Here is a 54,435-nt window from a genome sequence, read left to right on the forward strand (position 1 = left end):
GCGCACGGCCAATTGTCGGACCCCAGCGGTTTACTGACGGTATGACGACAGAACCGACCCGTGATCCGCGGCCCGATCCGTCCGGCGGGCCGCCCGCCGTCCTTGCCGCCCGGCTCGATGCCTTACGCGTCCGCCCCTTCCCGGAGCGGACGGAGCACACCGCGGCCGGCACGAGCGGACCGGGCTTCCATGTGGCGCGCCTGTGGGCGACCGGCCCGCTGTGGGACGCGGACCCGGCGGACGCCGCGGCCGCCCGCGAGAGCTGCGTCGAGGAACTCGCCGCACTGGTCGCGGTGGTGTCTTTACGCCGTGGCGACCCCGTGGTCCACGAGCTCGCCGAAGCCCTGGAGCGGAGCGCCATGGGCCTGCCCGTCCCACCGCCGCTGGCGCTGCTCGCCGGGCTGGTGCCGCGGCTGTACGCCTGGCCGGACGGCCGCCGCTGGTTCGCGGTCGGCGCGGGCCGGGCCGGAGACGGCCAGCCGCACCAGATACTGGCCGCCATGGCGGACGGGCCGCTGCCGGGGAGCGGATGACCATGCGGCCGGTGCACGCCCGCCGCGGGTCAGGAGTCGGCGAACGCCGCGGTGCGCAGCCGGCCGTACTCCTCCGCCATGGTCGCCAGCGTCCAATGGGCGTTCAAGCCACTGGGGTTGGGCAGCGCCCAGACGCGGGTGGCACCCAGGGTGCGCTCCTGCGGGCCGATCGCGGCGCGCTTGTCGTCGAACGCGACGCGGTAGGCCGTCACGCCGGCGACCGCGAGCCAGTGCGGCCGGAACCGGGCCACCTTCTCGGCCAGCAGCCGGCCGCCCTCGCGGTACTCCTCCGCGGTCAGCTCGTCGGCCCGCGCGGTCGGCCGGGCCACGACGTTGGTGATGCCCAGCCCGTGGTCGAGCAGTTCGCCCTGCTCGGCGGGGCGGAACAGCCGGGGCGTGAAGCCGGCCGCGTGCAGGACGGGCCAGAAGCGGTTGCCGGGGCGGGCGAAGTGGTGCCCGGTGACCGCCGTCATCAGTCCGGGGTTGATGCCGCAGAAGAGCACCCGCAGCCCGCCCGCCACGACGTCGGGGACGACGCGGTCGCGGGCGGCCTCCAGTTCCTCAGGGGTGAAGCGCATGTCGGCTCCGGGTCAGAGGATCGCGCCGGGGGTGTAGGCGGCGGCCTCGGGGTGCTGCTCGGCGATCTTCTCGATCCGGGCGACGACGGTGGCCACCTGGTCGGCGGCCGCGCCGGTGAAGGACAGCTTGTCCGCCATCAGCTCCGCCAGCTGCGCCTTGTCCAGCGGGATCCGGCTGTCCGCGGCCAGCTTGTCCAGCAGCTCGTTGCGCTCGGCGCCCTGCTCGCGCATGGCCAGCGCCGAGGCCACCGCGTTCTCCTTGATCGCCTCGTGTGCCTCCTCGCGGCCCACCCCGGCCCGCACCGCGCCCATCAGGACCTTGGTCGTGGCGAGGAAGGGCAGATAGCGGTCGAGTTCGCGGGCGACCACGGCCGGGAAGGCGCCGAACTCGTCGAGCACCGTCAGGAAGGTCTCCAGCAGGCCGTCCAGCGCGAAGAACGCGTCCGGCAGCGCGACCCGGCGGACCACGGAGCAGGAGACGTCGCCCTCGTTCCACTGGTCGCCGGCCAGCTCGCCGGTCATCGAGGCGTAGCCGCGCAGGATCACCATCAGGCCGTTGACGCGCTCGCAGGAGCGGGTGTTCATCTTGTGCGGCATCGCCGAGGAGCCGACCTGGCCGGGCTTGAAGCCCTCGGTGACGAGTTCGTGCCCGGCCATCAGCCGGATCGTCTTCGCCAGCGAGGACGGCGCGGCGGCCAGCTGCACCAGCGAGGTCACCACCTCGTAGTCCAGCGACCGCGGGTAGACCTGGCCGACGGAGGTGAACGCCTGCCCGAAGCCGAGGTGCGCGGCGATCCGCTGCTCCAGCTCGGCGAGCTTGGCGGCGTCCCCGCCGAGCAGGTCGAGCATGTCCTGGGCGGTGCCGACCGGGCCCTTGATGCCGCGCAGCGGGTAGCGGGAGAGGAGCTCCTCGACCCGCGCGAAGGCGACCAGCAGCTCGTCGGCGGCGGTCGCGAAGCGCTTGCCCAGGGTCGTGGCCTGCGCGGCGACGTTGTGCGAGCGGCCGGCCATGACCAGCTCGGAGTGCTGGGCGGCCAGCGAGCCCAGGCGGGCCAGCACCGCGACCGTGCGGTCCCGCACCAGCTCCAGCGACAGCCGCACCTGGAGCTGCTCGACGTTCTCGGTCAGATCGCGGGAGGTCATCCCCTTGTGGATCTGCTCGTGCCCGGCCAGGGCGTTGAACTCCTCGATCCGGGCCTTGACGTCGTGCCGGGTGATCTTCTCCCGCTCGGCGATCGAGGCCAGGTCCACGGTCTCCAGGACCCGCTCGTAGTCGGCGAGCGCCTGCTCGGGGACGGCCACCCCCAGGTCCTTCTGGGCGCGCAGCACCGCGAGCCACAGCTTCCGCTCCAGCTTGACCTTGTACTCGGGGGACCACAGCACGGCCAGCTCCGTGGAGGCGTAGCGGCCGGCCAGGACATTGGGGATGCGAGGCTTCGCAGACACAGCAGTCACGTGGTCAGAGTCTACTGGGCGTTTGTGCAGGCCAGCGCCCCGGTCCCGGCTGTACGTTCCTACAGGCGCCGCGCCCCGGTGCGGGCCCCCACCGTACCGTTCGGTCACCGCGCCCTGCCCGGGGCGGCCCGTGCCGTCACTTCTCGTCGTCCTCCGCCCGGCGCTCGCCCTCCGCCTGGGAGGGCTGGGTGCGCATCGTCGCGGGGTGCCGGACCTCCTTCGGGTCCAGGTCCTCCTCCAGGCGCTCGCCCTCGGCCTGGGAGGGGGTGGTGTACTCGTCGTACTGACTCATGGCCGCCTCCGTGCAGTCGGAACGTATCCGGACAAAACGAGCGTAACGCCTGGTCCGGCCCGCGGCCCGGGTCGATCCCGCGTACGGGGGCGCAGCCCTCGGGCCCGCCCGTCGTGCGCTCGGGCCGCGACGCCCCGACGGCGCGCACGGCACGGTGTCGGGGCGTCGCGACGGGCATGCCGCCTGCTGGGTCAGGCGCCGACGTAGGCCGCGAGGTGCTCGCCCGTGACGGTGGCGCGGGTGGCGACGAGGTCGGCGGGGGTGCCCTCGAAGACGATCCGGCCGCCGTCGTGGCCGGCGCCGGGACCGAGGTCGATGATCCAGTCGGCGTGTGCCATCACCGCTTGGTGGTGCTCCACGACGATCACCGACTTGCCGGAGTCGACGAGCCGGTCGAGCAGGCCCAGCAGCTGTTCGACGTCGGCGAGGTGCAGCCCGGCGGTCGGCTCGTCCAGGACGTACACGTGATCGAGGCGGGAGGAACGCGAGCCTGCTCGTGTTCCCGAGCCGACGCCGCCCTTCTCGGCCATGTGCGTGGCCAGCTTCAGCCGCTGCCGTTCGCCGCCGGAGAGCGTGGTGAGCGGCTGGCCCAGGGTGAGGTAGCCCAGCCCGACGTCGGCGAGCCGCCGCAGGATCTTGTGGGCGGCCGGCGTGCGCGCCTCGCCCTCGGCGAAGAACGCCTCGGCCTCGGCCACCGGCAGCGCCAGCACCTCGCTGATGTCGCGGCCGCCGAGGCGGTACTCCAGCACCGACGCGTCGAACCGCTTCCCCTCGCAGTCCTCGCAGGTGGTGGAGACCCCGGCCATCATCCCCAGGTCGGTGTAGATGACGCCGGCGCCGTTGCAAGTGGGGCAGGCGCCCTCGGAGTTGGCGCTGAACAGCGCCGGCTTGACGCCGTTGGCCTTGGCGAACGCCTTGCGGATCGGGTCGAGCAGCCCGGTGTACGTCGCCGGGTTGCTCCGCCGCGAGCCGCGGATAGGGCTCTGGTCGACCGAGACGACGCCCGACTCGGCGGGGACCGACCCGTGGACGAGCGAGCTCTTGCCGGAGCCGGCGACGCCGGTGATCACCGTGAGCACGCCGAGCGGGATGTCCACGTCGACGTCCCGGAGGTTGTTGGCACAGGCGCCGCGGATCTCCAGGGCGCCGTTCGACTCGCGCACCGCGGCCTTGAGCGAGGCACGGTCGTCGAGATGGCGCCCGGTGACGGTGCCGCTTCCGCGCAGCCCGTCGACGGTGCCCTCGAAGCAGACGGTGCCACCGGCCGTGCCGGCGCCGGGACCGAGGTCGACGACATGGTCGGCGATCTCGATGACCTCCGGCTTGTGCTCCACGACCAGCACCGTGTTGCCCTTGTCGCGCAGCCGGCGCAGCAGGCCGTTCATCCGCTGGATGTCGTGCGGGTGCAGGCCCGCGGTCGGCTCGTCGAAGACGTAGGTGACGTCGGTGAGCGAGGAGCCGAGGTGGCGGATCATCTTCACGCGCTGCGCCTCGCCGCCGGAGAGGGTGCCTGCGGGCCGGTCGAGCGAGAGGTAGCCCAGGCCGATCTCCACGAACGAGTCGAGGGTGTGCTGCAACGCGCCGAGCAGCGGTGCCACCGACGGCTGGGCGAGCCCGCGCACCCAGTCGGCCAGGTCCCGGATCTCCATCCGGCAGGCGTCGGCGATGGAGAGCTTCTCGATCTTCGCGGCGCGGGCGTGCTCGGCGAGCCGGGTGCCGTCGCAGTCGGGGCAGGCGGCGAAGGCGACCGCACGCTCCACGAACGCCCGGACGTGCGGCTGCATCGCCTCCTTGTCCTTCGACAGCATCGACTTCCGGATCCGCGGGATCAGACCCTCGTAGGTCATGTTGATGCCCGCGATCTTCATCCGGGTCGGCTCGCGGTGCAGCAGGTCGTGCAGTTCCCGTTCGGTGAACCTGCGGATCGGCTTGTCGGGGTCGAAGAAGCCCGACTCCGCGTAGAGCCGGGAGTTCCAGCCGCCGCCGGTGTAGCCGGGGATGGTGAACGCGCCCTCGTTGATCGACTTGCTGTCGTCGTAGAGCTGGGCCGGATCGAGGTCGGAGACCGCGCCGCGGCCCTCGCAGCGCGGACACATGCCGCCGACCCTGTTGAAGGTGACCTTCTCCGCCTTCTTGGCGCCGCGCTCCACCTTGATCGCGCCGGACGCGGAGACCGAGGGCACGTTGAACGCGAAGGCGCCGGGCGGGCCGACGTAGGGCTTGCCGAGCCGGCTGAAGAGGATCCGCAGCATCGCGTTGGCGTCGGTGGCGGTGCCCACGGTGGAGCGCGGGTCGGCGCCCATCCGCTGCTGGTCGACGGATATCACGGTGGTCAGCCCGTCGAGGACGTCGACCTCGGGCCGCGCCAGGGTGGGCATGAAGCCCTGGACGAAGGCGCTGTAGGTCTCGTTGATCAGCCGCTGGGACTCGGCCGCGACGGTGTCGAACACCAGCGAGCTCTTGCCGGAACCCGAGACGCCGGTGAACACCGTCAGCCGCCGCTTGGGGAGTTCGATGCTGACGTCCTTGAGGTTGTTCTCCCGCGCGCCGTGGACGCGGATCCGGTCGTGGCCGTCGGCGGCGTGCTGCGCGGGCAGGTCCGGCCTCGGGGCGCTGCTCATGGTGTCTCCCTCTGCGAGGCGGGGCCGCCTGCGCGGATCGCTGTGTCGTGCGGAATCGCTGTGTCGTGGTGAGTACGGCGTGCGGGGCGTGGGGATGGAGGGGGCGAAGGGGATGCCGGGACGGCCGCCCAGGACGCCGGGGCGGCGGCCGCCGGGCGGCTCAGCGGATCTCGTTGATGCGGATCAGGTTGCCCGCGGGGTCACGGAACGCGCAGTCGCGCACCCCGTACGGCTGCTCGGTCGGTTCCTGGACGACCTCGGCGTCGCCGGCCTGCAGCCGCTCGAAGGTCCCGTCGAGGTCCTTGGTCGCCAGGACGATGATGCCGTAGGTGCCCTTGGCCATCATCTCCGTGATGGTGCGGCGCTCGTCGTCGGTGACGCCGGGGTCGGCGGCCGGCGGGTGCAGCACGATGGCGGTGTCGGGCTGGCCGGCGGGGCCGACGGTGATCCAGCGCATGGTGCCGCCGCCGACGTCCTGGCGGACCTCGAAGCCGAGGGTGTCGCGGTAGAAGGCGAGGGACGCCTCGGGGTCGTCGTGCGGGAGGAAACTGGCGTGAATGGTGATGTCCATGGCGCTCAGGCTAGGTCCGGCCGTCGCCCCGCGCTTCTCGATTCCTGATCGGTCTGGTGACCTGCTTCGCCACGCACGGCGGCGGCTCCTGCGCGGTGGTCGCCGCCTCGCGCCGGTAGGCGCCGGGCGGCACCCCGACGAGTTCGGTGAAGCGGGTGCTGAACGTGCCCAGCGACGCGCAGCCGACCGCGAAACAGACCTCGGTGACGCTGAGGTCGCCGCGGCGCAGCAGTGCCATCGCGCGCTCGATGCGCCGCGTCATGAGGTAGGAGTACGGCGACTCCCCGTAGGCGATCCGGAACTGGCGGCTGAGGTGCCCGGCGGACATGTTCACGCCGCGGGCGAGCGCCTCGACGTCCAGTGGCTGCGCGTACTCCCGGTCGATCCGGTCGCGGACGCGGCGCAGCAGCGCGAGGTCGCGCAGGCGCTGGGACGCGGTGGGTCTGCTGGTCACGTTCGTGATCGTGCCACGCCGCGGCGGGGTTTCCCAGGCGGTGCCGGGCGGACGGCCGGGCCGTCCCCGCTCAGGACGCCGCCACCCGCCGCCAGCCCGTCACCGGGCCCGGGTCCGTGTGGTCCGCGGGCGCTATCCAGAAGGCCCGGCCCTGCTCGGCGTCGAACTGGGCGCCCGCGCGGCCGTCGCCCGAGGAGCGGCCGGTGAGCCGGCGGCCGATCCACGGCACCAGGTGCTCGCGGGCGAACCGCAGATCGGCGGTGCGGCGGGCCGTCCAGCGGGGCGGGGCCGCGGGCGGCAGCGGCGCCTCCCAGTCCGCGGCGGCGGGCAGCCCCAGGGCCTGCCAGACGGCCTCGGCGACCCGGCGGTGCCCCTCGGCGTTGAGGTGCAGCCGGTCCTCGGCCCACATCCGCGGATCGGCCAGTGCCTCGGATCCGAAGAGGTCCACGACCAGGGCGCCGTGCCGGGCGGCCAGCTCGTCGATCCGTGCGAAGAGCTGCTCCATGCGCGGACGGAAGCGCTCCAGGACCGGCCCGCGGCGCCCCGGGCTGCGCATCAGCACCAGCTGCCCGCCGCCGCGCGCCAGCAGGTCCGCGCAGTCCGCGAGCCGCGCGCACACCCGGTCCACGTCGCACTTGGGGCGCAGCACGTCGTTCAGTCCGCCGACGAGCGTCACCAGGTCCGCGCCCATCGAGGCGGCCGGGCCGCACTGCTCGTCGGCGATCTGGTCGACGAGCTTGCCGCGCACGGCGAGGTTGGCGTACCGGAAGCCGGGTGAGGGGGTCCCGTCGCCCGCCGGCCGGGAGAGGCCGGCGAGCCGGGCGGCGAGCAGGTCCGCCCAGCCCCGGTAGGAGCCGTCCGGGAGGGCGTCCGACATGCCCTCGGTGAAGCTGTCGCCCACCGCGACAAAACTCGTGTATGGCGCATTGGTCTCCATGGCGCGGTGATCCTATCCCGCGGTGTACGGTCGACAGCGGCCGGAGTACGGGCCACGGAGGGCACGGAAGGACAGAGGTGGGCGAGGGATGAGTCCTCGGCGGGGTGCGGACCCGGAGGCGGCGACGTTCACCGAACGGGCCCGCCGGCAGCAGCTGATCGACTGCACCGTCGACCTGATCTCCACCCGCGGCTACCCGTCGACGTCGCTGTCCGCGATCGCCGAGCGGGCCGGCGTCTCCAAGGCCGCGGTGCTCTACCACTTCTCGTCGAAGGACAACCTCACCCAGGCCGCGCTGACCCAGGTGCTGGAGCAGTTCGGCGACCATGTCCGCGAGCGGGTCGAGGCGGCCCCGGACCCGCTGGCCGCGCTCGTCGCCTACGTCCACGCGATGATCGGCTACCAGCGGGACCACCGCCGCCAGGTCCGGGTGATCACCGAGATGCTGCTCGACGACCACGGCGGCACCCGCCTGAAGTCGCCCGGCTCGCACGACACCTACGCCCGCTGGCAGTTCCTCGCCGCACTCCTGACGGAGGGTCAGCGGGCCGGTGTGCTGCGGGAGTTCGACCCGCGCACGATGTCGCTGGCGATCGGCGGCGCGATCGACGGGGTGATCGGGCACTGGCTCGCCCACCCCGATCTCGATCTGGACGCCGCCGCCGCCGAGTTGGAGACCTTCACGCTCAACGCCGTGGCGCGCCGGGACTGACCCGGGCGAAGTCCGGCGTCGGCTCCGGCCGGATGCCGATGCCGCCGAGATAGCCGGTGACGGTCCGCAGCGCGGGCACGCTCCGCAGCAGCTTCATCGGCACCGGCAGCCGGTCGCCGCGCAGGGTGCCGTCCAGCGCGGAGCGGATCATGGCGTGCTCGCTCTCCTGCGACTTCTGCACCACCACCATCGGCCACTCCCGCCGCCGCTGCACCCGCGCCAGGTCGTCGCTGCCGACCGTCCCGCGGCGCAGCGGGCCGGCCAGGATGCGGGCGGCGGCCACCGCGTCCTGGAGGGCGAGGTTCACGCCGACCCCGCCGACCGGCGACATGGTGTGCGCGGCGTCGCCTAGGCAGAGCAGGCCGGGCCGGTGCCAGCGCCGCAGCCGCCCGAACGTCACCTCCAGCAGCTTGACGTCGTCCCAGGAGCCGATGGTGGCGGTGACCTCGTCGTCCCAGTGGAACAGCGCGCCCAGCCGGTCCCGCAGCCACTGGATGTCATGGCGGCGCATCGCGGCGTCCTGACCCTTGCCGATCAGGTAGGACGTCTGGAAGTAGCTGCCGCGGTCCATGGTGACCGCGGCCTGGCCGCCGCCGAACCGGCCGAAGACCCGGCTCTCCTTGAGAGCGTCGGCCGGGGCGTCGACCCGGATCTGCCAGACGTCCATCGGGACGTCGAAGTACCGCTGGCGCATCCCGGCCAGCTCCCGGATCAGTGAGTCCCGGCCGTCGCAGGCGAACGTCACGTCCGCGGCCAGTTCTCCGGGCTCGCCGTGCTCGTCGACGTAGCGCACCCCGGTCACGCGGCCGCCGTCGGTGCGCAGCCCGGTGGCCCGGCTGCGCATCCGCAGGGTGAACGAGGGTTCCTTCGCCGCGGCGCGGGCGATCAGGTCGAGGAAGTCCCACTGCGGGACCATCGCGAAGTACTTGTGCCGGCCGGGGATGCGGCGCATGTCGGCCAGCACCACGGTGGTGTCGCCGATCTGGACCCGCATCTCCTCCAGCTTCGGGAACGGCAGCAGCGCGAACTCCGCGCCGAGGCCGAGGTCGTCGAGCAGGTTCAGGGTGGACGGGTGGACGGTGTCGCCACGGAAGTCGCGCAGGAAGTCCCCGTGCTTCTCCAGGACGGTCACCTCGATGCCGGCCCGGGCCAGCAGGAGCCCGAGCATCATGCCGGCCGGGCCGCCGCCCACCACGCAGCATGTCGTGCGGTTCATGGGTGTTCCCCCTCGTCGCGTGCGCGTACGGATGCATGACCGGGCGCCGCGGTGCCGCGTACGGACGCGGCTGACCGATCGGTTAGTAATCTAACCGATCGGTCAGTGAAGGGTGTCGCGGGGTGGGGTCAGGCCGTCGGCTGCTGCAGCACCAGCTCCCGCAGCACGTCCTCCATGGTCACCAGCCCGGCCAGCCGGCCGTCGTCACCGATCACCGCGGCCAGGTGCGTCCGGGAGCCGCGCATCGCGGTCAGCACGTCGTCCAGCGGGGTCGCCGCCCGCACCCGGGCGATCGGGCGCAGCGCCGACACCGGGAACGGCGTGGTCCGCGGGGCCGCGTCCAGGGCGTCCTTGACGTGCAGATATCCCAGGATGCGCCGGGTGTCGTCGACGACCGGGAACCGCGAGAACCCCGACTCGGCGGCCAGGTGCTCCAGCTCCTCGGGCGTGGCCCCGATGCGGGCCGAGACCACCTCGTCCACCGGCAGCACCACGTCCCGCACCGGGCGGCGGCCCAGCTCCAGGGCGTCCCGGAGCCGCTCCTGGGCCCGCTCGTCGAGCAGCCCGGCGGCCCGCGAGTCCTCGACGAGCCGGGCCAGCTGGTCGTCCGAGAAGGTGGCCGCCACCTCGTCCCTGACCTCCACCCGCAGCAGCCTGAGCAGCCCGTTGGCCAGCGCGTTGACCGCGAAGATCACCGGGCGCAGGGCCCGGGTCAGCGCCACCAGCGGCGGGCCCAGGAGCAGCGCGGTGCGGACCGGCTCGGCCAGCGCCACGTTCTTCGGGACCATCTCGCCGAAGAGCATGTGGAGGTAGGTCGCCACGGCCAGCGCGATCACGAACGAGATCGGGTGGATCAGCGCGGACGGGATCCCCACCGCGTCGAACGCCGGCGAGAGCAGGTGCGCGATGGCCGGCTCGGCGACCGCGCCCAGCACCAGCGTGCACAGCGTGATGCCCAGCTGCGCCGCGGCCAGCAGCGCGGAGACGTGCTGCAGGCCCCACAGCACGCTGTCCGCCCGTCGGTTCCCGGCCTCCGCGTACGGCTCGACCTGGCTGCGGCGCACCGAGATCAGCGCGAACTCGGCGCCCACGAAGAAGGCGTTGACGACCAGGGTCAGCAGCCCCACGAACAACTGGAGCGCGGTCATCGGCCGGCCTCCTCGCTGCCGGCGCCGCCGGACGCGGGCGCGTGCAGCAGCACCCGCGCCGCACGGTGGCCGGCGGCGTCCAGCACGTCCATCGTCCAGCCCGCCACCTCCACGGTGTCGCCGGGCTGCGGGATCCGGCCCAGCTCGGTGGCGATCAGGCCGGCGAGGGTCTCGTACGGGCCCTCCGGCAGCCGCAGCCCGATCCGGGCCAACTGGTCGGTGCGGGCGGCGCCGTCGGCCTGGTAGACCGCCCGCCCGTCGGCGTCGGTGCCGGCCGGCGCCAGATCCGGGGTCTCCAGCGGGTCGTGCTCGTCGCGGACCTCGCCGACCACCTCCTCGACGATGTCCTCCAGGGTGGCGACGCCGGCCGTGCCGCCGTACTCGTCGATGACCACGGCCATCGTCCGCCGGCCGGAGAGCCGGTCCAGCAGCCGGTCCACGGTCAGCGTCTCGGGCACCAGCAGCGGCTCGCGCAGCAGCTCGGAGACCGGGTGCCGGGGCCGCAGATGGGCGGGGACGGCCAGTACGTCCTTGATGTGGGCGACTCCGACGACGCTGTCGAGACTGCCGCGGTAGACGGGGAAGCGGGACAGTCCGGTGGCCCGGGTCGCGTTGGCGACGTCCTCGGCCGTGGACTGCACCTCCAGCGCCACCACCTGCACCCGCGGGGTCATCACGTTCTCCGCGGTCAGATCGGCGAGGTTGAGGGTCCGGACGAACAGCTCGGCGGTGTCCGCCTCCAGGGCGCCCGCCTTGGCCGAGTGCCGGGCCAGCGCCACCAGCTCCTGCGGGCCGCGCGCGGACGCCAGCTCCTCGGCCGGTTCCAGGCCCAGCCGGCGCACGGTCCGGTTGGCGGTGTTGTTGAGGTGGGTGATCAGCGGTTTGAAGGCGGCGCTGAAGGCGCGCTGGGCGGTGGCCACGCGCTTGGCGATGGTCAGCGGGCTGGAGATCGCCCAGTTCTTGGGGACCAGTTCGCCGACGACCATCAGGACCACCGTGGACAGCGCGGTCCCCAGGACCAGCGCCACCGAGTCCGCGGCGGACCGCGACAGCCCGATCGCGGTCAGCGGACCGGCCAGCAGGGTCGCGATCGCCGGCTTGGCGAGCATGCCGATGATCAGGCCCGTCACGGTGATGCCGAGCTGGGCGCCGGACAGCTGGAAGGTCAGCGAGCGGACCGCCTTGAGGGCGCTGTCCGCACCGCGCTCGCCGCGGGCGGCGGCGCGCTCCAGATCACCGCGCTCCACCGTCGTCAGCGAGAACTCCGCCGCGACGAAGACGCCGCACGCCAGGGTCAGCAGGAGCGCCACGGCCAGCAGGAGCAGGTCGGTCATCGGGTCACCTCCGTCCCATGGTCGGACACGTTCGGGAGGTTCGCGCCCCGTCGCAGGGACGCACGACGACTGGGAGGCTCGGCCATGGCCGACGCTCACACACCTTTCGCAGGGGAGGGGCCCCGGGAGTCCGTCGTCCCGGGAACCCCATGGTAAAGGATCGGCAAAGTCGATGGGGTGGCGCTCGGTGGGACGAAGCGAGCGGGGACGCGCAGGAAGCGGCGGAGCCCGCCCCAGGCCGCGGGGCGGGCTCCTCGACGACGGCACGGCGCTCAGACCTCCAGCGGCCTGACCCGGCGGCTCCACTGCGGTTCCGGCGCATACCCGGCCGCCCGCCACGCGTGGTGCGCCCGCTCGTTGCGGTCCAGCACCATCGCGTCGGCGCGCCGGCCGCCGAGCTTCACGAAGCGCTCCTCGGCCGCTTCGAGGAGGGCCTTCGAGAATCCCTGCCTGCGGTGGGAGGGGTGCACGGCGAGCCGATAGAGCGACGCCCGCCAGCCGTCGAAACCGGCGATCACCGTGCCCACCGGCTCGCCGTCCCTCCCCCGAGCTCTCGACTTCGTTCGAGCAGGGGGACCCCCATGGCCAGCAGCAGCGCGTCCGGATCGCGGGTCACCGGCCGGGCCACGCCGGCGCGGATGTGAAGATCACTCATGGGCGGATCCCATCACCGCGCCCGGCGGCCTGTCGGTCGGTTTCCGCCATGCTGACCGGGCCCGAACCCCGGTCAGCTGCCCTTGAGTTCCCCGACGACCGGCGCGAACGCCTCCAGGCACCGGTCCAGCACGGTGACGTACGAGAAGCCGTGGCGCTCCCGCAGCTGCTCGGCCATCTGCGCCGGCGTCCCGATCAGCAGCGTCGGCACCTCCAGCGCCTGGTCCTCGTCGACCCCGACGCCCTGCGCGGCCAACTCCCGGGCGGCGGCCCGCCGGTCGTCGGTCACCAGCACCTGCTGGACGAGGATGTTCCGCTCGGCCGGCTCGGCGCGGTCCGCGGCGTGCGCCTCGTGGGCCGCGTAGGCCGCCACCGACGCGGCCACCTGCTCGGCCGGCAGCAGCTCCAGCGTGCCCTCCGGCCGGCCCGGCGCCTGCCGCGCACCGGTGAACGCCGCGATGTCCGCGTGCCGCGCCGCCAGCCGCAGCATCCGCGGGCCGTTGCCGCCGATCATCAACGGCGGGCGGGGCCGCTGGACGGCCTTCGGCAGCTGCCCGGGGTCGCCGAGCAGGCGGTCCAGCTCCCGGATCGTGTGCTCCAGGTGGTCCACCCGCCGGCCGGGCGCCTCGAACGGCAGCCCGGCCGCGTCGTGTTCGCCCTTGACGTACCCGGTGCCCAGGCCCAGCTCCAGCCGGCCGCCGGTGAGCGCGTCGGCGGTGGCCACCTCGCGGGCCAGCAGGGCCGGGTTCCAGAACCCGGCGTTCAGCACGAAGGTGCCCACCCGCGGGCGCTCGGTCGCCTCCGCCGCGGCCACCAGCGCGGGGAACGGCGACGGCCGTCCCAGGTGGTCCGGGACGAGCAGCACGTCGTAGCCCGTCTCCTCGGCGCGGCGGCACTTCTCGCGCCAGGCCGGCCCGGAGTCGAGGGTGAGCAAGGTGACGCCGAAGCGGAACGGACGCGGCATGAGGCCCCCTGAGGACGTGGTCGTCGCCGGAACGTGCGTGTGCCAGGACGTGTCGACTGCCGGATGTGTCAACTTCCATGCAATCACGGCACGTTCGACGTCGTGCGCGCAGGAGCCGGGACCTCGGCGGGCCGGCGCCGGGTCTCCCGTCAGGCCGAGACGGACAGGTCCTCGTACGCCAGGGTCACCGACTCCTCGGCGGGGTCGGCGCCCGCCGTGCCGTCCGGGGTCTCCCACGAGGTCGGGAGGGCGCCGACGAGGCGGTAGCGGCGCAACGGGGTGCGGTCGGCGGCGTAGTGGACCACCGTCACCGTCTGCCGGGAGCGCTCGCCGCCGCGTTCCAGCAGGCATCTGGTGAGCCAGTCGGTGAAGGCGGCGCTCTTGTCCGGGCCGCGCACGATGGTCACCTCGCCCGGCCGCCCCACCCCCTCCGGGAGCGCCGCCGCGCCGGGCGGTGCGGTGCCGAAGGCCGGGCCGGAGACCGCGCGGACCGTCTCGACCTGGAACGCGCCGAGCTCGACGGTGACGGCCGCCGGGCGCCGTTCCTCACAAGTGTCGTCGATGGGCATGGGGTACCTCCGGGCGCAAAGACGGGGCCGGCCGGCCCCGTGTCGACAGCCCGACCGCTGCCCGAGCCGAGCCCGGCGCATTCCGGAGCTCGCTCGAACGGGGGCAGGAAGAACGATTCGGCTCGCTCGAACGGCGCTGTGCCGCGCCGGCGCCCCGACGACGTGCCGCCCGGCGCCGGCGTCCCTCACCCCCGCCGGCCGCCGCCGGGCCGGGCGCGCACGTGCTGGGACACGTACCCCGCGGCGCCTACCACCAGCAGCAGGCCGACGGTGCTCAGCGTGAACGTCTCGAAGGTGAGCCGGGAGACGCCCCACACCGTCCGGAAGCGGTACGGGATCCCGAGCGCCGACTCCAGGGTGCCCGGGAACAGCGCCACCCAGGAGCCCAGCAGGATCCAGGCGTAGACCAGCAGTGCCGCGACGGTGAACCCGCGGGTGCCGAAGGGGACTTCGTAGGGCCGGGGCACCTCGCGGTGACGCAGTCGCAGCGCCAGCAGCGCCGGGATCACCGCGAGGTACGACAGCAGCAGGGTGGTGATCGCCACGGACAGCACCACGCCGAAGGCGGCCGCGGCGTCGCCGTGCGCCAGGCGCATGGCGGTGACCATGAAGGCGGTGGCGGTCACCCCGGACAGCAGGTTCATCCGGACCGGCGTGCCCAGCCGCGGATGGAAGGTGCCCAGCGCCCGGGTGAAGAAGCCGCCGTCGGCCGCGGCCATCGCCTGCATCCGGTCGGCGACGATCATCCAGGCGCTGCCCTGGGTCAGCAGGGCGACCGCGAACAGCACCGCGGCGGCGGTCAGCAGCGGCCCGCGCCAGCTTCCGTAGATCCCGAAGACCAGCTGCGCGGCGTCCATGAAGCCGCCGAGCCCGGTGACCCGACCCGGCGGCGCGGCCGACAGGATCGCCGCCACCGGCAGCAGATAGCAGCCCGCGGCGATGGCCCCGGACACCCCGATCGCCACCGGTACGTCGTGCTGCGGATCGAGCATCTCGTCGCCCGCCCCGTTCGGCGCCTCGAACCCGACGTAGGCGAAGAGCAGGACCGGCACCAGCGCCAGGAAGCCGGTGGCGGTGGGGGTGAAGTGCGCCTCCGCCAGCCCCCGGAAGCCGTGCCGGACGCCGTAGGCCACCGCCGTGGCGGTGAAGAAGGCCAGCGCCAGGACCTTGGCCGCGGCCCCCGCCGTGGTGATCCACTTGCCGCGGCGCAGCGAGACCACCGCGGTGAGGATGGCGGCCCAGATGAAGACCAGCTTGAAGGCGTAGTCGGCGGCGGTGCCGGAACCCAGCGGGAAGACGAAGCCGTCCCACGCCTCGGCGGCCAGGAACACCAGCGAACCGCCCAGCCACACCGGGTTGGTGACCCAGTAGAACATCGTCGTCAGCGCGGCCGGCAGCCGCCCGAACGCCACGTCCACCCACACGTACGGGCCGCCCTCCTGCGGGAACGCGGCCCCGGTCTCGGCGAACAGCAGGGCGTACGGCAGTAGGAACCCCACCGCGAGCACCGCGACCCAGGTGACGGCCTGCCCGCCGCCCGCCGCGATCTGCCCGATCACGTCGAAGGAGACCACCGCGGCGACGCCCATCGCCGTGATGTCGAACCGGCGCAGACTGCGCCGCAGGTGCGGGACGGGGGCGGGGACGGACACAGGGGCGCTCCTCCGAAGCGGACGGCCGGGCGCCGCGGCCGCCCGGAGGATCACATCGTGCGGCATCCGCCCGCGCGGCCCGGCGGTGGCGCGGCGGGCGGAGCGCGCCGGTCGCCCCGATCGGCCCGGGAGCCCGGCACGGATCCGGAGCACGGCCTCCGCAACGCTCTCGGCTGCGGACCTTGTCGGTGCTAGCGGATCCGCGCTAGCGTGGAGGCGTGGCGAAAACGCAGTTGAACGTCCGGGTGGACGAAGCCACCGCCGAAGCGGCGCGGGAGCGCGCCCTCCAGCGGGGAGTCAGCGTGAACCGCTATATCGAGGAACTGGTCCTCAGGGACGCCGGCGAGGTCGGCCAGACCTTCGTCGAGGCCGCCGCGGACTTCATGAAGCAGTACGAGCGCCTCTTCGCCGAGGAGTTCGGCCCGGACCCGGGCCCCGAAAGCTCCCGCACCGCCCCCGACCACCGGGACACCCCCCACCGGGAAGGACAGCCGGGCACAACGTGACACTGCGCATCGATCTCGCCTGGCTCCTCCTGATCGCCGAACAGCACACTCCCGGGGACCCGCAGGTCACCGACTGGGGCGCCCTGATGGCCGCGGTCGGCCGCCACGAGGCGGAGATATTCGGTGTCCCTGTCTACCCCGAACCCGAGGACCGCGCCGCCGCACTGCTCCAACTGCTGCTGCACGTACCGGCGTTGGAATGCTCCAACGCGATGTTCGCCACGGCCGTCGCCTACGGCTTCCTCGTCGCCAGCGGCCTGAAGGTCGCCACCTCCCCCGAGCAGGTCCGCGATCTGGCCCGGATGGTCAAGGACGGCACCACGGACGTCCACGCGATCGCCGACGAGCTGCGCACCTGGACGACCTGAGCCGGCGCCGGCACTCCGGTCCGTCGAACGCCCCGGAGAACCCGGAGGAACGTGCGGCGGAACTACCGTGCGGGTGCCGCCGGTTCGAGGGGTGCGACGTCGGTGGGGGAGAAGGCGCCCGAGCCGCCCAGGTCCGGGGCCAGCCAGCCCGGGGCGGCGGCACGGAAGGCGTCCGGCGGCAGGGAGCCGGAGCCCTCGGGCAACAGGCCGAGGAGCGGGGCACCGGCGGCCGCGGGCAGGTCGCCGAGGTTGCAGCGGGCCGCGAGGTCCGGCTCGGCCGGCCAGCTGCCGACGACGACACCGGGGCAGCGCAGACCGTACGTGCGCAGCGCCAGCGCGGTCAGTGCCGTGGCGTTGAGGGTGCCGAGTCCGGCCTGGACGACCACCAGGACGGGGGCGCCGGCCATCCGGGCGGCGTCGGCGAGGGTGTTCCCCTCGTCGTCGAAGCGCACCAGCAGCCCGCCGGCGCCCTCGACCAGGACCAGGTCGTGCGAGGCGGCCAGCTTCGCCGCGGCCTCGGCGATCTCCTGTGGGCGCACCGGCGGCAGACCGGCCCGGCGGGCCGCCCGGTCGGGCGCCAACGGCTCGGGGAAGCGGGCGAGTTCGCCGAGCGTGACGGTGCCCGCCAGCCGTGCGACCTCGGCCGCGTCGCCCGGTTCGTCCGCCGTGACACCGGTCTGGGCGGCCTTGAGGACCGCGACCGAGCGTCCCTGGCGGACCGCCGTCGCGGCGATCGCGGCGGTGGTGACCGTCTTGCCGATCTCGGTACCCGTACCGGTCACGAACAGCACCGACATGTGTGCCTCCGAACTCTTCGCTGGTGGTGGGGGAGGGGACGCGGGCGGGGCGGACCGGCGGCCGGCCCCGCCCGCGGTGCGGTTCAGCCCTCGCGGGCGGCCGCGCGCACCGCGGCGCAGATCCGCGCCACGTCCTCGTCGCCGGTGATGTACGGCGGCATGGTGTAGATCAGGTCCCGGAACGGGCGCACCCACACGCCCTCCCGGACGGCGGCCCGGGTCGCCGCCACCATGTCCACCGGGTGGTCGAGCTGGACGACGCCGATCGCGCCCAGCACCCGCACCTCGCGGACGCCCGGGATCTCCGCGGCGGGCGCCAGGCCCTCCCGGAGCCCGGCCTCGATCCGCTTGACCTCCTGTGCCCAGTCCTGGGACAGCAGCAGTTCGACGGACGCCTCGGCGACGGCGGCGGCCAGCGGGTTGCCCATGAAGGTCGGGCCGTGCGCCAGCACCGGCAGCGCGCCGCGGGAGATCCCGTCGGCCACCTCCGCGGTGCACAGCGTTGCCGCGAGGGTCAGATAACCGCCGGTCAGGGCCTTGCCCAGGCACATCACATCCGGTGCGACCCCGGCGTGCCCGGCCGCGAAGAGCGCGCCGGTCCGGCCGAAGCCGGTGGCGATCTCGTCGAAGACCAGCAGCACGCCGTGCGCGTCGCAGGCTTCCCGCAGCACCCGCAGATAGCCGGGGGAGTGGAAGGACATCCCACCCGCGCCCTGCACCACCGGTTCCACGATCACCGCGGCCAGCTCGTCGGCGTGCCGGGCGATCAGCTCGCGCAGCCCGTCCGCGTAGCCGGGGTCGACCGGGGCGTCGAAGCCGGGCGGCGGCGCGTCCGCGAAGACCTGCCGCGGCAGCACCCCCTGCCACAGCTCGTGCATCCCGCCGTCCGGATCGCAGACCGACATCGGCTGCCAGGTGTCGCCGTGGTAGCCGCCGCGCCAGGTCAGCAGCCGCTGTTTGCGCGGCCTGCCCACCGAACGCCAGTACTGCAGGCACATCTTGACGGCCACCTCGACCGACACCGAGCCGGAGTCGGCGAGGAAGACGTGCCGCAGCGGCTCGGGGGTGAGGTCCACCAGCCGCTTGGCGAGCCGGACCGCGGGCTCGTGGGTGAGCCCGCCGAACATCACATGGCTCATCCGGTCCAACTGGCCGCGCGCCGCGTCGTTGAGCACCGGGTGGTTGTAGCCGTGCACCGCCGACCACCACGACGACATGCCGTCCACCAGCTCGAAGTGCCCCTCGGCCGGCCGGCCCAGCCGCAGCCGGACGCCGGCGGCCGACTCGACCAGCAGGGGCTCGCTCCGGCCGGGCATCGGCCCGTACGGGTGCCAGACGTGCTGCCGGTCGAGGGCCAGCAGGTCCTCCGGGGTGAGCGGCTCAGGCATTGGGCGGCAGGTCGGTGCCGGCGCCGCGGCGGCGCACCGCGACCAGGTCGGGCCGGGCCTCCTCGGCGGGGGCCGGCACGGCGGCCGCCGCCCCGGTCTTCGGCGCGGTCTCCACCGCGTCCGCTGGGTCTGCCGCCTCCCGGCGGTGCGCCGGCAGCGTGGCGGTGTCCGTGCCCTCCACCTCGAACCCGGCGTCCGCGATCATCGCCAGGTCGTCCTTGCCGGCCTGGCCCTCGCTGGTCAGGTAGTCGCCCAGGAAGATGGAGTTGACCAGGTGCAGGGCGAGCGGCTGCAGGCTGCGCAGATGCACCTCGCGGCCGCCCGCCAGCCGCACCTCCACGTCCGGGCAGACGAACCGCACCATCGCCAGGATCCGCAGGCAGCGCTGCGGGGTGAGGTGCCACTCCTTGGCCAGCGGGGTGCCCTCGAACGGGATCAGGAAGTTCACCGGCACCGAGTCCGGGTCCAGTTCGCGCAGTGCGAAGACCACATCGACCAGGTCGGCGTCGCTCTCGCCCATGCCGGCGATCAGCCCGGAGCAGGCGGACATCCCCGCCGACTGGGCCTGCTGGACGGTGTCGACCCGGTCGGCGAAGTCGTGCGTGGTGCAGATGTCGCCGTAGGTGGCTTCCGAGGTGTTGAGGTTGTGGTTGTAGGCGTCGGCGCCGGCCGCGCGCAGCCGTTCCGCCTGGCCCTCGCCGAGCAGCCCCAGGCAGGCGCAGATCTCGACGCCCTCGTTCTGCTCCTTGATGGCGGAGATGGTCTCCGAGACCCGCTCCACGTCCTTGTCCGTGGGCCCCCGGCCGCTGGCGACCAGGCACACCCGCTTGGCGCCGCCGGCCAAGCCGGCCGCGGCCGCCTTGGAGGCGTCGTCCGGCTTGAGCCAGGTGTACTTGAGGATCTCCGCCTTCGAGCCCAGCCGCTGCGAGCAGTACGAGCAGTCCTCCGGGCACAGGCCGGACTTGAGGTTGACGAGGTAGTTGAGCTTGACCCGCCGCCCGAACCACTCGCGGCGCACCCGGCCCGCCGCGGCCACCACATCGAGCAGTTCGTCGTCGGACGTCGCCAGTACGGCGAGCGCCTCGTCACGGGTCGGCACCTCGCGCCGCAGTCCCTTGTCCACCAGTGTGTTCAGCAGGTCCATGGCGATGATCCTGGCGTACGCCCCGGCCCCCGGCCAAGGAGGATTCCCACAATGCCGGTCGATCGGGGTGTGTGTATCACCACACTGTCTTCGTGCGGAACGACCGCTAACGTCTATCGACAGCCCACAATCGGGGCGCCGCCAACCAGTTGCCGGAAGCCGTTCCGCCACGCCCGTTCGCCGGGCCCGGAACGGGTCGTTCCCGGGCCGACCGACGAAGGACGCCGATGCTCCAGGATCCCGCCGCCCCGCCGCTGCCGCACGCCGCCCCGGACGTGCCTCCCGCCGCGGCCCTCCGGCCGGCCTCCGGCGCCGCCCCCCGACCCGCCTCCGGCGTGGCGTTCGACTGGGTCGACACCGCCCGCGCCGAACGCCACCGGGCCGGCCTGGTCCGCGCCCTGCGGCCCCGGCCCGCCGACTCCCCGCTGCTGGATCTGGCCGGCAACGACTACCTCGGACTCGCCCGGCACCCCGAGGTGATCCGGGGCGCGGCCGAGGCCGCCGGCCGGTGGGGCGCCGGGGCCACCGGCTCCCGGCTGGTCACCGGCAGCACCGAACTCCACGCCCAACTGGAGCGCGAACTAGCCGAGTTCTGCGGCTTCGAGGCGGCGCTGGTGCTCTCCTCCGGATACACCGCCAACCTCGCCGCGGTCACCGCGCTCACCGCCGCCGGCACCCTGGTCGTCTCCGACGCCGGCAACCACGCCTCGCTCATCGACGGCTGCCGGCTCTCCCGGGCCCGCACCCAGGTGGTCCCGCACGCCGACCCGGAGGCCGTCCGCGGTGCGCTGGCCGCGCACGACGGGCGGGCGCTGACGGTCACCGACGCGGTCTTCTCGGTCGACGGCGACGCCGCGCCGCTGCCCGCGCTCGCCGACGCCTGCCGGACGCGCGACGCGGCCCTGCTGGTCGACGACGCGCACGGGCTGGGCGTGTTGGGCGAGGGGGGCCGCGGGGCGCTGCGGGCCGCCGGGCTGGCCGGGGACGCCGACGTGGTGGCGACGGTGACGCTCTCCAAGTCGCTCGGCGCCCAGGGCGGTGCGGTGCTCGGCCCGGCCCGGGTCGTCGAGCACCTGGTCAACACCGCCCGCTCGTTCATCTTCGACACCGGCCTGGCACCGGCCGCGGCCGGCGGTGCGCTCACCGCCCTGCGGCTGCTGCGCCGTGAGCCGCAGCGCCCCGCGCGGGTCCGGCAGGTGGCCCGGGAACTGCACGCCCGCCTCACCGCGGCGGGCCTGACGGCGGTCCGCCCGGACGCCGCGGTGGTCTCGGTGCGCGCCCCCTCCCCGGAGGCGGCGGTCCGCTGGGCCGCGGACTGCCGGGCGGCCGGGCTCGCGGTCGGCTGCTTCCGTCCGCCGTCCGTGCCCGACGGCGTCTCCCGGCTGCGGCTCACCGCCCGCGCGGACCTGACGGACGCCCAGATCGCCACCGCAGCCGACACGATCCTGGCGACCGCCCCGGTGGCCTGACGGCGCCGGCGGTGCCGCGCCCCCGCGGGCCGGCGCGCCGCCCCAGACGGCCCATACACCCCAAACACCGCCCGCCGCACCACAGTTCACCGCATCGGGCGAGAGAACGGCGCCAGAAGTCCGTATGTCTTGGGCGATGACCCACCGCACCGGCAGCATGGATGGCAGTCTGGCGCACAGTACACAACCGAGGCCGTCGGCAGCGCTCGGCCGGCATTCCCGGCTTCCCGGCGCCGCAGGCGCGCCTCGGTGGGAAAGGGACGGCGTCGTCATGGCAGACCACCAGGAATCCACCCGCACTCTGCCGAGCTTCCCCGCCTCGGTGGCCGCCGCCCGCGGGCACGTCCGGGACGTCCTCGCCCAATGGGGCCTGCCACCCGGCTCGGCGGCCGCCGACGACCTCCTGCTGATCGTCTCCGAACTCGCCACCAACGCCGTCCAGCACACCCGCGGCCGTTCTCCGGCCTTCACCGTCGCCCTCCGCCTCGACCGCGACGAACAGCTGTGCGTGGGCGTCACCGACGCGCATCCGCGCCCGCCGCTCCGGCTGCCCGCGGCCGTGCAGCAGGACAACGGCCGGGGCCTGGTCATCATCCGCTCCCTGGCGGCCTCCCGTGGCGGCCGGCTCTGGGTCGAACCCGTCGCGACCGGCGGCAAGACGGTCTGGGTGACGGTGCCGTGGCCGGCCGCGGCACCGTGCCGGGCCGACGGCGGCTGACCCGCCTTCCGCGCCGACGGCCGTCCGGTCGGCTCGACGGCGCCAACTGCCGGGTGCCGGTGGGTCGGTCGGGCCGTGTCCGCCCGCCCGGGTCAGAGCACCCGCCCGTACCAGACCGAGCTGCTCCAGATCCGCTCCAGGCGGACCACCGCGCCGGCCTTGGGGGCGTGCCAGATCCGGTCGTCGCCGGCGTAGATGCCGACGTGGTAAATGCCCTTGCCGGAGTGGAAGAAGACCAGGTCGCCGTCCTTGCGGGAGGCGCGCGAGACGTGCTCGGTGCGGCGGTACTGCTGTGCTGCGGTGCGCGGCAGGGCCCGTCCGGCGCGCCGGTAGGAGTAGCGGGTCAGCCCGGAGCAGTCGAAGCTGTCCGGGCCCTGGGCCCCCCACTTGTAGGGGGCGCCCTCCTTGGAGGCGGCGATCCGCAGGGCCTTGACGGGCACGGAGGCTAAGACGACCTCCGCGGTCGTTCCTGGGGTCTCCGCGGCCACACCGGGGACCGCTGCGGGGCCGCCCAGGGTGACCAGGGTGAGGGCGGAGACGGTGCCGGCACGCGCCAGCAGATGCGGCATCTGCACGCGCATGGTCATGCGCAACAACCCTTCGTCAGCCGGTGATCCGGACGACGGCGGGATCAGCTGTCCGTCCGGACCGCCCCGTCGCTGTGGCGGGGGCTTGTCGTCGAAGGGATCGTCACGCACCGCCCGCCCGATTTCCGAGCTGAAATTGCTGTGTGTGACATTGGTCACGCTTGCGCTGTTCAGGTGGATTTGCGGCGTACGGGGCGGAATCGGCGGTGAGGGCGGGGCCGGGACCAGCGCCGAAACCCGGGGGATCCGGGAAATGTCCGTGACCCGCGCAATTCCTCGCCCTCCCGGTACCGCCGCGCACGCTACGCCGTCTGTGCACGCCGGAGCCGTACGTGTCCCGGCCGCGCGGGGCGCCGGATCGGCAACACGCCCCGCGCCGGGGCCCGTACGGCTCCGCGGACGCCTCGCGGCGGCGGGTCAGACGCCCGGCCGGGCGCCGTCCTGCGGTGGCACGGTCACCCGCCGCGCCCGGCGCTCACCGTCCAGCACCCGCAGGGCCCGGCCCAGGGTCGCGGTGTGGAGTTCGCTCTCCCCGCGCTGGTGCATCAGGGTCAGCGCCTCCCGCAGCTCGGCGGCCTTGCTTACCAGTGCCTGGGCCGCGCGCAGGCTGCTGTACGTACCGGTGCCGCGGGCCGGGTTGATCCGGCCCAGCAGGTCGACGATCTCCAGATAGCTGTCGATCAACTGTCCCTCGGCGCGGGTCAGGGCGGGCAGCGGCGGCAGTTCGGGCACCATCGCGGGTCACTGCCCCGCGGACTGGAGGGCGGAGCGCTTCCGGCCGAGGGTCGGGCCGTCGATCAGGCCGTACTCCTGGGCGGCGGCCACGTCGAAGAAGGTGTCCCGCTCGATGTCCGCGGCGATCCGCTCCCGGGGCTGCCCGGTGTGCTCGGCGAGCATCTCCTCCAGCTTGGCGCGGGTGCGCAGCAGCTCCTCGGCCTGGATCTGCAGGTCGCTGGTCTGGCCCTGGGCGGTTTCGCCGAAGGCGGGCTGATGGATCATCACCCGCGCGTGCGGGAGCGCCAGGCGCTTGCCGGGGGTGCCGGCGGCCAGCAGGACCGCGGCCGCCGACGCCGCCCGGCCCAGGCAGACGGTCTCCACGTCGCAGGTGACGAAGCGCATCGTGTCGTAGATCGCGCACATCGCGGTGAACGAGCCGCCGGGGGAGTTGATGTAGAGCGAGATGTCCTGGCCCGGCGCGGCGTGTTCGAGGTGGACGAACTGCGCCATCACGTCGTTGGCGGAGGCGTCGTCGATGGCCGTGCCCAGGAAGACGATCCGTTCGCTGAGCAGCTTGGAGTACGGGTCCAGGGTCCGGCTCCCGTAGCTGGTGTGCTCGGTGAACTCCGGCAGGACGTAGCGAGCCGACGGCGGCAGCATGACTGCTCCCTTCCTCTGTAAAAAATGTACAGGACGTACATCCCGTTAGAATGGAAGCATGGCCTACGAAATTCCGGTGACGCAAGCCCGGGCCGAGCTCGCGGATCTGATCAACCGCGTCGTCTACGGCGGCGAGCGGGTGGTCGTGACGCGCCACGGCAAGCCCCTGGTGGCGCTGGTGTCCGCCGCTGACCTGGAACGACTTGAGGAACTGGGGCGGCAGGAGGCGGTCGAGGAGCAGCCCGAGGTGATCAGCACGGTCTCGTCCGTGCGGTCGCTGTCGTCCGCTCCCGGTGAACAGCAGCGCTTCGGCATCGCGGCACAACACCGCGACCCGGCCGCCGGGGATCGGCGACCGGGTCGGGGGAAGTGACCGCTAAGCGGCCGGCGGCCGCGCGGGGCGGCGGCCGTCGGCGCGCGGGGGTCAGGAGGTGAGCTGCCAGACGGCGTTGGCGATCGCGTCGGTGTGGTTGTGCAGCGCGGTGTCGTCGATGTTCTTGGACGTGTCGCAGGAGCGGTGGTAGCAGGCGTCGAACGCCTTGCCCGCGGTGCCGCCCCAGTTCTTCGCCTGGGCGGCGGTCTTGATGTAGTCGGCGCCGGAGAAGAGTCCGCCGACCGGGATGCCGGCGTTTTGGAACGAGGCGTGGTCGGAGCGGCCCTCGCCCTCGGTGTCCCATTCGGTGGCGATCTTCTTGGTGGCGAACCAGTCGGTGAAGACCTTCGCCAGCTTGTCGTCGTAGTGGTAGACGAAGTAGCCGGGGTTCGGCGAGCCGATCATGTCGAAGTTCAGGTACGCGGAGATCTTCGACTTGTCGGCGCCGAGGTTGTCTACGTAGTGCTGGGAGCCGACCATGCCGTCCTCCTCGTCGCCCCACCAGCCGAACCGCAGGTGCTTGGCGGGCTTGAGGTGCTCCCGGGAGACGGCCAGCGCGACCTCCAGGATGCCGGCCGAGCCGGAGCCGTCGTCGTTGATGCCCGGGCCGGCGTCGACCGAGTCCAGGTGCGAGCCGACCATCACCGTCGAGTCCTCGGCGCCGCCCGGCCAGTCGGCGATCAGGTTGTAGCCCTTGGCGCCGCCGCTGGTGAACTCCTGCAGCGTGGTCTTGAAGCCGGCCGCGTCCAGCTTGCCCTTGATGTAGTCGACCGACGCCCGGTAACCGGCCTGCCCGTGGGCGCGGTTGCCGCCGTTGGCGTCGGCTATGGACTGCAGCTGGTCGAGGTGGGCCTTGATGCCGGCCACCGGGATGTCCGGCGCGCCCTGGGTCTCGGGGACGGTGGCCCGGGCGATCGTCGCGGTGCCCAGCAGGGCGGCGACGGCGGTGCAGGTGCCGGCGGCGAGTGCCGCCCGGCGAATACGGGAAGTGCGAGTCACGGAGGGCTCCGATGCTGTTGTGGGGGGTGTGAAGCGCAGCGGAATTATTGACGCGTGCATGAGGATTACGACCGCGTTTGAAATCCGTCAAGAGCGGTTACCGGACACCCGCGTTCGCGCACCGGAACGGATGCCTGTTTTGTTCGTGTAATTCCGGTTGATTACGCGGCGCCGTGCTCGCCTTCCGTATTTCGGAAAGGTGTTGGGGATGTGGAATTCGCCACCCGGAATCCGTGCAACCTTCGGCCCGCGGGAGGGGAAGGGTGTCGTCGTGGTCGCGGCCGTCGGGAGGTATTGCCTGGTGATTTCGGGGGTGTTACGTCAGGCGCAGCAAGGGCCGCGAAATGCGTCGCCCGCTGTAACAGCGTCGAAATCTCGCCCAACTACTCTTCCGCGATGAGGAAGTTGATGGTCAACTACTGAAAGTCGGTTTGCTTCGCCTTTAATCACTGTGTGGTACATCTAACGTGACGGGTGTGACCATGCCTGTGACCTGGGCAAATGCGCCCGGGTGAAACCTGTGAGGTGGAACGTATGCAACTGACCCCGCATGAGCAGGAACGGTTGTTGATTCATGTGGCGGCAGACGTGGCCGAAAAGCGACGGGCTCGGGGCGTGAAGCTCAACCACCCCGAAGCCATCGCCCTGCTGACGGTGCACATCCTCGAAGGGGCCCGCGACGGCCGCACCGTCGCCGAGCTCATGTCCTCCGGGCGCAAGGTGCTCTCGCGTGGCGACGTCATGAAAGGCGTCCCGGAGATGATCCACGACGTCCAGGTCGAGGCCACCTTCCCCGACGGCACCAAGCTCGTCACCGTTCACGAACCCATCGACTGACCACGGGAGAGCCGAACATGATCCCGGGACAGATCCTCTACGCCGACGAGCCGGTGCGCCTCAACGATGGCCTCCCCCTCACGCGCATGACCGTCCTCAACTCCGCCGACCGCCCCGTCCAGGTCGGCTCCCACTACCACTTCGCCGAGGCCAACCCCGGCCTCGACTTCGACCGCGCGGCCGCGCACGGCAAGCGGCTCAACGTCGCGGCCGGCTCCGCCGTGCGCTTCGAACCCGGCATCCCCACCGAGGTCGAGCTGGTCCCCATCGGGGGCAAGCGGATCGTCGCCGGCCTGCGCGGCCGGACCGGTGGCGCCCTCGACGTGAGCGACGCACTTGAGGCCACCGGGCCCCAGCCGTGGAACGACCTGCACCGTCGCCCGGCGGGCGAGGAAGGAAACGGAGCCCAAGGTGCCTGAACTGTCCCGCCAGGAGTACGCCGACCTCTTCGGCCCGACGGCCGGCGACCGCATCCGGCTCGCCGACACCGACCTGGTCATCGAGATCTCCGAGGACCGCTCCGGCGGCCCCGGCCTGGCCGGCGACGAAGCGGTCTTCGGTGGCGGCAAGGTGATCCGCGAGTCGATGGGCCAGTCCCGCGTCACCCGCGCCGAGGGCGCCCCGGACACCGTGATCACCGGTGCTGTGGTCCTCGACCACTGGGGCATCGTCAAGGCCGACGTCGGCATCCGCGACGGCCGGATCACCGCCCTGGGCAAGGCCGGCAACCCCGACACCATGGACGGTGTCCACCCCGACCTGGTGATCGGCCCGGAGACCGAGGTCATCGCGGGCAACGGCAAGATCCTCACCGCCGGCGGCATCGACACCCACGTCCACTTCATCTGCCCCCAGCAGGCGGACGAGGCGCTGGCCGCGGGCATCACCACCATGATCGGCGGCGGCACCGGCCCCGCCGAGGGCAGCAAGGCCACCACCATCACCCCCGGCGCCTGGCACGTCGCCCGGCTCTTCGAGTCGATGGACAACCTGCCGGTCAACGTCGGCCTGCTCGGCAAGGGCAACACCATGTCCCTGCCGTCGATGCGCGACCAGCTCCGGGCCGGCATCCTCGGCTTCAAGATCCACGAGGACTGGGGCGCCACCCCCGCCGTCCTCGACGCCTGCCTGTCCGTGTGCGAGGAGAGCGGCGCCCAGCTCGCCATACACACCGACACCCTCAACGAGGCCGGGTTCCTCGCCGACACCATCGCCGCCATCGCCGGCCGCTCCATCCACGCCTTCCACGTCGAGGGCGCCGGCGGCGGCCACGCCCCCGACATGATCGCGATGGTCTCCGAGCCCAACGTGCTCCCCGCGTCCACCAACCCCACGCGGCCGCACACCGTCAACACCGTCGAGGAACACCTCGACATGCTGATGGTCTGTCACCACCTCAACCCCGCCGTCCCGGAGGACCTGGCCTTCGCCGAGTCCCGGATCCGGCCCTCCACCATCGCCGCCGAGGACATCCTGCACGACCTCGGCGCCATCTCGATCATGTCCTCCGACGCCCAGGCCATGGGCCGGATCGGCGAGGTCGTGCTGCGCACCTGGCAGACCGCGCACGTCATGAAGCGCCGCCGGGGCGCCCTGGCCGGCGACGGCCGCGCGGACAACCACCGCGCCCGCCGCTATGTCGCGAAGTACACCATCAACGCGGCCCTCGCCCAGGGCATCGACCACCTCGTCGGCTCGGTCGAGAGCGGCAAGCTGGCCGACCTCGTCCTGTGGGACCCGGCGTTCTTCGGCGTCAAGCCGCAACTGGTCATCAAGGGCGGCCAGATCGCCTACGCGCAGATGGGCGACGCCAACGCGTCCATCCCCACCCCGCAGCCGGTCCTGCCCCGCCCGATGTTCGGCGCCTTCGGCAAGGCCCCGGGCAGCAACTCGGTCAACTTCGTCTCCCAACAGGCCCTGGAGGACAACCTCCCCGAGCGCCTCCCACTGGCGAAGTCCTTCGAGGCCATCCGGTCCACCCGCGGCGTCAAGAAGGCCGACATGCGCAACAACGACGCCCTGCCGCGCGTCCATGTCGACCCCGACACCTTCACGGTGACCATCGACGGCGAGGTGGTCGAACCCGCCCCCGCCGCCGAACTTCCCATGGCCCAGCGGTACTTCCTCTTCTGACGTACCGTCCGTGCCGTCACCGAACGATCCGGAGCACCATCGATGAGCGGGCGTAGCGAGCGAGCCATTCAAAGGTGCGCGCTGAGCGAATGCGAACCGAGCGAAGCGTGGGGGCGCCCCCGGTCGAAGACTGGGGGCGGGTCGGCATGAGTCGCGCCGCGCTGCTCGTCCTCGCCGACGGACGGTTCCCCGCCGGAGGGCACGCCCACTCCGGCGGCGCCGAACCGGCCGTCACCGCGGGGCACATCAAGGACGCGGCCACCCTGGAGACCTTCTGCCGGGGGCGGCTGCACACCGCGGGCCTGGTCGCCGCGGGCCTGGCCGCCGCGGCCGCGGCCGGCCTGGACCCGCTCGTCCTGGACGACGCGGCGGACGCCCGCACGCCCGTCCCGGCACTGCGCCAGGTCGCCCGCCGGCTCGGCCGGCAGATGATGCGGGCCGCCCGCGCCACCTGGCCCGGCCCCGAACTCGACGCGCTGGCCGCGGCCCGCCCGCGCGGCGCCCACCAGCCCGTCGTCCTGGGCCTGGCCGCCCGGTCCGCCGGGCTGACCCCCCTGGACGCCGCCTACACGGTCGCCTACGAGAACATCAGCGGCCCGGCCACCGCCGCGGTCCGCCTGCTGAGCCTGGACCCCTTCGACGCCACCGCCGTCCTCGCCCGCCTCACCGGCGACCTCGACCGGGTCGCCGAGCAGGGCGCGGAAGCGGCGCAGCGCGCCGTCACCGAAGGGCCGGACGCCCTGCCCGCCGCCTCCGCGCCGCTGCTCGACATCGCCGCGGAGGCACATGCCGCCTGGCCGGTGCGGCTCTTCGCGTCCTGACCTTCCGTCCGCCCGCCCACCGCGCCGCGCACCCCGCGGCCTCGACGAACCACCGGAGTGACCATGCACCTCGACCACCAGCACGGCTTCCCCGAGCGGCACACCTACAGCGCCGCCGCCCCCGTGCGCGCCGACGGGACCCGGCGCGCCCTGCGCATCGGCCTGGGCGGCCCGGTCGGCACCGGCAAGACCGCCACCGTCGCCGCGCTGTGCCGGGAGCTGCGCGACGAGCTGTCCATCGCCGTCGTCACCAACGACATCTACACCCGCGAGGACGCCGAGTTCCTGCTGCGGGAGGCGGTGCTGCCGGCCGAGCGGATCAGGGCGGTGGAGACCGGGGCCTGCCCGCACACCGCGATCCGCGACGACATCTCCGCCAACCTGGAGGCGGTCGAGGACCTGGAGGCCGAGCTTTCTCAGCAGGGCGCCGGCCCGCTCGACCTCGTCCTGGTCGAGTCCGGCGGCGACAACCTCACCGCGACCTTCTCCAAGGGCCTGGTCGACGCCCAGATCTTCGTCATCGACACCGCCGGCGGCGACGACATCCCGCGCAAGGGCGGCCCCGGCGTCACCACCGCCGACCTGCTGGTCGTCAACAAGACCGACCTCGCCCCCTACGTCGGCGTCGACCTCGACGGCATGGCCCGCGACGCCAAGGCCCAGCGCGGCGACCTCCCCGTCGCCTTCACCACCCTGAAGCAGCCCGGCGGCGTCGAGCCGGTGGCCACGTGGGTCCGGGCGCGGCTGGCGGACTGGACCGCGGCCCAGGCATGACCCGCACCCTGCCCCGCCCCAGCGCACCGCAGGCCGCCGCCCTCCCGGCGGGTGGCCTGCGGGCCACCGCCCGCATCACCGCACGCGCCGACGCCCGCGGAGTCAGCCGGCTGCCCGTCCTGGACGGCGGCGGCCCGTTCGCGCTCCGCCGCGTCCAGTCGCACGCCGACCAGGCCCGGGTCTGCCTCATCGGGGCGATGAGCGCCCCGCTCGGCGGCGACCGGCTGCGCATCGAGGCCACCGCCGAGGCGAGCACCTCGCTGCGGATCACCGCGGCCGCCGCGACCGTCGCGCTGCCCGGCCGCACCGGCGACCTCGCCACCTACGACGTCCGTCTGACGGTCGGCGACGGCGCCCTGCTGGAGTGGCTCCCGGAGCCGCTGATCTCCGCCGAGGGCAGCGACCTGCGGATGACCACCACCATCGAACTCGCCCCCACCGCCCGGCTGGTGTTCCGCGAGGAACAGGTCCTGGGCCGCACCGGCGAGCACACCGGTGCCCTCCGCAGTCGCCTGACGCTCCGTCAGGGAGGCCGTACGCTGCTCGACCAGGAGACCGCATACGGGCCCGGAGCGCCCGGCTGGGACACCACCGCGGTCCTCGGCGGCCACCGCGCAGTGGGCCAACTCCTCCTCGCGGGGCCGGAGTTCGACAACGAGCCGGCCGAGGTGCGACTGCTCGGCGGCACGGCCGGCGACGGCACGGGCCAGGGCGTGCTGGCCCCGCTCGCCGGACCCGCCGCGCTGGCCACCGCGGTCGCCCCGGACGGCCTGTCGCTGCGGCGGCTGCTGGACGCCGCAGCGGCCGGCTGAGGAGGCTCACACCTCCAGGTCGGCCTCCAGACGGGCGAGGCGGTGGCGTGCCAGCGCGAGGTTGGCGCGCTTGCGGTCCAGCACCAGGTACAGGAAGAGACCGCTGCCGTTCTTGCCCGTCACCGGCCGGATGATGTGGTACTGCGAGGTCAGGGTGATCAGCATGTCCTCGATGGCGCCCTGGAGTTCGAGCATCTCCATCGTGCGCAATTTGGCGCGCACCACGTCGGTGTTGCCGGCCGCCGCCACATTGAGGTCGAAGCTCTGGGGATCGCCCAGGGTGGCCAGCGCCATTCCGCTGGTGTAGTCGACCAGGGCGACACCTATCGCGCCCTCGATCGTCGACATCGCTTCGCCGAGCGCGGTTTCCATCTGTGCCATGAGGGGTCGGGCCTTTCCGTGGATGCGCCGAATTCGCCGAACTGACGGAATTCGCCGGATAATTGTGTTGGCGTTGTCGGATTCTTGGTCAGAGGGATTGCTCCCGGGCCGCCGGTCGCTCGACCGGGCGGCGGCCCGGTTGGCCGATCAGCCGGCCGGTCGGGCGTCGAGCAGCACCGCGATCCGGGCGGCGGACCGCCGGGCCTGGAGATGGAGCCGCCCGACATTGGTGTCCGGGCCCGCCACCGCGGTGAGCACGGCACGGTTCCCGGCCGCGTACGCCGCGATGTAGCCGCGGCTGCCGCGCGTCAGGGATTCCTCGAACCCGCCCTGCCCGGTGGCGTCGGTCAGGCGTTTGGCGACGCCGATCGCCGCGGCGGTGAGCGCGGCCAGTCCGTCGGGTTCGATATCCGGCAGATCGTGGGCGATCACCATGCCGTCCGCGCTCGCCACCATTCCACCGTGCAGATGCCGTATGTGATCGCGCAACGCGAGCAGTTCGTCCCGGATCCCGGACGCGATCGCCTCGGTCTCGCTCGTCATCGGTCTTTCGACGCTCCTTTTCCTGGCACGTATTCCGAACACGTGCCTCATGGCCGGGATTCGCAAGGGTTCACAGGTTCTCCTCCAGTGCGGTACGCAGACGGACGAGGAGGGCGACGTCCGGGTCGGTGGTTTCCAGGGCGCCCGGCTCCGGCAGATGCCACACCGGCGCACCCGCCGCGGCCTCCCGCGTGCGCCGATCGGGCGGGTACGCCCCGGGGCGCCGCCGCGGCAGCGCCGCCGGCGGAGGCAGCCGCACCCGCCCGGCCGCCGCCAGGCGCCGCACCTCCAGCAGCGTCGGGAACGCCGACTGGCCCAGCGCGTGGGCGAGTTCGCCGGGGGTGCGGACGCCGTCGGCGTGCGCCAGCAGCCACCGCTGGCGGCCGGTGAGCGGCGGGCGCCCCGGGTGCTCCGACGGCAGCGGGACGACCGGCGCGCCGTCCGCCGCCGCCCAGTCGCCCAGCCCGTCGAGCTGGGCCCGCAGTCGGGCCACCGCCGCCAGCAGCGACGCGGTGCCGACCGGGCGGATCACGCCCAGCCAGTGCGCGTCGCCCCGCGTGAAGGAGGTGGCCCCGGGCTGGGCCGGCAGCACGAAGCAGGCCGCGTCGAGCAGCGCGGTCAGCTGGCAGAGCTCCAGTTCGCCGCGGGTCAGCCAGCCCTGCTGGAGGAGGAACTGGCCGCCGCGGTGGCGCGCTCCCGCGCTGTGCTCGGCCCGCCGCCACCGCTCCGCGGGCAGCCGCCCGGCGGTGGCGAGCCGGGCGCCGACGCCGGGGGCCGCCGGGCACTCGACGCAGTAGACCGCGCCCTCGTGGAGGTAGACGCAGCCGGCCGGGCCGCGCAGGGCGCCCGTGGCGCGTTCGGCGGCGTACCGGTCGAGCGGGCCGGGCCGGCGGTCGCCGCCGGTGCCGCGGCCCGAAGGGGTGGGTGGCGTCCGATTCATGACGGGACGTCAGTCCGTCACCAGCTCCGCGGCGAGCTCCCGCAGCCGTAGTCGCGCGATGGCGAGATTGGCCTGCGACCGGTCCAGCCAGAGGTGGAGGCAGGTCCGGCTGTCGAAGGCGGTGGGCACCAGGCGGATCAGGTGGTAGCTGCCGCCCGCCGTGATGATGAGGTCCTCCAGTGGGTCCCCGGCGCCGCCCGTCGTGTCGAAGGTGGCGTTGCGGGTCACCGCCTGTACGACCTCGGCGGTGTCCGCGGCGGCCGCGTCGTGGTCGCCGTGCGGAGCCCGGCCGGCCGTCCCCAGGGTCAGGCCGCTGGTCCAGTCGGTCAGTCCGGCCCCCAGGACTCCGGGTATCCCCATCGCACGGGCCAACACCTGGTCGATACCGGGCACCTGACGACTCCCTCCGGCGGGCACGCTGCACGGCGCAGCACACGGGCACAACACGGAGGCTCTCCCACGTGGCGGTGCGTGGGAGAGCCTGCACGGAAGGTTACTTAAGCCGGTGCGACCGACACCGGCATATGCACGAGGCCGGGGTCAATTGACCTGTTCTCGCCCCTCCACGGCCCGTTGTCGGCGCTCTGTTGACCGCCGCCCGGCGCGCAACTCCGCGCTACTACGGCTTGGTAAAGAAATTGCGGCCGAACCTGTTCAAGTGCGGCCCCCACACGACAGGATCCCCCTGTACCGCTGTGATCATCGCCGCCACCGGCGGCGCACCAAACTGGGGGATCGACCACGTGAGACGAACAGTAGCGCTGGGCGCTGCCGGCACCTTGGTGACCGGTGCGCTGCTCGCCGGCGCGATAGCCACGCCCGCCACCGCCGGTGAGCGGCGTCCCGCCGGCACGGCCGAGGCCCGCGGTGTCGCGCTCGCCGCCGCCCGCGCCGCCAAGGCCGGCGTCAACTGGCAGGACTGCCCCGCCGACTGGGGGATGAAGGCCCCGATCCAGTGCGGCTTCGTCACCGTCCCGCTCGACTACGCCAAGCCCGACGGCCGCACCCTCAAGATCGCCGTCGACCGCGCCGTCGCCACCGGCGGCAAGCAGGAGCACCAGGGCGCCCTGCTCTACAACCCCGGCGGGCCCGGCGGTTCGGGCATGCGCTTCCCGGCCCGGGTCACCACCAAGAACCCGCTGTGGGCCAAGACCGCCCGGGCCTACGACTTCGTGGGCTTCGACCCCCGGGGCGTGGGTCACTCCGCGCCGATCTCCTGCCAGGACCCGCAGGAGTTCACCAAGGCCCCCAAGGCCGACCCGATGCCCTCCGGCGAGGCCGACAAGCGCGCCCAGCGCAAGCTCGCCCACGCGTACGCCCAGGGATGCCTGCAGCGCACCGGCCGCGCGATGCTGTCGCAGATGACCACGGCCAACACCGCCCGCGACATGGACGTCATCCGCGCCGCGCTCGGCCAGCCGAAGCTCAACTACCTCGGCGTCTCCTACGGCACCTACCTGGGCGCCGTCTACGCCACGCTCTTCCCGGACCACGTCCGCCGGATGCTGGTCGACAGCGTCACCAACCCCTCGCACAAGAAGGTCTGGTACCAGGCCAACCTCGACCAGGACACCGCCTTCGAGACCCGCTGGGGCGACTGGAAGAAGTGGGTCGCCAAGAACGACGCGACGTACCACATCGGCAACACCCCGGAGAAGGTCGAGGCCGCCTGGGAGAAGCTGCGCGCCACCGCCAAGGCGCACCCCGTCGGCGGTGTGGTCGGCCCCGCCGAACTCGTCGCCTTCTTCCAGAACGCGCCGTACTACGACAGCTCATGGGCCGAGGTCGCCCAGGTCTGGAGCGCGTACGTCGCCGGCGACAGCAAGCCGCTGGTCGACAAGGCCGGTCCGCACCCCGACAACAAGGTCGCCAACGCCCAGGCGGAGAACGGCAACGCGGTCTACACCGCCGTCGAGTGCACCGACGTCAAGTGGCCCACCGACTGGCGCACGTGGGACCGCGACAACACCCGCATCAACCGCCGGGCGCCGTTCATGACCTGGGCGAACGCCTGGATGAACCTGCCCTGCGCCAGCTGGCCGGTCAAGCAGCAGACCCCGGTCGAGGTCCAGACCGGCAAGGGCCTGCCGCCGGTGCTGATCGTGCAGAGCACCCGTGACGCGGCGACCCCGTACGGCGGCGCCGTCGAGCTGCACAAGCGGTTCGCGGGCTCCCGCCTGATCACCGAGCGGGACGCCGGTTCGCACGGCGTCACCGGCCTGGTCAACCCGTGCATCAACAACCGCGTCGACGCGTACTTCCTGACGGGCACCACGGACCCGAAGGACGTCGTCTGCGGGCCGCACGCCACGCCCGTCCCCGAGAAGCAGAAGGCCGCGGCCGCCGGCTGATCCACCAGCGGGGCGGTCGGGAGCAGACTCTCCCGACCGCCCCGGCTCTTTTCGGCGTCCCCGCTCAGCCCGCGATCGCCTCGACCCGCGGCTCCGCGATCGCCGTGTAGTCCTCGGTCGCCAGCTCCAGCGAACGGTCCAGCCGCGCCGCGTTGAAGTAGATCTCCGGGTGCGCCAGCAGCGCCGGATCCACGATCAGCTCCAGCTCCTCGTCGAAGGAGAACGGCAGGATCGTGCCACTGACCGAGCCCGCCAGCCGCTCCGCCACCTCCGGCGTCGCGAACCCCGCGTACGAGCCGCCCAACAGCGCCTTCACCGCCCCCAGATCCACCCGCCGGTCGCCCGGCACCACCGCCAGCACATGGCGCTTGCTCTTCTTGCCCAACTTCACCATCACCACGATGCACTTGGCGGCCTGCTCGACGGCGTTCCCGCGCAACGCGCTGACCGCCTCCGTGGCCCCCTCCTAGGCGTGCTCGTGGATCCGGTAGCGCGCCCCGCGCTCGTCCAGCAGGCCGATCAGCTTGGCGTAGGTCTCGTACTCGGTCTCGTGCTCGCTCACCGTTGTCCGCGCCCTCTCTTCGCACCGCGCGGCGCCGCACCACGCGGTGCCGCGCACTTCCGACTTCGCCGTCGGACCGGGAACACCGCCGTGAGCGCGGCCCCGTGGGGGAGTCCGCGCAGCCGGGCGCTCACCGGCGCCGCCCCCGTATCCGTACGATCACGAAGATCACCGTAGACGCCGGCCACCGCGCGCCGCGAACGGTTACCCGGCGCCCGGACCGGCGGACCGGCTGCCGCCGCCGTGCCCCCGCCGCCCGTGCGCCCGGGCCTCCGCCTGGGCCGCGGCCCTGGCCTCCGGGGCGTAGACGTCCACGTACTCCTGCCCGGAGAGCTTGAGGACGGCGTACATGATCTCGTCGGTGACGGCCCGCAGCGCGGTGCGCTCGTCCACCAGTCCCGCATACCGCGAGAAGTCCAGCGGCGCCCCGAAGCGCACCGTCACCCGCATCGCCCGCGGCAGCCGCCGCCCGGTCGGCTGCGCCTCGAACGTGCCGATCATCGCGCACGGCACCACCGGCACCCCCGCCTCCAGGGCCAGCGCCGCGACGCCCGTACGCCCCTTGTACAGCCGCCCGTCGTGCGAGCGGGTGCCCTCCGGATAGATCCCCAGCAGCCGCCCCTTGCGCAGCACCGACAGCCCCGAGGCCAGCGCCGCGTCGGACGCCCGGCCCCCCGAGCGGTCCACCGGGATCTGCCCGACCCCGCGGAAGAACGCCGCGGTCAGCCGCCCCTTGAGCCCGGCGCCGGTGAAGTACTCGGCCTTGGCCAGGAACGTCACCCGGCGCGGCACGATCGCCGGCATCACGAAGTGGTCCGCGAACGACAGGTGGTTCCCCGCGATGATCGCCGGGCCCTCCTCGGGCACATGCGCCAGCCCCTCCACCCGCGGCCGGAAGACCAGCCGCAGCAACGGACCGAGCAGGACGTACTTCAGCACCTGATACAGCACGGCGGCCCCCTATCCCGTCCCCGGACCGCCGGCGCGGCCGGATCGTGCCAGGTCACAGGGGACGACCAGGGGCGTCAGTGTAGGCGCGGAAGCCGCCGTCCGTAACCGTGCCGGACCGTTCCCGCCCCCACCGGGCCCGGGCGCCCGCGGGGCCGTACGGGCGACCGCCCGGCGTGCCCGCTTGTGCGCCGGCGCACGGGGGAGTGGCCTGGGGGCCGGGCGCCGTCCGCCGTCCAGGCACCCGGCCCCCGGGCCACCGCCCCGAGCGTTCCAGGAGACCCCGATGCCCGTGAGCCGCCGACGCCGAACCTCCCGTACCGCTCTGGCGGCGGGCGTGACCGTGGCGCTGTGCACCGCACTGGGCGCGGCATCGGCCCGCGCCGCCGAACCGGACCCGTCCGAGGGCCTGTTCCTGACCGTGTCCGGCGCCGGCGACACCTGGATCCGCGGGCTGCACCTCACCTGCCCGGACACCCGCGGCAGCCATCCGCACGGCGCCGCCGCCTGCCACCAACTGGCCTCCGCGCACGGCGACCCGAGGGCGCTGCGGGGCGATCCGCACGTCTGCACCCGGGAGTACGACCCGGTCACCGCCACCGCCTCCGGCAGCTGGCGGGGCAGGCCCGTCGACTGGCAGCGGGAGTACCCCAACGCGTGCGCGATGGACGCGGCCACCGGCGCCGTCTTCCGCTTCTGATCCCGCTTCCGACGCGGTCCCGGCCGATGGCGCCCGACGGTTCCCGCCCGACGGCTCAGATCCGCTGCGCCGTCACCACTCCCGCCGTCACCAGCGCCAGCACCACCCACAGGAACCACACCCAGCCGTTGGCGCCCAGCGCCACGGTGTAGGCGGTCGCCGCCACCAGTGCGCACACCGTGCACACGGCCATCGCCCTGGCAGATCCGGGCATACCCGCAACCTCCTCGCGGCGGCGGCCACCGGCACAACGCCGCGGGCCGCGGCCAGGGAACCATCGTCCCCGGCCGCGGCCCGCATCGCCAGACGACCGCTCACCGCCCCCGGGCGTTGAGCGAGGCCAGATAGGCGTTGTAGTCCGCCAGGTCCTTGTCGCCGTTGCGCTCCGCGGCCCGGTCGGAGCGCGCCGACTGCCGCTCCTCGGACTTGTACCACTGGTAGACGAGCGCGATCAGCACCACCACCGACGGGATCTCGCTGAACGCCCAGGCGATCCCGCCGGCCGCCTGCTGGTCGCCCAGCGCCTCGACGCCCAGCGAGGCCGGCGGGTTCAGGAAGGTGCCCACCATCGGCTCGGACGCCATCATCAGCGCGATCCCGAAGAACGCGTGGAACGGCATCCCGGCGAAGAGTTCCAGCATCCGCATCACGTACCCCGGCCGGTGCGGCCCCGGGTCCACGCCCATGATCGGCCAGAAGAAGACCAGACCCACCGCCAGGAAGTGCACCATCATCCCGATGTGCCCGGCCCGGGACTGCATCAGGAAGTCGAACAGCGGGGTGAAGTACAGCGCGTAGAGGCTCGCGATGAACAGCGGGATGGTGAACGCCGGGTGCGTGATGATCCGCATGTAGCGGCTGTGCAGCAGTGCCACCAGCAGCTCGCGCGGGCCCCTGCGGCCGCGCCCGGCGGCCGGCAGCGCGCGCAGCGCCAGCGTCACGGGCCCGCCGAGCAGCAGCAGGATCGGCGAAAGCATGCTGATGATCATGTGCTGGACCATGTGGACGCTGAACATCACCATGCCGTAGTCGTTCAGCTTGGTGCACATCGTCACCGCGACCGTCAGCACGCCCAGCACCCAGGCGACGGTCCGGCCCATCGGCCACGCGTCCCCGCGCCGCCGCAGCCGGACCACCGCCCAGCCGTACAGCAGCAGCGCCAGCAGACAGCCGACCAGGAAGAACGCATCACCGCCGAACGCGAGGCCCCGCCCCAGCGTGAACGGCGGCAGATCCATGTTCATGCCGTCCATGCCGTGCCCGCTGTGATGCATCCGCTCGCTCCTGATTCGTACCAATGCTCCGGCGACAAGCGTAGAGGCGCCCCCGGCCGGTGGAGCGGCCGGGGGCGCCTCCGACGGGGAAACCCCGCGGGCGGGCTATCGACGGATCACAGCACGCACTCGGCCTCGTCGTAGCGCTCGGCGGGCACCGTCTTCAGGCTCGCCACCGCCTCGGCGAGCGGCACCAGCGTGATGTCCGTGCCGCGCAGCGCGGTCATCATCCCGAACTCCCCGCGGTGCGCGGCCTCCACCGCGTGCCAGCCGAATCGGGTGGCCAGCACCCGGTCGTACGCGGTGGGCGTACCGCCGCGTTGGACGTGGCCGAGGATGACCGGGCGGGCCTCCTTGCCGAGCCGCCGCTCCAGCTCCACCGACAGCTGCCGGGCGACCCCGGCGAACCGCTCGTGCCCGTACACGTCGGTGCCGCCCTCGTCGAAGGCCATGGTGCCCTCGCGCGGCTTGGCGCCCTCGGCGACCACCACGATCGCGAACTTCTTGCCGGCCTCGAAGCGTTCGCCGACCCGCGCCGTCAGCTCCGCGATGTCGAACGGCCGCTCCGGCACCACGATCGCGTGCGCGCCGGCCGCCATCCCCGAGTGCAGCGCGATCCATCCGGTGTGCCGCCCCATCACCTCGACGATCATCACCCGCTGGTGCGACTCCGCGGTGGTCTTGAGCCGGTCCAGTGCCTCGGTCGCCACCCCCACCGCGGTGTCGAAGCCGAACGTCACGTCGGTGACGGCGATGTCGTTGTCGATGGTCTTCGGCACGCCGACGATCGGCAGCCCGGCGTCCGACAGCAGCCGGGCCGCCTTCAGCGTGCCCTCGCCGCCGATCGGGATGATCGCGTCGAGGCCCAGCTCGGCGACATGGCCGCGGGCGCGCTCGACGCCGTCCCGCAGATGGGCGGGCTGCACCCGCGAAGAACCGAGGATGGTGCCGCCGCGGGCCAGGATGCCGCCGACGGCGTCCAGGTCGAGCTTGCGGTAATCGCACTCCAGCAGGCCCTTCCAGCCGTCCACGAAGCCGATCACCTCGTCCCCGTGATCGGCGGTGGCGCGGTGGACGACGGACCGGATGACGGCGTTCAGACCGGGGCAGTCGCCGCCGGAGGTGAGGACACCAATACGCATTGCTCGTAGAAACCCATCGCAACTCAACCGGATGCCCGGACCCCGTCGTCCGGTTGGATGGCCCTCAGCCTACAAGCGCGCGGCGCCCCGGCACACGAGCGCCCGCAGTGCGGACACCTGCGCACGGGAAACGGCCGGATCCGGGCCGTGGGCCCCGATCCGGCCGTCTGCGCGCGGGCCGTCAGGCGCTCTGCGTCGCCGCCGCGATCCGCTCCTGGCGCAGCGCCTCGTACCACCGGTCGTCGGCCGGCGGCAGTGCGTTGACGTCCAGCGCCAGCTTGATCAGCATGTCCGCGATATGCGGGTTGCGGGCCATCACCGGGCCGTGCATGTACGTCCCGAAGACGGTCTCGTTCCACGCGCCCTCGTAGCCGTCGCCGACGCCGTTGCCGTTGCCGAAGCGGACCTTGGCGAACGGCCGGGCCCGCTGCCCCAGGTGCGTGACGCCCTGGTGGTTCTCGAAGCCGGTCAGCGGCGGCAGCCCCAGCTGCGAGTCGATGTCGGCCAGTACGTCGCCGACGCACCGCTCGCCCTCGCCCCGGGTGCTGACCACGTCGAGCAGCCCCAGGCCCTGCTGCCGCTCGCCGAGGTCGTTGATGAACTCGTGGCCCAGGATCTGGTAGCCGGCGCACACCGAGAAGACGATCGCGCCGTTGGAGACCGCGCGATCCAGGCCGCCGTCGCGGATCAGCCGCTCGGCCGCCAGCCGCTGCGGGCGGTCCTCGCCGCCGCCGATCAGGTAGATGTCCCCGGAGGTGGGGATCTGCTGGTCGGACCGGACGTCCAGGCGCTGGACGTCCAGGCCGCGCTGCCGCGCCCGCCGTTCCACCACCAGGACGTTGCCCTGGTCGCCGTAGGTGCTCAGCAGGTCCGGGTAGATCCACACCACGCGGAGGCTGTTGTCACTCATGCTCGCTCGTCCTTGTCCGTGTCGTCCGTGGACCGCAGTCAGTTGCCCACGCGGCGGCGCAGGTCCTGGAAGGCCGTGTAGTTGGCGATGACCTCGATCCGTCCGCCCGGCGCCAGCCGCACGGCCTCGTCGAGGGTCTCGCACACCTGGAAGTCGAGCCCGGCGACCTCCAGGCGCACCGCGAGGTCCAGCCGGCGGTCGCCCAGCACGAAGATCGGGTGCCCGGCCAGCCGGGTGTAGTCCACGTCCCACAGCCAGGACGTGTCGGTGCCGTCCGCACCGCGCGCGTTCACGGACATGATCACCGGGGTCGGCGGCCCGTCGATCAGCGAGAAGGTCTCCAGCCAGCCGGCCGGGTTCTTGGCCAGCAGCAGGCGCAGCTCGCGCTCCTGGAAGGAGACCACGTCGTAGCGCCCGGCCACCGCCTGCACCGAGTACATCCGCTCCAGGGCGACCTGCGGCGGCACCCCGAAGGCGGCCGCGACCGCGGCGGAGGTGGTGGCGTTGGCCTTGTTGGCGCGGCCCGGCAGCTGGAGCTTGATCGGCCACGCGCTGCCGTGCGGGTCCAGGACGTGGTCGCCGGAGAGCGCCCAGCTGGGCGTCGGCCGGCGGAAACCGCACTCGGCGCAGAACCAGTCGTCGCCCGGCCGCTGCATCACACCGCCGCACGAGGGGCAGGACCAGGCGTCGTCCTTCCACTCCTGGCCGGCGGCGACCCACACCACGTTGGCCGACGACGAGGCCGCCCAGACGATCAGCGGGTCGTCGGCGTTGGCGACGATCAGCGCCTTGGAGCCGGACAGGCCCTCCCGCCAGCGCTCGGCCAGCATCCGGGTCTCGGCGGCCCGGTCGAGCTGGTCCCGGGAGAGGTTCAACAGCGCTATGGCCCTGGGCGTGACGTCCCGGGCCACCGTGGCGAGGTACTTCTCGTCCACCTCGATGACGCCGAACTTGGCGTCCGAGCCGCCGGCCAACGCCGAGGTGATGCCCGCGGGCATGTTGGCACCCAGCGCGTTGGACACCACCGGGCCGCTGGCCCGCAGTGCCTCGGCGATCAGCCGGGTGGTGGTCGTCTTGCCGTTGGTGGCGGACACCAGGACCACGTCCAGGTGCCTGGCCAGCGAGGCCAGCAGGTCGGGGTCGAGCTTGAGCGCCACCCGGCCGCCGATCACCGATCCGCTGCCCCGGCCCGCCGCCCGCGACACCGCTGCCGCGGCCTTGCCGGCCGTCACCGCCAGCTTCGCCCGCGGCGACAGCGGCTCCGTGTTGCCTGCCATCGTCCTAGCTCCTCCTTGCATCCGGCGCACTCCTGCCCTGGCTGGGGCTGCCGTGAGATTGCGCCTCCTCCGCGGTCGCCGACCGGCCGGAGGCTTCGGTCGGGGATCAGCCTATCGAGATCCGGCGGCCGGCCCGAACTCCGCCACCTGTGTGACGCCCTCAGGAACGCCCGGCCCGTACCCTGGGCCCATGCGCCACCGCACCATCCCCGGCAGCTCCGGCCGCCCCCGCCCGCTGCGTCTGTACGGCGATCCGGTCCTCACCCGCCCCTGTGCGGAGGTCACCGCCTTCGACGGCGAACTGGCCGCGCTGGTCGAGGACATGTTCGCGACGATGTACGCCGCGAACGGCGTGGGCCTGGCCGCCAACCAGGTCGGCGTCCCGCTGCGGGTGTTCGTCTACGACTGCCCCGACGACGAGGAGCGCCGGCATCTGGGGCACCTGGTAAACCCCCGGCTCGTCGAGGCGGACGGGCCGGTGGTCCGCGGGCCCGAGGGCTGCCTCTCGCTGCCCGGTATCGAGGCGGGCACCCCGCGTCACGACCACGCCGTGGTGACCGGGTTCGACCTCACCGGCGCACCGGTGACGGTGGCCGGCACCGGGTTCTTCGCCCGCTGCCTCCAGCACGAGTGCGACCACCTCGGCGGCGGCCTCTACGTCGACCGCCTCACCGGCCTGCGCCGCCGCCGGGCGCTGCGCGCCGCGGCCCGGGCCCCGTGGGCGGCGGCGTCCGACGACCGGGCGGCGACCCCGGCCTGACGCCGCCCGCGCGGTTCCCGAGACCGTCGGGAACCGCGGCCGTCGGTTCAGAATCCGGGGCCGTCGGCGAGGTCCGTGACGGTGGCCAGCTGGCCCCACAGCAGATCGGTGAGATGGCGCACCAACTGCTCACGGGAGCAGGGGCGTTCGCGCAACCACCAGTCGCCGGCCGCGTGCATCATGCCGACGATGCCGTGCCCCCACACCCGGGCCCGCTCCTCGCCGTCCGGCCCCAGGTCGAGCCGTTCGGAGATGACCTTGGCCAGTTCCTCGCCGAGCCGGCGCAGCAGGGGCGCGGAGTGCCGGCCGACGTCGAAGCCGGACTCCGAGGGGATGTCCTCGTCGGCGGGGTGCATCAGGAAGCGGTATACCTGCGGCCGGGCCTCGATGGCGACCAGATACGCGTCGAGGGTGGCCTCGACCCGCTCCCGGCGCAGGGCCTGGGCGTCCAGAGCGGCCCGGAGGTTGGCCAGCAGGGCGTCGGTGTGCCGGACGGCGAGGGCGCGGTAGAGGCCGCCCTTGTCGCCGAAGTGCCGGTAGAGGATCGGCTTGGTGATCCCGGCCTCGGCGGCGATCGCGTTCATCGACGCGCCTGGGCCGTCGCGCAACACGATGCGCTCGGCCGCCTCCAGCAGCTCCCGCCGTCTGCGTTCGGTCGCGGTCTGCTGCCGGTCGCCCCCGTCGGCGCCTGGCTGCTCCGTGCCGTTCTGTCCGGTGCTGTCGATGCTGTCCATGGTCGTGCTCCCCACCCTTGTGAATCCGTGGCGCTCGCGCAACGTAACACCCGGACTCGCCTGGTCCCGAACTCCGCGGCCAAATCGGCGTCCGGGAGGAGTTGACATCCATTACTGGCGAGTAACACACTTCGGTTACCGGAAGTAACGGCTGGCTGTACGCACCACTGGAGGGGACATGGCCGAGTTCACCATGGAACTCAACGACGAGCAGAAGGAAGTCCGTGACTGGATTCACGGCTTCGCCGCGGACGTCATGCGCCCTGCCGCCGCCGAGTGGGACGAGCGCGAGGAGACCCCCTGGCCGGTGATCCAGGAGGCCGCCAAGATCGGCCTGTACTCCCTCGACTTCTACGCCCAGCAGTTCTTCGACCCCACCGGCCTCGGCATCCCGATGGCCATGGAGGAGCTGTTCTGGGGCGACGCCGGCATCGCGCTGTCCATCGTGGGCACCGGCCTCGCCGCCGTCGGCGTCCTGGCCAACGGCACCGAGGAGCAGATCGGCACCTGGGTCCCGCAGATGTACGGCGACGCCACGGACGTCAAGGTCGCCGCCTTCTGCTCCTCCGAGCCGGACGCCGGCTCCGACGTCGCCTCGATGCGCACCCGCGCCGTCTACGACGAGGCCAAGGACGAGTGGGTGCTCAACGGCACCAAGACCTGGGCGACCAACGGCGGGATCGCCAACGTCCATGTGGTGGTCGCCGTGGTGGACCCTGAGCTGGGCTCCAAGGGGCACGCCTCCTTCATCGTCCCGCCGAACACCCCCGGCCTCTCCCAGGGCCAGAAGTTCAAGAAGCACGGCATCCGCGCCTCGCACACCGCCGAGGTCGTGCTGGAGAACGTCCGGGTCCCCGGCCACTGCCTGCTCGGCGGCAAGGACAAGCTCGACGAGCGACTGGCCCGCTCCCGCGAGCGCGCCAAGGGCGGCGAGCGTGTGAAGAACGCCGCGATGGCCACCTTCGAGGCGTCCCGCCCGGCCGTCGGCGCGATGGCGGTGGGCACCGCCCGCGCGGCGTACGAGGAGGCCCTGGAGTACGCCAAGACCCGCGAGCAGTTCGGCCGCCCGATCATCGACAATCAGGGCGTCGCCTTCCAACTCGCCGATATGCGCACCCAGATCGACGCCGCCCGCCTGCTGGTATGGCGCGCCTCCTGGATGGCGACCACGGGAAAGAAGTTCGAGCACGCCGAGGGCTCGATGTCGAAGCTCTTCGCCAGTGAGACGGCCAAGAAGGTCACTGCCCAGGCGATCCAGATATTCGGCGGCAACGGCTTCACCCGCGAGTACCCGGTCGAGCGCATGCACCGTGACGCCGCCATCTACACCATTTTTGAGGGCACCAGCGAGATCCAGCGGCTGGTCATCGCCCGGACGCTGTCGGGGATGCCGATCCGCTGACGGGGAATTCCCGCCGGACTGCTTAGCCGGCTCGCCACGGAGGGCGCCGCTCCTTATCGGACGGCGCCTTTCGTGCGGTTTCGTGCATGGTTTCCCGAGCCGTTTCGGGCATCGTTTCCCGCCCCATTTCGCGAACGGCGGAGGGCCGATATCCAGGTGGCGGAATCCCGGCGTCGCCGGAGGGCGGCCGGGCACCTTACGTGGGGTCGCGTCGGGCCGCCACCGGTAGCACCCGGTCAAACCGCCGAGCGGGTGAAACATGGCGTGATGGCCGGGGATTGGTGGCATGAATTTCCACGTCCTAGCGACCCCGACGATATTTCGGAGCACAGCATGCGTATGCGCACCGCGCTCACCGCCGCCGCACTTGTGTGTTCGGCCGCTTTCCTCGGTTCCGCCGGCACCGCCGTCGCCGACGATGAATGGGGCGGCGTGATGAACGCGTCCACCATGAACTTCCAGGACGTCAACAACGACAATGCCGGCTATCGCTGGGCTTTCGGTGACGACGGCTCGGACCACGGTGAGCACCACGGCGACCAGGGCAAGGAAGGCAAGGAAGGCAAGGGGGGCAAGGAAGCCAAGGGCGGCGGCAAGGAAGGAAAGGGCCAGGGCCACTCGGAGAACAGTCCGGAGCAGGTCCAGTAAAACCCTCCGGATCCCGCCCCTCCTTCGGCCCGCACGCCGAAGGAGGGGCGGGGTGTTTCCGTCGTCCGGGTACCGCCGCGAATAACGACTCGGCGGCACGGAAGCCAGATCTGAATTCGGGGGAGGTGCCGGCGCGCGGCCGGCGGCCGGGGTTTCCGCGGTGTCCCGCCAGAAAGGCCGGAATTCGGCCGACGGGTCTGTCGCGTCGGCCCGGGGGCGCGTCGCGGTGGGGGAACAGTGGCCGGAGAGCGGGGCCGGGCGGGTGCCCCGGCCCGTGCTCCGGCGTGTGCTCAGTCCCGGCCGTCGCGCGGGGCGAAGTGCAGCAGCCGGTCGGCTTCCCGCTGGGTCTCCTGCGCGACGCGGCGGCTCTCGGCGACCACATCGCCGTGTTTCGAGACCAGGCTCTCGTAGATCGGTGAACCGCTCGCCGGGGCGGGTGCGGGGGCTGGGACGGGGGCGGGCATCGGTCACTCCTGAAAATCGGTTAGGCAACGGCGGCAGCCGGGTACGGCGCGCGCCGGCGCCCGACTACCCAACCACGTCGAGCGCATCCCTCGCCTCGTATGTGATCAGTTCCACGTCCGATCGGTGAGACGGCGATGCCTGAAGGGCGGTCACGGCTCCCGGGGTATCGGGGCGTTCGCCAGCGTTTTTCGCGTTACGCCGGATCTGTGCCCGCCTGAAGCTGACGCAGCGTCAATTGCCGGGCAGGGGGCGGGTGTCGGCGTGGATGCGCCGGTGCGCCTGCCGCCGGGCCCCCGCCGCGGATGTCGGACCCCCTCTCTCGGGTCGCCGTTCGCCCGGTTCGATGCGTCGCGTGCCGGGCGGTCTTCGGGCGTGCGGTTTCCGTGCCTCCGCGGCCCCGTCTCATGGCGGGCTCGCGTCGAGGGCGCCCCTTGACGGGCCGGGGGACTCGCTCTACGTTCACTTCCATAAAGCAAAACATTGATTCCATGATGCGGAATTCAGCGCCGGCCGCTTAGGTCGGACATGCCCGTGACAGGTCGACGCAGGAGTACTCGATGCCTCGAATGACAGCCGCCCGCGCTGCGGTGGAGATCCTCAAGCGCGAGGGCGTGACCAACGCCTTCGGAGTGCCGGGCGCGGCGATCAACCCCTTCTACGCGGCGCTCAAGGCCGCGGGCGGGATCGACCACACGCTGGCGCGCCACGTCGAGGGCGCCTCGCACATGGCCGAGGGATACACCCGTACCCACCCGGGCAACATCGGCGTCTGCATCGGCACTTCCGGCCCGGCCGGCACCGACATGATCACCGGCCTCTACTCCGCGACCGGCGACTCCATCCCGATCCTCTGCATCACCGGCCAGGCCCCCACCGCGGTGATCCAGAAGGAGGACTTCCAGGCCGTCGACATCGCCGCGATCGCCAAGCCGGTCGCCAAGGCCGCGACCACGGTCATGGAGGCAGCCCAGGTCCCCGGCGTCTTCCAGCAGGCGTTCCACCTGATGCGCTCCGGCCGCCCCGGCCCGGTCCTGATCGACCTGCCGATCGACGTCCAGCTCACCGAGATCGACTTCGACCCGGAGACGTACGAGCCGCTGCCCGCCTTCAAGCCGGCCGCGACCCGCGCCCAGATCGAGAAGGCGATCGCGCTCCTCAACGAGTCCGAGCGCCCGCTGATCGTCGCCGGCGGCGGCATCATCAACGCCGACGCGGCCGACCTGCTGGTCGAGTTCGCCGAGCTGACCGGCACCCCGGTCGTCCCGACCCTGATGGGCTGGGGCATCGTCCCCGACGACCACGAGCTGAACGCCGGCATGGTCGGCCTCCAGACCTCGCACCGCTACGGCAACGCGAACTTCCTGGAGTCCGACTTCGTCCTCGGCATCGGCAACCGCTGGGCCAACCGGCACACCGGCAAGCTGGACCTGTACACCAAGGGTCGTAAGTTCGTCCACGTCGACATCGAGCCGACCCAGATCGGCAAGATCTTCGCCCCGGACTACGGCATCGCCTCGGACGCCAAGGCGGCCCTGGAGCTGTTCGTCGAGGTGGCCAAGGAACTCAAGGCCGCCGGCAAGCTGCCCGACCGCGGCGACTGGGCCGCCTCCACCCAGGAGCGCAAGGCCCAACTCCAGCGCCGTACGCACTTCGACGACATCCCGATGAAGCCGCAGCGCGTCTACGAGGAGATGAACAAGGCGTTCGGTCCGGAGACCCGCTACGTCACCACCATCGGCCTCTCCCAGATCGCCGGCGCGCAGATGCTGCACGTCTACCGGCCGCGCCACTGGATCAACTGCGGCCAGGCCGGCCCGCTCGGCTGGACCATCCCGGCCGCGCTCGGTGTCGCGAAGGCCGACCCGGAGACCCCGGTCGTCGCGCTCTCCGGCGACTACGACTTCCAGTTCATGATCGAGGAGTTGGCGGTCGGCGCCCAGCACAAGATCCCCTACGTCCACGTCCTGGTGAACAACGCGTACCTGGGCCTGATCCGCCAGGCGCAGCGCAACCTCGACATCAACTTCCAGGTCAACCTGGAGTTCGAGAACATCAACTCGCCGGAGCTGGGCGTCTACGGCGTCGACCACGTCAAGGTCGCCGAGGGCCTGGGCTGCAAGGCGATCCGGGTCACCGACCCGAACCAGCTGGGCGCCGCCTTCGAGGAGGCCAAGAAGCTGGCCGCCGAGCACCGCGTCCCGGTCGTCGTCGAGGCGATCCTGGAGCGGATCACCAACATCTCCATGGCCGCCGCGGAGATCGACAAGGTGAACGAGTGGGAGGAGCTCGCGACCGAGCCCGGTCACGCGCCCACCGCGATCAAGCCGCTCAAGGTCTGACGGGCGCAGCCGGATTCCGGACCCGTTCCGGGCCGATCCGGTCCGGATGCCGGGCATGGCTCGACCCCGTGCCCGGCGCCCCCAGCATCCCGTAAAGCAAGAAGAGAAATCCGTCATCCGGGCGAGCGCCCCAGCGCCGAGTCCTTCGGCTGGCTCCCCCCGGCCCTGCGCGCGGCCCGCTGAACCCGGCGCTCGCGTCGCCTGCCGCCCTCCCCCCTTTACGTTTGCGTGTGAAAGAGGCTTTTCGATGAGCAGTCTTCCCAAGATCGCCTGGATCGGGTTGGGCATCATGGGTTCGCCCATGTCCGAGAACCTGATCAAGGCCGGTTACGACGTGACCGGCTACACCCTGGAGGCCGACAAGCTCCAGCGGCTGGCGGCCGCCGGTGGCACCGCGGCCACCTCGATCGCCCAGGCCGTGCGCGAGGCCGACGTGATCATCACGATGGTCCCGGCCTCCCCGCAGGTCGAGGCCATCGCCTACGGCCCCGACGGGATCCTCGCGAACGCCAAGCGCGGCGCGCTGCTGATCGACATGTCCTCGATCACCCCGCAGACCTCCATCGACCTGGCCACGAACGCCGCCGAGAAGGGCATCCGGGTGCTGGACGCCCCGGTCTCCGGCGGCGAGGCCGGCGCCATCGAAGCCGTCCTGTCGATCATGGTCGGCGGCAACCGCGACGACTTCGACGCCGCCACCCCGATCCTCCAGGCCCTGGGCAAGACCATCGTGCTGTGCGGCCCGCACGGCTCGGGCCAGACCGTCAAGGCCGCCAACCAGCTCATCGTCGCCGTCAACATCCAAGCCTGCGCCGAGGCCGTGGTCTTCCTGGAGAAGTCCGGCGTCGACCTGCCCGCCGCCCTCGACGTCCTGGGCGGCGGCCTGGCCGGCTCCACCGTGCTGGCACGCAAGACCGGCAACTTCATCAACCGCGACTTCAAACCCGGCTTCCGCATCGACCTGCACCACAAGGACATGGGCATCGTCACCGACGCCGCCCGCACCGTCGGCGCCGCCCTACCCGTCGGCTCCGTCGTCGCCAACCTCGTCGCCTCCCTACGCGCCCAGGGCGACGGCAACCTCGACCACTCCGCCCTCCTCCGCGGCGTCGAACGCCTCTCCGGATACGACCTCAAGAGCTGATCCCGTACAACCGGTGCCGTGGCCGCCGCACCGCGGCCGCGGCACCGGTGCGTTCCGCTTCCGCTACGCTCCGGAGGGTCGCCGCCATCCACCGTCGCGGCCGCCCGCGGCCGGCCCCAGGAACGCCGGGAGCCGGGCCGGCCCCCGCATCAGTCGCGTCCGCCGCCAGCGCACCCCGCCGTCGGAGCCGTCCCGTCCGTCCGTGACCGGTCGCAATCCCGGGAAGCGGGCGAGCAGTACCTCGAAGGCGATCCGCGCCTCGGTCCGGGCCAGCGGCGCGCCCAGGCAGTGGTGCGGGCCGTGCCCGAAGGAGAGATGGCCACCCGGGGCCGGGCGGTCCAGCCGTACCGTGTCCGGGGCGTCGAACCGCGCCGGATCGCGGTTGGCGCCACCGGGCGAGACCAGGACCACGTCCCCCGCCCCGATGCGGGCGCCGCCGAGCTCGAACGGCTCGGTGGCGTAGCGGAAGGTCGCCAGCGTCACCGGCGCCTCGAAACGCAGGAACTCCTCCACCGCCTTGGGCAGCAGCCCGGGATCGTCCCGCAGCCGGGCGCGCAGCGCGTCGTCGCGGAGCAACGTGAACAGTCCGTTGCCGATCAGATTGGCCGTGGTCTCGTGCCCGGCGACCACCAACAGCACGGCCAGCGAGACCAGTTCGGGTTCGGTGAGGCGGTCGCCGGCGTCCCGGGCGGCGATCAGACCGCTCAGCACATCGTCCCCGGGCGCCGCCCGCCGCGCCGCGATCAGCTCGGTCATATAGCCGGCCAGCGCGTGCGAGGCCCGGTCGGCGGTGTCGGGATCCGCCGCCGCGAACAGGTCGTCGGACCACCGGCGCACCGCCGCCCGGTCCGCGTCCGGCACCGCCAGCAGTTCGCAGATCACCGCGATCGGCAGCGGCGCCGCGAACCCCTCGACCAGATCGACCGGTCCGCCGTCCGCCGCCTCCGCGGCCCGGCCCAGCGCCGTGGCCAGCCCCTCCGCGATCTCCCGGACGCGGGGCTCCAGCCGGTTCACCGCGGCCGGGGTGAAGGCCGCCACGGCCAGTTTCCGCAGCCGGCCGTGGTCCGGCGGGTCGGTGGCCAGCATGCTCCGGCTGACGGCCGGGGCCAGATCGCGCCCGGAGGGCCGGTCCGCGAAGTAGCGGCCGGTGTCCTTCGACAGCCGCCCGTCGGCCAGCGCCGCCCGCGCCTCCGCCCAGCCGGTCACCACCCACGTCGTACGGTCCCTGCCGGTCCGCACCCGCTGCACCGGGCCGCGCGCCCGGAGCGCGGCGAGCAGGGGGTAGGGGTCCCGGGAGAACTCGGCCGACTCCATGGGGTTGTTCACTTCCGCCTCGCGTTCTCGTTCGCCGTCGGGTCCGCGCCCGCCCGGACCGGGTCCCAGCCGTCCGAGTGAGATCCCGCCGCCGAGGTGCGAGCGCGCGGAGCCCGGCGCACGCTGGAGGCATGTCCGAGCATCCGCCTGTCATCGTGCACCCACCGACGCCCTCCGGTGGCCGTCGGGTGACCGTGCACGGGCAGATCGTCGGCCTGGCGCACGGCCGCGGCGATGTGGCGGAGTTCCTCCGCCGTGCGGGCGTCGCCGACCCGGCCCGGGACATCGCCCTGGACGACCCCCGCCTGGTCGAGTGGCGCGGCGGCACCCTGGACGACTGGCCGATGCCGTCGGCCTGACGGGCCCCGCCCCGCCCGGCGCCCCGCGATACCGTTTCCCCCTGCGGTCGGCCCCGCCCACGAGCATCGCCGGCCGCTCTGTCGTGCGCGCACCGGTACCCGCCCTCACGACCGGACGCCGGCCGTCAGCATCGCGTCCGATTTCCGCCAGAGGACGGGCCCGGCAGGGCGCACAGTGGGGAATGTGATGAGCGAGGACAGCCGGTACGAGGCGGTACGGAGCCGGGACGCCCGGTTCGACGGGGCGTTCTTCTTCGCGGTGTCGACGACGGGCATCTACTGCCGGCCGAGCTGCCCCGCCACCACCCCGCGGCGCCGGAACGTCACCTTCTTCCCGACCGCCGCGGCCGCCCAGGGCTCCGGTTTCCGGGCCTGCCGGCGGTGCCGCCCCGACGCGGTCCCCGGCTCGGCCGAGTGGAACGCCCGGGCGGACGTCGTGGGGCGGGCGATGCGGCTGATCGGCGACGGGGTCGTCGACCGCGAGGGCGTGGCCGGGCTGGCGGACCGGCTCGGCTACAGCGCCCGGCAGGTGCAGCGCCAGCTGACCGCCGAGCTGGGCGCCGGGCCCGCCGCGCTGGCCCGGGCCCAGCGCGCGCACACCGCGCGGGTACTGCTCCAGACCACCGGCCTGCCGATCGCCGAGATCGCCTTCGCCGCCGGATTCGCCAGCGTCCGGCAGTTCAACGACACCATCAAGGAGATCTACGCGCTGACCCCGAGCGCACTGCGGGACGCCCGCCCGTCGCCCGGCCTTCCCCGAGCTCTCAACCCCTCCCCCCATCTCAACTCCGTTCGATCGGGGGGACCCCCATGCGCAAGGGAGGCCCCGGTCTCCTCGACGTCGCCGCCGGGTGGCGGCACTTCCTCCGGCGGCCCGGCGGTCCCGTCCGGCACGCCCGGTGTGCTGCCGCTGCGACTGGCGTACCGCGGCCCGTACGCGGCCCGGCAGATCTTCGACTACCTGGCGCGGCGGGCGCTCGACGGGACCGAGGAGGTCATCGGCGAGCCCGGCCGCCGGACGTACCGGCGGACCCTGCGGCTGCCCGTCGGCACCGGCATCGCGGAGGTCGACGAGGCCACCGGCGACGGCTGGCTGGACTGCCGGCTGCACCTCACCGAACTGCGGGACCTGGCCACCGCCGCCCAGCGCGTCCGCCGGCTGTTCGACCTGGACGCCGACCCGTACGCGGTCGGTGAACGGCTCGGCGCGGACCCCGCGTTGGCCCCGCTGGTCGCCCGCCGGCCCGGTTTGCGGTCCCCGGGGACCGTCGACCCGGAGGAACTGGCGGTGCGCGCCGTCCTGGGGCGGTCCGGCACCGCCGCCGGCCGAGCCCACGGCGCCCGTCTGGTCGCCGCGCACGGCGAGCCGTTGCCGCGGCCCTCGGGCACCCTCACCCATCTCTTCCCGCCGGCCGCGGAGTTGGCGGACGCGCCGCTCACCGGCCTGGGCCTGGCCCCCTCGCGCACCGCCGTGCTGCGCGCCCTCGCCACCGCGCTCACCGCCCGGGACGTCGTCCTGGACGCCGGTATGGACCGCGACCGGGCCGGCCGCGCGCTCCGCGCCCTCCCCGGCATCGGCCCGTGGACCGCCGGCTACCTCCGGATGCGGGCCCTGGGCGATCCCGACGTCCTCCTCGGCGCACCGCCCCCGGACGCCGACCCGGCGGTCTGGAGCCCCTGGCGCTCGTACGCCACGCACTACCTCTGGGCCGCGGCCCACGCCGTGCCCACCGGCGCCCCCGAACGGCACCGGAACCCGACAGAACGGACCGACGCATGACCCTGTACACCACGCTCGACAGCCCGTTGGGCCCGCTCCTGCTGGTGGGCGAGCGCTCCGCCACCGCGCCCGGCGGCACCGCGCTGGCCTCGCTCTCCGTGCCGGGCCAGAAGCGCGGGGCGGTCGTCCAGGCCGACTGGACGCACGACCCGGCCGCGTTCACCGGCATCGCCCGCCGGCTCACGGCGTACTTCGACGGGGCCCGGGAGCCGTTCACCGTCGAGTGCGTCCCGCGCGGCACCGACTTCCAGCAACGTGTCTGGGCGGCCCTGGAGGCCGTTCCCTACGGCACGACCACCACCTACGGGGCGATCGCCGCCGCCATCGGCGCGCCGCGCGGCGCCGTCCGCGCCATCGGAACGGCGATCGGCGCCAACCCCCTGCTGGTGGTCCGGCCCTGCCACCGCGTCATCGGCGCCGACGGCTCGCTCACCGGCTACGCGGGGGGCCTGGACCGCAAGCGCCTCCTCCTCGACCTGGAAGGAACGGCCCCGGCCTCGCCCCGGGACCGCGCCCCACACCCCGTCAGAGCCTCGACCCCCCGGTGACATCGATCCGCTGCCCGGTGATCCACCGGGACTCGGCGGAGGCGAGGAAGGCGACCACGTCCGCGACGTCGGCCGGCCGGCCGAGCCGGTTGAACACCGAGATGGCGGCAAGTGCCGCATGCGCCTCGGGAGTTGCCCGCATCGCCGCGTTCATGTCGGTCTCTATGAAACCGGGCGCCACGGTGTTCACCGTGATGCCGCGCTCGCCGACGTCCGCGGCCAGAGTGCGGGTGAGGGTGTCGAGCGCGCCCTTGGAGACGCCGTAGGCGATGGTCGACGGGAACGCCGTGGTCGTGACCGCGGACGAGACGTTGACGATCCGTCCGCCGTCCCGCATCCGCCGCAGACCGTGCTGGATCAGGAAGAACGGGGCCTTGGCGTTGATCGCGACGGTCCGGTCGAACTCCTCCGGCGTCACCTCGCCGATGTGCCCCGGCAGACTGATCGCGGCGTTGTTGACGAGGACGTCCAGACCCGGTTCCGCCCCGATCCCGGCCAGCCCGGCGTCGAAGGACGCGAACAGCGCCTCGGCATCGCCCGGGACCCCCAGCTCCGCGGCGACCAGGAACGCCCGGCCGCCCTCGTCCTGGATGCTCCCGGCGGTCTCCTTCGCCGCCGTCTCGTTGCTTCGGTAATGGACGGCGACCAGCGCACCGTCGCGGGCGAGGCGCCGGGCGATGCCGCGGCCGATGCCCCGGCTGGATCCCGTCACCAGCGCGATCTTTCCGTGGAGATCACCCATGGTCGTTGTCGGCCTTCCGTAGTGCTCGTGGCGGCTCGTCGCCGCCGTGACCGGGGAGTGTGCTGTGCGGGCGGCCCGGCCGTCGTTCCGGAGTGTCATCTGCCCACTCGGATCACGAGCCGATCGGGCCCGGGGCGAGAGAGGGGGGCGCGCGGGTGCTCGCCCGGAGGAGGGGCGTCGGGTGGACCGACGGCGGCCGCTCGTCCGGTCACAGAAGCGGATCGAACGACGTCAGGTTCGAGGTGAAGACCGGCTCGCCGTCCTGGACCCCGGTGACCTGGACCATCGTCGTGCCCGGGACCGCCGACGCCCTCCGCCGCGCCTCGATCAGACAGGGCAGTCCGTGTTCCGCGTAGCGGTGGAACTCGGTGCCGAAGGC

At 73.0% G+C, this 54,435-nt stretch carries 57 protein-coding genes and 3 pseudogenes (1 of these 60 only partly in view); 23 read left to right on the forward strand and 37 right to left on the reverse strand.

From position 1 onward, the window contains the following. Positions 1–41: 41 nt before the first annotated feature. Positions 42–533: a hypothetical protein gene (locus tag K2224_RS29965; protein WP_221910331.1), complete on the forward strand. Its 492-nt coding sequence runs from the start codon at positions 42–44 to the stop codon at positions 531–533. 29 nt (positions 534–562) lie between these two features. Here K2224_RS29965 and mug read toward each other — a convergent pair whose 3' ends face one another. The 7 genes from mug to K2224_RS30000 all read right to left on the reverse strand — a co-directional run bounded on the left by mug (position 563) and on the right by K2224_RS30000 (position 7,441). After that, on the reverse strand, positions 563–1,111 hold the full coding sequence (mug, locus tag K2224_RS29970) for a G/U mismatch-specific DNA glycosylase (protein ID WP_221910332.1): 549 nt from the start codon (positions 1,109–1,111) through the stop codon (positions 563–565). Positions 1,112–1,123: 12 nt separating this feature from the next. Continuing rightward, the gene (gene purB / locus K2224_RS29975) at positions 1,124–2,557 is read right to left on the reverse strand and encodes an adenylosuccinate lyase (protein WP_221912032.1); all 1,434 of its coding nucleotides are present in this window, start codon (positions 2,555–2,557) and stop codon (positions 1,124–1,126) included. A 145-nt stretch (positions 2,558–2,702) separates the two neighbouring features. Then, the gene (locus K2224_RS29980) at positions 2,703–2,858 is read right to left on the reverse strand and encodes a hypothetical protein (protein WP_221910333.1); all 156 of its coding nucleotides are present in this window, start codon (positions 2,856–2,858) and stop codon (positions 2,703–2,705) included. Positions 2,859–3,049: 191 nt separating this feature from the next. Continuing rightward, positions 3,050–5,479 carry an excinuclease ABC subunit UvrA gene (locus tag K2224_RS29985; RefSeq protein ID WP_221910334.1) on the reverse strand — a complete coding sequence of 810 codons (2,430 nt, stop codon included), beginning with the start codon at positions 5,477–5,479 and terminating at the stop codon, positions 3,050–3,052. Between the two features lie 160 nt (positions 5,480–5,639). Beyond that, a complete protein-coding gene (locus tag K2224_RS29990; protein WP_018543332.1) occupies positions 5,640–6,050 on the reverse strand; it encodes a VOC family protein in 411 nt (136 codons plus the stop codon). Positions 6,051–6,060: 10 nt separating this feature from the next. Then, entirely contained in the window at positions 6,061–6,504 is a 444-nt protein-coding gene (locus tag K2224_RS29995; protein WP_221910335.1) for a helix-turn-helix transcriptional regulator, read from the reverse strand. 70 nt (positions 6,505–6,574) lie between these two features. Further along, positions 6,575–7,441 carry an SGNH/GDSL hydrolase family protein gene (locus tag K2224_RS30000; protein WP_221910336.1) on the reverse strand — a complete coding sequence of 289 codons (867 nt, stop codon included), beginning with the start codon at positions 7,439–7,441 and terminating at the stop codon, positions 6,575–6,577. A gap of 88 nt (positions 7,442–7,529) precedes the next feature. Here K2224_RS30000 and K2224_RS30005 point away from each other — a divergent pair, with 88 nt between their 5' ends. Then, positions 7,530–8,153, forward strand: coding sequence for a TetR/AcrR family transcriptional regulator (locus tag K2224_RS30005; RefSeq protein ID WP_221910337.1), 624 nt, complete (start codon positions 7,530–7,532; stop codon positions 8,151–8,153). Here the strand turns inward: K2224_RS30005 and K2224_RS30010 are convergent. From K2224_RS30010 to K2224_RS30040, 7 genes and pseudogenes are all read right to left on the reverse strand, one after another. Then, positions 8,128–9,369: an FAD-dependent oxidoreductase gene (locus K2224_RS30010; RefSeq protein WP_221910338.1), complete on the reverse strand. Its 1,242-nt coding sequence runs from the start codon at positions 9,367–9,369 to the stop codon at positions 8,128–8,130. The genes K2224_RS30005 and K2224_RS30010 overlap by 26 nt on opposite strands. A gap of 128 nt (positions 9,370–9,497) precedes the next feature. Then, positions 9,498–10,517, reverse strand: coding sequence for a hemolysin family protein (locus K2224_RS30015; protein WP_221910339.1), 1,020 nt, complete (start codon positions 10,515–10,517; stop codon positions 9,498–9,500). Then, entirely contained in the window at positions 10,514–11,851 is a 1,338-nt protein-coding gene (locus tag K2224_RS30020) for a hemolysin family protein (RefSeq protein WP_221910340.1), read from the reverse strand. The genes K2224_RS30015 and K2224_RS30020 overlap by 4 nt, the downstream gene beginning before the upstream one ends. A 272-nt stretch (positions 11,852–12,123) precedes the next feature. Continuing rightward, a pseudogene (locus K2224_RS30025) lies at positions 12,124–12,506 on the reverse strand (GNAT family N-acetyltransferase). Positions 12,507–12,578: 72 nt separating this feature from the next. Then, complete coding sequence (locus K2224_RS30030; RefSeq protein WP_221910341.1) at positions 12,579–13,469, reverse strand: TIGR03621 family F420-dependent LLM class oxidoreductase; 891 nt, start codon at positions 13,467–13,469, stop codon at positions 12,579–12,581. A gap of 149 nt (positions 13,470–13,618) precedes the next feature. Further along, the gene (locus tag K2224_RS30035) at positions 13,619–14,038 is read right to left on the reverse strand and encodes a phage tail protein (protein WP_221910342.1); all 420 of its coding nucleotides are present in this window, start codon (positions 14,036–14,038) and stop codon (positions 13,619–13,621) included. Positions 14,039–14,223: 185 nt separating this feature from the next. Continuing rightward, complete coding sequence (locus tag K2224_RS30040) at positions 14,224–15,690, reverse strand: APC family permease (protein ID WP_221910343.1); 1,467 nt, start codon at positions 15,688–15,690, stop codon at positions 14,224–14,226. A 218-nt stretch (positions 15,691–15,908) separates the two neighbouring features. Here K2224_RS30040 and K2224_RS30045 point away from each other — a divergent pair, with 218 nt between their 5' ends. After that, on the forward strand, positions 15,909–16,196 hold the full coding sequence (locus K2224_RS30045; protein ID WP_221910344.1) for a hypothetical protein: 288 nt from the start codon (positions 15,909–15,911) through the stop codon (positions 16,194–16,196). Beyond that, positions 16,193–16,564, forward strand: a complete 372-nt coding sequence (locus K2224_RS30050) for a fic family toxin-antitoxin system, toxin component (RefSeq protein ID WP_221910345.1) — start codon at positions 16,193–16,195, stop codon at positions 16,562–16,564. Before K2224_RS30045 ends, K2224_RS30050 begins: the two co-directional genes overlap by 4 nt. 62 nt (positions 16,565–16,626) lie before the next feature. Here K2224_RS30050 and bioD read toward each other — a convergent pair whose 3' ends face one another. From bioD to bioB, 3 genes are all read right to left on the reverse strand, one after another. After that, on the reverse strand, positions 16,627–17,361 hold the full coding sequence (gene bioD, locus K2224_RS30055) for a dethiobiotin synthase (RefSeq protein WP_221910346.1): 735 nt from the start codon (positions 17,359–17,361) through the stop codon (positions 16,627–16,629). Between the two features lie 83 nt (positions 17,362–17,444). Further along, positions 17,445–18,749: an adenosylmethionine--8-amino-7-oxononanoate transaminase gene (locus K2224_RS30060; RefSeq protein WP_221910347.1), complete on the reverse strand. Its 1,305-nt coding sequence runs from the start codon at positions 18,747–18,749 to the stop codon at positions 17,445–17,447. Beyond that, positions 18,742–19,893: a biotin synthase BioB gene (gene bioB / locus K2224_RS30065; protein WP_221910348.1), complete on the reverse strand. Its 1,152-nt coding sequence runs from the start codon at positions 19,891–19,893 to the stop codon at positions 18,742–18,744. The genes K2224_RS30060 and bioB overlap by 8 nt, the downstream gene beginning before the upstream one ends. A 227-nt stretch (positions 19,894–20,120) precedes the next feature. Here bioB and K2224_RS30070 point away from each other — a divergent pair, with 227 nt between their 5' ends. Both K2224_RS30070 and K2224_RS30075 read left to right on the forward strand, forming a co-directional pair. Next, positions 20,121–21,362, forward strand: a complete 1,242-nt coding sequence (locus K2224_RS30070) for an 8-amino-7-oxononanoate synthase (protein WP_260693561.1) — start codon at positions 20,121–20,123, stop codon at positions 21,360–21,362. A gap of 271 nt (positions 21,363–21,633) precedes the next feature. Beyond that, positions 21,634–22,080 (forward strand): ATP-binding protein, encoded by a 447-nt coding sequence (locus K2224_RS30075; protein WP_221910349.1) that lies wholly within the window; start codon positions 21,634–21,636, stop codon positions 22,078–22,080. A 92-nt stretch (positions 22,081–22,172) separates the two neighbouring features. Here the strand turns inward: K2224_RS30075 and K2224_RS30080 are convergent, their stop codons facing one another. The 3 genes from K2224_RS30080 to K2224_RS30090 form a co-directional block, all read right to left on the reverse strand. Further along, positions 22,173–22,667 carry a C40 family peptidase gene (locus K2224_RS30080; RefSeq protein WP_221910350.1) on the reverse strand — a complete coding sequence of 165 codons (495 nt, stop codon included), beginning with the start codon at positions 22,665–22,667 and terminating at the stop codon, positions 22,173–22,175. Positions 22,668–23,084: 417 nt separating this feature from the next. Next, the gene (locus tag K2224_RS30085; protein WP_221910351.1) at positions 23,085–23,402 is read right to left on the reverse strand and encodes a hypothetical protein; all 318 of its coding nucleotides are present in this window, start codon (positions 23,400–23,402) and stop codon (positions 23,085–23,087) included. A 6-nt stretch (positions 23,403–23,408) separates the two neighbouring features. Next, entirely contained in the window at positions 23,409–24,044 is a 636-nt protein-coding gene (locus tag K2224_RS30090) for an ATP-dependent Clp protease proteolytic subunit (RefSeq protein ID WP_221910352.1), read from the reverse strand. A 58-nt stretch (positions 24,045–24,102) separates the two neighbouring features. Between K2224_RS30090 and K2224_RS30095 the strand changes: the two genes are divergently transcribed. Beyond that, positions 24,103–24,417, forward strand: coding sequence for a type II toxin-antitoxin system Phd/YefM family antitoxin (locus tag K2224_RS30095; protein ID WP_221910353.1), 315 nt, complete (start codon positions 24,103–24,105; stop codon positions 24,415–24,417). A 51-nt stretch (positions 24,418–24,468) separates the two neighbouring features. Here K2224_RS30095 and K2224_RS30100 read toward each other — a convergent pair whose 3' ends face one another. Then, a complete protein-coding gene (locus tag K2224_RS30100) occupies positions 24,469–25,416 on the reverse strand; it encodes a M28 family metallopeptidase (RefSeq protein WP_221910354.1) in 948 nt (315 codons plus the stop codon). 534 nt (positions 25,417–25,950) lie between these two features. On the opposite strand from K2224_RS30100, the gene K2224_RS30105 reads away from it, so the two are divergent. The 6 genes and pseudogenes from K2224_RS30105 to K2224_RS30130 all read left to right on the forward strand — a co-directional run bounded on the left by K2224_RS30105 (position 25,951) and on the right by K2224_RS30130 (position 30,793). Next, positions 25,951–26,253 (forward strand): urease subunit gamma, encoded by a 303-nt coding sequence (locus K2224_RS30105; RefSeq protein ID WP_221910355.1) that lies wholly within the window; start codon positions 25,951–25,953, stop codon positions 26,251–26,253. A gap of 17 nt (positions 26,254–26,270) precedes the next feature. After that, a pseudogene (locus tag K2224_RS30110) lies at positions 26,271–26,576 on the forward strand (urease subunit beta); the annotation flags it as partial. Positions 26,577–26,664: 88 nt separating this feature from the next. Next, the gene (locus tag K2224_RS30115; RefSeq protein ID WP_221910357.1) at positions 26,665–28,386 is read left to right on the forward strand and encodes an urease subunit alpha; all 1,722 of its coding nucleotides are present in this window, start codon (positions 26,665–26,667) and stop codon (positions 28,384–28,386) included. A 146-nt stretch (positions 28,387–28,532) separates the two neighbouring features. Beyond that, positions 28,533–29,207 (forward strand): urease accessory protein UreF, encoded by a 675-nt coding sequence (locus tag K2224_RS30120; RefSeq protein WP_221912034.1) that lies wholly within the window; start codon positions 28,533–28,535, stop codon positions 29,205–29,207. A gap of 63 nt (positions 29,208–29,270) precedes the next feature. Further along, the gene (gene ureG, locus K2224_RS30125; RefSeq protein WP_221910358.1) at positions 29,271–29,981 is read left to right on the forward strand and encodes an urease accessory protein UreG; all 711 of its coding nucleotides are present in this window, start codon (positions 29,271–29,273) and stop codon (positions 29,979–29,981) included. Beyond that, positions 29,978–30,793: an urease accessory protein UreD gene (locus K2224_RS30130; RefSeq protein WP_221910359.1), complete on the forward strand. Its 816-nt coding sequence runs from the start codon at positions 29,978–29,980 to the stop codon at positions 30,791–30,793. The genes ureG and K2224_RS30130 overlap by 4 nt, the downstream gene beginning before the upstream one ends. A gap of 6 nt (positions 30,794–30,799) precedes the next feature. Here the strand turns inward: K2224_RS30130 and K2224_RS30135 are convergent, their stop codons facing one another. The 4 genes from K2224_RS30135 to K2224_RS30150 all read right to left on the reverse strand — a co-directional run bounded on the left by K2224_RS30135 (position 30,800) and on the right by K2224_RS30150 (position 33,050). Continuing rightward, on the reverse strand, positions 30,800–31,174 hold the full coding sequence (locus K2224_RS30135; protein ID WP_221910360.1) for a hypothetical protein: 375 nt from the start codon (positions 31,172–31,174) through the stop codon (positions 30,800–30,802). 147 nt (positions 31,175–31,321) lie between these two features. Beyond that, positions 31,322–31,717 (reverse strand): roadblock/LC7 domain-containing protein, encoded by a 396-nt coding sequence (locus tag K2224_RS30140; protein WP_221910361.1) that lies wholly within the window; start codon positions 31,715–31,717, stop codon positions 31,322–31,324. Between the two features lie 70 nt (positions 31,718–31,787). Next, a complete protein-coding gene (locus K2224_RS30145; RefSeq protein ID WP_221910362.1) occupies positions 31,788–32,657 on the reverse strand; it encodes a hypothetical protein in 870 nt (289 codons plus the stop codon). A gap of 9 nt (positions 32,658–32,666) precedes the next feature. Next, positions 32,667–33,050 (reverse strand): hypothetical protein, encoded by a 384-nt coding sequence (locus K2224_RS30150; protein WP_221910363.1) that lies wholly within the window; start codon positions 33,048–33,050, stop codon positions 32,667–32,669. 350 nt (positions 33,051–33,400) lie between these two features. On the opposite strand from K2224_RS30150, the gene K2224_RS30155 reads away from it, so the two are divergent. Then, positions 33,401–35,008, forward strand: coding sequence for an alpha/beta hydrolase (locus K2224_RS30155; RefSeq protein ID WP_221910364.1), 1,608 nt, complete (start codon positions 33,401–33,403; stop codon positions 35,006–35,008). A gap of 64 nt (positions 35,009–35,072) precedes the next feature. On the opposite strand, the pseudogene K2224_RS30160 reads toward K2224_RS30155, so the two are convergent. Further along, positions 35,073–35,570: pseudogene (locus K2224_RS30160) on the reverse strand (YbaK/EbsC family protein). 204 nt (positions 35,571–35,774) lie between these two features. Then, a complete protein-coding gene (locus K2224_RS30165) occupies positions 35,775–36,521 on the reverse strand; it encodes a 1-acyl-sn-glycerol-3-phosphate acyltransferase (RefSeq protein WP_221910365.1) in 747 nt (248 codons plus the stop codon). A gap of 283 nt (positions 36,522–36,804) precedes the next feature. Between K2224_RS30165 and K2224_RS30170 the strand changes: the two genes are divergently transcribed. Then, a complete protein-coding gene (locus K2224_RS30170; protein ID WP_221910366.1) occupies positions 36,805–37,218 on the forward strand; it encodes an SSI family serine proteinase inhibitor in 414 nt (137 codons plus the stop codon). A 55-nt stretch (positions 37,219–37,273) separates the two neighbouring features. Here the strand turns inward: K2224_RS30170 and K2224_RS30175 are convergent, their stop codons facing one another. From K2224_RS30175 to K2224_RS30195, 5 genes are all read right to left on the reverse strand, one after another. After that, positions 37,274–37,432: a hypothetical protein gene (locus K2224_RS30175; RefSeq protein WP_221910367.1), complete on the reverse strand. Its 159-nt coding sequence runs from the start codon at positions 37,430–37,432 to the stop codon at positions 37,274–37,276. Between the two features lie 100 nt (positions 37,433–37,532). After that, the gene (locus K2224_RS30180) at positions 37,533–38,492 is read right to left on the reverse strand and encodes a cytochrome c oxidase assembly protein (RefSeq protein ID WP_221910368.1); all 960 of its coding nucleotides are present in this window, start codon (positions 38,490–38,492) and stop codon (positions 37,533–37,535) included. Positions 38,493–38,608: 116 nt separating this feature from the next. Next, positions 38,609–39,634, reverse strand: a complete 1,026-nt coding sequence (locus K2224_RS30185) for a 6-phosphofructokinase (RefSeq protein ID WP_221910369.1) — start codon at positions 39,632–39,634, stop codon at positions 38,609–38,611. 181 nt (positions 39,635–39,815) lie between these two features. After that, the gene (locus K2224_RS30190; RefSeq protein WP_221910370.1) at positions 39,816–40,544 is read right to left on the reverse strand and encodes a type 1 glutamine amidotransferase; all 729 of its coding nucleotides are present in this window, start codon (positions 40,542–40,544) and stop codon (positions 39,816–39,818) included. A 38-nt stretch (positions 40,545–40,582) separates the two neighbouring features. Continuing rightward, positions 40,583–41,821, reverse strand: a complete 1,239-nt coding sequence (locus K2224_RS30195) for a MurT ligase domain-containing protein (protein ID WP_221910371.1) — start codon at positions 41,819–41,821, stop codon at positions 40,583–40,585. Positions 41,822–42,011: 190 nt separating this feature from the next. Here K2224_RS30195 and def point away from each other — a divergent pair, with 190 nt between their 5' ends. Next, the gene (gene def, locus K2224_RS30200) at positions 42,012–42,581 is read left to right on the forward strand and encodes a peptide deformylase (RefSeq protein ID WP_221910372.1); all 570 of its coding nucleotides are present in this window, start codon (positions 42,012–42,014) and stop codon (positions 42,579–42,581) included. 47 nt (positions 42,582–42,628) lie between these two features. On the opposite strand, the gene K2224_RS30205 is transcribed toward def, so the two are convergent. Continuing rightward, positions 42,629–43,315 carry a TetR family transcriptional regulator gene (locus tag K2224_RS30205; RefSeq protein WP_221910373.1) on the reverse strand — a complete coding sequence of 229 codons (687 nt, stop codon included), beginning with the start codon at positions 43,313–43,315 and terminating at the stop codon, positions 42,629–42,631. A gap of 178 nt (positions 43,316–43,493) precedes the next feature. On the opposite strand from K2224_RS30205, the gene K2224_RS30210 reads away from it, so the two are divergent. Both K2224_RS30210 and K2224_RS30215 read left to right on the forward strand, forming a co-directional pair. Beyond that, the gene (locus K2224_RS30210; RefSeq protein WP_221910374.1) at positions 43,494–44,717 is read left to right on the forward strand and encodes an acyl-CoA dehydrogenase family protein; all 1,224 of its coding nucleotides are present in this window, start codon (positions 43,494–43,496) and stop codon (positions 44,715–44,717) included. Positions 44,718–45,056: 339 nt separating this feature from the next. Further along, complete coding sequence (locus K2224_RS30215; protein WP_221910375.1) at positions 45,057–45,365, forward strand: hypothetical protein; 309 nt, start codon at positions 45,057–45,059, stop codon at positions 45,363–45,365. A gap of 290 nt (positions 45,366–45,655) precedes the next feature. On the opposite strand, the gene K2224_RS30220 is transcribed toward K2224_RS30215, so the two are convergent. Next, positions 45,656–45,829 carry a hypothetical protein gene (locus K2224_RS30220; RefSeq protein ID WP_221910376.1) on the reverse strand — a complete coding sequence of 58 codons (174 nt, stop codon included), beginning with the start codon at positions 45,827–45,829 and terminating at the stop codon, positions 45,656–45,658. A 558-nt stretch (positions 45,830–46,387) separates the two neighbouring features. Here K2224_RS30220 and gcl point away from each other — a divergent pair. Then, positions 46,388–48,169 carry a glyoxylate carboligase gene (gene gcl / locus K2224_RS30225; RefSeq protein ID WP_221910377.1) on the forward strand — a complete coding sequence of 594 codons (1,782 nt, stop codon included), beginning with the start codon at positions 46,388–46,390 and terminating at the stop codon, positions 48,167–48,169. Positions 48,170–48,416: 247 nt separating this feature from the next. After that, positions 48,417–49,313: a 2-hydroxy-3-oxopropionate reductase gene (locus K2224_RS30230; protein ID WP_221910378.1), complete on the forward strand. Its 897-nt coding sequence runs from the start codon at positions 48,417–48,419 to the stop codon at positions 49,311–49,313. Between the two features lie 63 nt (positions 49,314–49,376). Here the strand turns inward: K2224_RS30230 and K2224_RS30235 are convergent, their stop codons facing one another. Continuing rightward, positions 49,377–50,639: a cytochrome P450 gene (locus K2224_RS30235; RefSeq protein WP_313904806.1), complete on the reverse strand. Its 1,263-nt coding sequence runs from the start codon at positions 50,637–50,639 to the stop codon at positions 49,377–49,379. Positions 50,640–50,758: 119 nt separating this feature from the next. Between K2224_RS30235 and K2224_RS30240 the strand changes: the two genes are divergently transcribed. The 3 genes from K2224_RS30240 to K2224_RS30250 all read left to right on the forward strand — a co-directional run bounded on the left by K2224_RS30240 (position 50,759) and on the right by K2224_RS30250 (position 53,314). Beyond that, a complete protein-coding gene (locus K2224_RS30240) occupies positions 50,759–50,986 on the forward strand; it encodes a hypothetical protein (protein WP_221910379.1) in 228 nt (75 codons plus the stop codon). A 187-nt stretch (positions 50,987–51,173) separates the two neighbouring features. After that, positions 51,174–52,766 (forward strand): DNA-3-methyladenine glycosylase 2 family protein, encoded by a 1,593-nt coding sequence (locus tag K2224_RS30245; RefSeq protein ID WP_221910380.1) that lies wholly within the window; start codon positions 51,174–51,176, stop codon positions 52,764–52,766. Continuing rightward, positions 52,763–53,314, forward strand: a complete 552-nt coding sequence (locus K2224_RS30250; RefSeq protein WP_221910381.1) for a methylated-DNA--[protein]-cysteine S-methyltransferase — start codon at positions 52,763–52,765, stop codon at positions 53,312–53,314. The genes K2224_RS30245 and K2224_RS30250 overlap by 4 nt, the downstream gene beginning before the upstream one ends. Here K2224_RS30250 and K2224_RS30255 read toward each other — a convergent pair. Together K2224_RS30255 and K2224_RS30260 are read right to left on the reverse strand one after the other, a co-directional pair. After that, positions 53,292–54,056 carry an SDR family oxidoreductase gene (locus K2224_RS30255; RefSeq protein ID WP_221910382.1) on the reverse strand — a complete coding sequence of 255 codons (765 nt, stop codon included), beginning with the start codon at positions 54,054–54,056 and terminating at the stop codon, positions 53,292–53,294. The two genes, K2224_RS30250 and K2224_RS30255, sit on opposite strands and share 23 nt — an antisense overlap. A gap of 208 nt (positions 54,057–54,264) precedes the next feature. Then, positions 54,265–54,435, reverse strand: the final stretch of a protein-coding gene (locus tag K2224_RS30260) for a ScbA/BarX family gamma-butyrolactone biosynthesis protein (protein ID WP_260693562.1). The gene runs 819 nt beyond the window's last position; 171 of the gene's 990 nt are visible here — the last part of the coding sequence; its start codon lies off the right edge, out of view — the gene reads right to left on this strand; it ends in the stop codon at positions 54,265–54,267.

This window comes from Streptomyces sp. BHT-5-2, assembly GCF_019774615.1.
Classification (GTDB): domain Bacteria; phylum Actinomycetota; class Actinomycetes; order Streptomycetales; family Streptomycetaceae; genus Streptomyces.

Coding starts and splice junctions, on each gene's coding strand:
- K2224_RS30000 (WP_221910336.1), bottom strand. CDS start 7,441: ATGGAGACCAATGCGCCATACACGAGTTTTGTCGCGGTGGGCGACAGC.
- def (WP_221910372.1), top strand. CDS start 42,012: ATGCGCCACCGCACCATCCCCGGCAGCTCCGGCCGCCCCCGCCCGCTG.
- K2224_RS29990 (WP_018543332.1), bottom strand. CDS start 6,050: ATGGACATCACCATTCACGCCAGTTTCCTCCCGCACGACGACCCCGAG.
- bioD (WP_221910346.1), bottom strand. CDS start 17,361: ATGTCGGTGCTGTTCGTGACCGGTACGGGTACCGAGATCGGCAAGACG.
- K2224_RS30075 (WP_221910349.1), top strand. CDS start 21,634: ATGGCAGACCACCAGGAATCCACCCGCACTCTGCCGAGCTTCCCCGCC.
- bioB (WP_221910348.1), bottom strand. CDS start 19,893: ATGGACCTGCTGAACACACTGGTGGACAAGGGACTGCGGCGCGAGGTG.
- K2224_RS30015 (WP_221910339.1), bottom strand. CDS start 10,517: ATGACCGCGCTCCAGTTGTTCGTGGGGCTGCTGACCCTGGTCGTCAAC.
- K2224_RS30195 (WP_221910371.1), bottom strand. CDS start 41,821: ATGGCAGGCAACACGGAGCCGCTGTCGCCGCGGGCGAAGCTGGCGGTG.
- K2224_RS30210 (WP_221910374.1), top strand. CDS start 43,494: ATGGCCGAGTTCACCATGGAACTCAACGACGAGCAGAAGGAAGTCCGT.
- K2224_RS30185 (WP_221910369.1), bottom strand. CDS start 39,634: ATGCGTATTGGTGTCCTCACCTCCGGCGGCGACTGCCCCGGTCTGAAC.
- K2224_RS29985 (WP_221910334.1), bottom strand. CDS start 5,479: ATGAGCAGCGCCCCGAGGCCGGACCTGCCCGCGCAGCACGCCGCCGAC.
- K2224_RS30180 (WP_221910368.1), bottom strand. CDS start 38,492: ATGCATCACAGCGGGCACGGCATGGACGGCATGAACATGGATCTGCCG.
- K2224_RS30035 (WP_221910342.1), bottom strand. CDS start 14,038: ATGCCCATCGACGACACTTGTGAGGAACGGCGCCCGGCGGCCGTCACC.
- K2224_RS30170 (WP_221910366.1), top strand. CDS start 36,805: ATGCCCGTGAGCCGCCGACGCCGAACCTCCCGTACCGCTCTGGCGGCG.
- K2224_RS30030 (WP_221910341.1), bottom strand. CDS start 13,469: ATGCCGCGTCCGTTCCGCTTCGGCGTCACCTTGCTCACCCTCGACTCC.
- K2224_RS30080 (WP_221910350.1), bottom strand. CDS start 22,667: ATGACCATGCGCGTGCAGATGCCGCATCTGCTGGCGCGTGCCGGCACC.
- K2224_RS30135 (WP_221910360.1), bottom strand. CDS start 31,174: ATGGCACAGATGGAAACCGCGCTCGGCGAAGCGATGTCGACGATCGAG.
- gcl (WP_221910377.1), top strand. CDS start 46,388: ATGCCTCGAATGACAGCCGCCCGCGCTGCGGTGGAGATCCTCAAGCGC.
- K2224_RS29980 (WP_221910333.1), bottom strand. CDS start 2,858: ATGAGTCAGTACGACGAGTACACCACCCCCTCCCAGGCCGAGGGCGAG.
- K2224_RS30145 (WP_221910362.1), bottom strand. CDS start 32,657: ATGAATCGGACGCCACCCACCCCTTCGGGCCGCGGCACCGGCGGCGAC.
- K2224_RS30105 (WP_221910355.1), top strand. CDS start 25,951: ATGCAACTGACCCCGCATGAGCAGGAACGGTTGTTGATTCATGTGGCG.
- K2224_RS30230 (WP_221910378.1), top strand. CDS start 48,417: ATGAGCAGTCTTCCCAAGATCGCCTGGATCGGGTTGGGCATCATGGGT.
- K2224_RS30095 (WP_221910353.1), top strand. CDS start 24,103: ATGGCCTACGAAATTCCGGTGACGCAAGCCCGGGCCGAGCTCGCGGAT.
- K2224_RS30085 (WP_221910351.1), bottom strand. CDS start 23,402: ATGGTGCCCGAACTGCCGCCGCTGCCCGCCCTGACCCGCGCCGAGGGA.
- K2224_RS30245 (WP_221910380.1), top strand. CDS start 51,174: ATGAGCGAGGACAGCCGGTACGAGGCGGTACGGAGCCGGGACGCCCGG.
- K2224_RS30240 (WP_221910379.1), top strand. CDS start 50,759: ATGTCCGAGCATCCGCCTGTCATCGTGCACCCACCGACGCCCTCCGGT.
- K2224_RS30060 (WP_221910347.1), bottom strand. CDS start 18,749: ATGCCTGAGCCGCTCACCCCGGAGGACCTGCTGGCCCTCGACCGGCAG.
- K2224_RS30010 (WP_221910338.1), bottom strand. CDS start 9,369: ATGAACCGCACGACATGCTGCGTGGTGGGCGGCGGCCCGGCCGGCATG.
- K2224_RS30220 (WP_221910376.1), bottom strand. CDS start 45,829: ATGCCCGCCCCCGTCCCAGCCCCCGCACCCGCCCCGGCGAGCGGTTCA.
- K2224_RS30140 (WP_221910361.1), bottom strand. CDS start 31,717: ATGACGAGCGAGACCGAGGCGATCGCGTCCGGGATCCGGGACGAACTG.
- mug (WP_221910332.1), bottom strand. CDS start 1,111: ATGCGCTTCACCCCTGAGGAACTGGAGGCCGCCCGCGACCGCGTCGTC.
- K2224_RS30250 (WP_221910381.1), top strand. CDS start 52,763: ATGACCCTGTACACCACGCTCGACAGCCCGTTGGGCCCGCTCCTGCTG.
- K2224_RS30175 (WP_221910367.1), bottom strand. CDS start 37,432: ATGCCCGGATCTGCCAGGGCGATGGCCGTGTGCACGGTGTGCGCACTG.
- K2224_RS30090 (WP_221910352.1), bottom strand. CDS start 24,044: ATGCTGCCGCCGTCGGCTCGCTACGTCCTGCCGGAGTTCACCGAGCAC.
- ureG (WP_221910358.1), top strand. CDS start 29,271: ATGCACCTCGACCACCAGCACGGCTTCCCCGAGCGGCACACCTACAGC.
- K2224_RS30020 (WP_221910340.1), bottom strand. CDS start 11,851: ATGACCGACCTGCTCCTGCTGGCCGTGGCGCTCCTGCTGACCCTGGCG.
- K2224_RS30255 (WP_221910382.1), bottom strand. CDS start 54,056: ATGGGTGATCTCCACGGAAAGATCGCGCTGGTGACGGGATCCAGCCGG.
- K2224_RS30205 (WP_221910373.1), bottom strand. CDS start 43,315: ATGGACAGCATCGACAGCACCGGACAGAACGGCACGGAGCAGCCAGGC.
- K2224_RS30005 (WP_221910337.1), top strand. CDS start 7,530: ATGAGTCCTCGGCGGGGTGCGGACCCGGAGGCGGCGACGTTCACCGAA.
- K2224_RS30120 (WP_221912034.1), top strand. CDS start 28,533: ATGAGTCGCGCCGCGCTGCTCGTCCTCGCCGACGGACGGTTCCCCGCC.
- K2224_RS30215 (WP_221910375.1), top strand. CDS start 45,057: ATGCGCACCGCGCTCACCGCCGCCGCACTTGTGTGTTCGGCCGCTTTC.
- K2224_RS29965 (WP_221910331.1), top strand. CDS start 42: ATGACGACAGAACCGACCCGTGATCCGCGGCCCGATCCGTCCGGCGGG.
- K2224_RS30130 (WP_221910359.1), top strand. CDS start 29,978: ATGACCCGCACCCTGCCCCGCCCCAGCGCACCGCAGGCCGCCGCCCTC.
- K2224_RS30070 (WP_260693561.1), top strand. CDS start 20,121: ATGCTCCAGGATCCCGCCGCCCCGCCGCTGCCGCACGCCGCCCCGGAC.
- K2224_RS30190 (WP_221910370.1), bottom strand. CDS start 40,544: ATGAGTGACAACAGCCTCCGCGTGGTGTGGATCTACCCGGACCTGCTG.